58 protein-coding genes (2 of these 58 cut by a window edge) are annotated in these 57046 nt (G+C 45.9%); 31 read left to right on the top strand and 27 right to left on the bottom strand.

Annotated elements, in window-relative coordinates; genetic code table 11:
- The 7 genes from Q0882_RS01725 to ccoN all read right to left on the bottom strand — a co-directional run.
- A protein-coding gene (locus Q0882_RS01725) for a heavy metal translocating P-type ATPase (protein WP_299177144.1) crosses the window boundary here: on the bottom strand, positions 1-977 show its start. 1528 nt of this gene lie to the left of the window's left edge; only the first 977 of its 2505 coding nucleotides appear in the window; it begins with the start codon at positions 975-977; its stop codon lies beyond the left edge, outside the window.
- A gap of 3 nt (positions 978-980) precedes the next feature.
- Complete coding sequence (locus tag Q0882_RS01720) at positions 981-1499, bottom strand: FixH family protein (protein WP_299177141.1); 519 nt, start codon at positions 1497-1499, stop codon at positions 981-983.
- A 134-nt stretch (positions 1500-1633) separates the two neighbouring features.
- Complete coding sequence (gene ccoG / locus Q0882_RS01715; RefSeq protein WP_299177432.1) at positions 1634-3058, bottom strand: cytochrome c oxidase accessory protein CcoG; 1425 nt, start codon at positions 3056-3058, stop codon at positions 1634-1636.
- Between the two features lie 151 nt (positions 3059-3209).
- On the bottom strand, positions 3210-4103 hold the full coding sequence (gene ccoP, locus Q0882_RS01710) for a cytochrome-c oxidase, cbb3-type subunit III (RefSeq protein ID WP_299177140.1): 894 nt from the start codon (positions 4101-4103) through the stop codon (positions 3210-3212).
- Complete coding sequence (locus Q0882_RS01705) at positions 4100-4246, bottom strand: cbb3-type cytochrome c oxidase subunit 3 (RefSeq protein WP_299177430.1); 147 nt, start codon at positions 4244-4246, stop codon at positions 4100-4102. The genes ccoP and Q0882_RS01705 overlap by 4 nt, the downstream gene beginning before the upstream one ends.
- Positions 4247-4291: 45 nt before the next feature.
- Positions 4292-4909 (bottom strand): cytochrome-c oxidase, cbb3-type subunit II, encoded by a 618-nt coding sequence (ccoO, locus tag Q0882_RS01700; protein ID WP_299177429.1) that lies wholly within the window; start codon positions 4907-4909, stop codon positions 4292-4294.
- 23 nt (positions 4910-4932) lie between these two features.
- On the bottom strand, positions 4933-6363 hold the full coding sequence (ccoN, locus tag Q0882_RS01695) for a cytochrome-c oxidase, cbb3-type subunit I (protein WP_299177138.1): 1431 nt from the start codon (positions 6361-6363) through the stop codon (positions 4933-4935).
- Between the two features lie 342 nt (positions 6364-6705).
- On the opposite strand from ccoN, the gene Q0882_RS01690 reads away from it, so the two are divergent.
- Positions 6706-7338: an alpha/beta fold hydrolase gene (locus Q0882_RS01690; protein WP_299177137.1), complete on the top strand. Its 633-nt coding sequence runs from the start codon at positions 6706-6708 to the stop codon at positions 7336-7338.
- Positions 7335-8402, top strand: a complete 1068-nt coding sequence (gene rlmM / locus Q0882_RS01685) for a 23S rRNA (cytidine(2498)-2'-O)-methyltransferase RlmM (protein ID WP_299177134.1) — start codon at positions 7335-7337, stop codon at positions 8400-8402. The genes Q0882_RS01690 and rlmM overlap by 4 nt, the downstream gene beginning before the upstream one ends.
- A gap of 21 nt (positions 8403-8423) precedes the next feature.
- Here the strand turns inward: rlmM and Q0882_RS01680 are convergent, their stop codons facing one another.
- Positions 8424-8705 carry an antibiotic biosynthesis monooxygenase gene (locus Q0882_RS01680; protein ID WP_299177132.1) on the bottom strand — a complete coding sequence of 94 codons (282 nt, stop codon included), beginning with the start codon at positions 8703-8705 and terminating at the stop codon, positions 8424-8426.
- Between the two features lie 150 nt (positions 8706-8855).
- Here Q0882_RS01680 and tusA point away from each other — a divergent pair, with 150 nt between their 5' ends.
- Both tusA and Q0882_RS01670 read left to right on the top strand, forming a co-directional pair.
- Complete coding sequence (tusA, locus tag Q0882_RS01675) at positions 8856-9095, top strand: sulfurtransferase TusA (protein WP_299177130.1); 240 nt, start codon at positions 8856-8858, stop codon at positions 9093-9095.
- 69 nt (positions 9096-9164) lie between these two features.
- Positions 9165-9647, top strand: coding sequence for a ProQ/FINO family protein (locus Q0882_RS01670; protein ID WP_299177128.1), 483 nt, complete (start codon positions 9165-9167; stop codon positions 9645-9647).
- A 54-nt stretch (positions 9648-9701) separates the two neighbouring features.
- Here the strand turns inward: Q0882_RS01670 and Q0882_RS01665 are convergent, their stop codons facing one another.
- Genes Q0882_RS01665 through Q0882_RS01650 form a run of 4 tightly spaced genes read right to left on the bottom strand, consistent with a single transcriptional unit; the run spans position 9702 to position 14846 of the window.
- Positions 9702-11651, bottom strand: a complete 1950-nt coding sequence (locus Q0882_RS01665) for an EAL domain-containing protein (RefSeq protein WP_299177127.1) — start codon at positions 11649-11651, stop codon at positions 9702-9704.
- Between the two features lie 24 nt (positions 11652-11675).
- Positions 11676-12377 (bottom strand): transglutaminase-like cysteine peptidase, encoded by a 702-nt coding sequence (locus Q0882_RS01660; protein ID WP_299177123.1) that lies wholly within the window; start codon positions 12375-12377, stop codon positions 11676-11678.
- 21 nt (positions 12378-12398) lie between these two features.
- Positions 12399-13493, bottom strand: coding sequence for a DUF3080 family protein (locus Q0882_RS01655; RefSeq protein ID WP_299177121.1), 1095 nt, complete (start codon positions 13491-13493; stop codon positions 12399-12401).
- Between the two features lie 9 nt (positions 13494-13502).
- Positions 13503-14846 (bottom strand): MATE family efflux transporter, encoded by a 1344-nt coding sequence (locus Q0882_RS01650; RefSeq protein ID WP_299177119.1) that lies wholly within the window; start codon positions 14844-14846, stop codon positions 13503-13505.
- A gap of 398 nt (positions 14847-15244) precedes the next feature.
- Here Q0882_RS01650 and Q0882_RS01645 point away from each other — a divergent pair, with 398 nt between their 5' ends.
- Complete coding sequence (locus tag Q0882_RS01645; protein ID WP_299177116.1) at positions 15245-15448, top strand: cold-shock protein; 204 nt, start codon at positions 15245-15247, stop codon at positions 15446-15448.
- 395 nt (positions 15449-15843) lie between these two features.
- On the opposite strand, the gene mqo is transcribed toward Q0882_RS01645, so the two are convergent.
- A complete protein-coding gene (mqo, locus tag Q0882_RS01635) occupies positions 15844-17394 on the bottom strand; it encodes a malate dehydrogenase (quinone) (RefSeq protein WP_299177113.1) in 1551 nt (516 codons plus the stop codon).
- Between the two features lie 444 nt (positions 17395-17838).
- Between mqo and Q0882_RS01630 the strand changes: the two genes are divergently transcribed.
- Together Q0882_RS01630 and Q0882_RS01625 are read left to right on the top strand one after the other, a co-directional pair.
- Positions 17839-18240, top strand: a complete 402-nt coding sequence (locus tag Q0882_RS01630) for an SMI1/KNR4 family protein (RefSeq protein ID WP_299177111.1) — start codon at positions 17839-17841, stop codon at positions 18238-18240.
- A 3-nt stretch (positions 18241-18243) separates the two neighbouring features.
- Positions 18244-18666: a tetratricopeptide repeat protein gene (locus Q0882_RS01625; RefSeq protein WP_299177108.1), complete on the top strand. Its 423-nt coding sequence runs from the start codon at positions 18244-18246 to the stop codon at positions 18664-18666.
- A 42-nt stretch (positions 18667-18708) separates the two neighbouring features.
- Here the strand turns inward: Q0882_RS01625 and phaC are convergent, their stop codons facing one another.
- Entirely contained in the window at positions 18709-20466 is a 1758-nt protein-coding gene (gene phaC, locus Q0882_RS01620) for a class I poly(R)-hydroxyalkanoic acid synthase (protein WP_299177105.1), read from the bottom strand.
- A 627-nt stretch (positions 20467-21093) separates the two neighbouring features.
- Between phaC and Q0882_RS01615 the strand changes: the two genes are divergently transcribed.
- Positions 21094-21348 (top strand): glutaredoxin family protein, encoded by a 255-nt coding sequence (locus tag Q0882_RS01615; RefSeq protein WP_299177102.1) that lies wholly within the window; start codon positions 21094-21096, stop codon positions 21346-21348.
- On the opposite strand, the gene Q0882_RS01610 is transcribed toward Q0882_RS01615, so the two are convergent.
- Together Q0882_RS01610 and Q0882_RS01605 are read right to left on the bottom strand one after the other, a co-directional pair.
- Positions 21323-22132, bottom strand: a complete 810-nt coding sequence (locus tag Q0882_RS01610) for a TatD family hydrolase (RefSeq protein ID WP_299177100.1) — start codon at positions 22130-22132, stop codon at positions 21323-21325. The genes Q0882_RS01615 and Q0882_RS01610 overlap by 26 nt on opposite strands.
- A 28-nt stretch (positions 22133-22160) precedes the next feature.
- Positions 22161-24125 (bottom strand): transglycosylase SLT domain-containing protein, encoded by a 1965-nt coding sequence (locus Q0882_RS01605; protein WP_299177097.1) that lies wholly within the window; start codon positions 24123-24125, stop codon positions 22161-22163.
- A gap of 149 nt (positions 24126-24274) precedes the next feature.
- On the opposite strand from Q0882_RS01605, the gene Q0882_RS01600 reads away from it, so the two are divergent.
- Positions 24275-26176 (top strand): ATP-binding cassette domain-containing protein, encoded by a 1902-nt coding sequence (locus tag Q0882_RS01600; protein WP_299177094.1) that lies wholly within the window; start codon positions 24275-24277, stop codon positions 26174-26176.
- 17 nt (positions 26177-26193) lie between these two features.
- Here the strand turns inward: Q0882_RS01600 and Q0882_RS01595 are convergent, their stop codons facing one another.
- On the bottom strand, positions 26194-26634 hold the full coding sequence (locus Q0882_RS01595; RefSeq protein WP_299177091.1) for a universal stress protein: 441 nt from the start codon (positions 26632-26634) through the stop codon (positions 26194-26196).
- 124 nt (positions 26635-26758) lie between these two features.
- Between Q0882_RS01595 and Q0882_RS01590 the strand changes: the two genes are divergently transcribed.
- Positions 26759-27265 carry a hypothetical protein gene (locus Q0882_RS01590; RefSeq protein ID WP_299177088.1) on the top strand — a complete coding sequence of 169 codons (507 nt, stop codon included), beginning with the start codon at positions 26759-26761 and terminating at the stop codon, positions 27263-27265.
- Position 27266: 1 nt separating this feature from the next.
- On the top strand, positions 27267-27491 hold the full coding sequence (locus Q0882_RS01585) for a DUF1653 domain-containing protein (RefSeq protein ID WP_299177085.1): 225 nt from the start codon (positions 27267-27269) through the stop codon (positions 27489-27491).
- Here the strand turns inward: Q0882_RS01585 and Q0882_RS01580 are convergent, their stop codons facing one another.
- Positions 27492-28196, bottom strand: coding sequence for a DNA topoisomerase I (locus Q0882_RS01580; RefSeq protein ID WP_299177082.1), 705 nt, complete (start codon positions 28194-28196; stop codon positions 27492-27494). It abuts the gene before it with no gap.
- A 280-nt stretch (positions 28197-28476) separates the two neighbouring features.
- Between Q0882_RS01580 and topA the strand changes: the two genes are divergently transcribed.
- Genes topA through Q0882_RS01565 form a run of 3 tightly spaced genes read left to right on the top strand, consistent with a single transcriptional unit; the run spans position 28477 to position 31914 of the window.
- Entirely contained in the window at positions 28477-31113 is a 2637-nt protein-coding gene (topA, locus tag Q0882_RS01575; RefSeq protein ID WP_299177080.1) for a type I DNA topoisomerase, read from the top strand.
- An 11-nt stretch (positions 31114-31124) separates the two neighbouring features.
- Positions 31125-31649 carry a DUF6586 family protein gene (locus Q0882_RS01570; RefSeq protein ID WP_299177078.1) on the top strand — a complete coding sequence of 175 codons (525 nt, stop codon included), beginning with the start codon at positions 31125-31127 and terminating at the stop codon, positions 31647-31649.
- 4 nt (positions 31650-31653) lie between these two features.
- Entirely contained in the window at positions 31654-31914 is a 261-nt protein-coding gene (locus Q0882_RS01565; protein WP_299177076.1) for a hypothetical protein, read from the top strand.
- A gap of 33 nt (positions 31915-31947) precedes the next feature.
- Here Q0882_RS01565 and Q0882_RS01560 read toward each other — a convergent pair whose 3' ends face one another.
- The gene (locus Q0882_RS01560; protein ID WP_299177074.1) at positions 31948-32409 is read right to left on the bottom strand and encodes a SulA-like leucine-rich domain-containing protein; all 462 of its coding nucleotides are present in this window, start codon (positions 32407-32409) and stop codon (positions 31948-31950) included.
- Between the two features lie 2 nt (positions 32410-32411).
- Positions 32412-33017 (bottom strand): transcriptional repressor LexA, encoded by a 606-nt coding sequence (gene lexA / locus Q0882_RS01555; protein ID WP_299177424.1) that lies wholly within the window; start codon positions 33015-33017, stop codon positions 32412-32414.
- Positions 33018-33161: 144 nt separating this feature from the next.
- On the opposite strand from lexA, the gene dinG reads away from it, so the two are divergent.
- From dinG to sixA, 5 genes are read left to right on the top strand one after another with little or no spacing between them, the layout of a single operon-like run.
- Positions 33162-35285 carry an ATP-dependent DNA helicase DinG gene (gene dinG / locus Q0882_RS01550; RefSeq protein ID WP_299177072.1) on the top strand — a complete coding sequence of 708 codons (2124 nt, stop codon included), beginning with the start codon at positions 33162-33164 and terminating at the stop codon, positions 35283-35285.
- Between the two features lie 32 nt (positions 35286-35317).
- The gene (rhlB, locus tag Q0882_RS01545) at positions 35318-36763 is read left to right on the top strand and encodes an ATP-dependent RNA helicase RhlB (protein ID WP_299177421.1); all 1446 of its coding nucleotides are present in this window, start codon (positions 35318-35320) and stop codon (positions 36761-36763) included.
- Positions 36735-36959 carry a hypothetical protein gene (locus tag Q0882_RS01540; protein WP_299177069.1) on the top strand — a complete coding sequence of 75 codons (225 nt, stop codon included), beginning with the start codon at positions 36735-36737 and terminating at the stop codon, positions 36957-36959. The genes rhlB and Q0882_RS01540 overlap by 29 nt, the downstream gene beginning before the upstream one ends.
- 25 nt (positions 36960-36984) lie before the next feature.
- Positions 36985-38016 (top strand): NAD(P)H-dependent glycerol-3-phosphate dehydrogenase, encoded by a 1032-nt coding sequence (locus Q0882_RS01535; protein ID WP_299177067.1) that lies wholly within the window; start codon positions 36985-36987, stop codon positions 38014-38016.
- Positions 38013-38465: a phosphohistidine phosphatase SixA gene (gene sixA, locus Q0882_RS01530; RefSeq protein ID WP_299177064.1), complete on the top strand. Its 453-nt coding sequence runs from the start codon at positions 38013-38015 to the stop codon at positions 38463-38465. Before Q0882_RS01535 ends, sixA begins: the two co-directional genes overlap by 4 nt.
- Here the strand turns inward: sixA and Q0882_RS01525 are convergent.
- Positions 38389-40230 carry a PglL family O-oligosaccharyltransferase gene (locus Q0882_RS01525; protein ID WP_299177062.1) on the bottom strand — a complete coding sequence of 614 codons (1842 nt, stop codon included), beginning with the start codon at positions 40228-40230 and terminating at the stop codon, positions 38389-38391. The two genes, sixA and Q0882_RS01525, sit on opposite strands and share 77 nt — an antisense overlap.
- 102 nt (positions 40231-40332) lie before the next feature.
- On the opposite strand from Q0882_RS01525, the gene Q0882_RS01520 reads away from it, so the two are divergent.
- From Q0882_RS01520 to Q0882_RS01510, 3 genes are read left to right on the top strand one after another with little or no spacing between them, the layout of a single operon-like run.
- Positions 40333-41178, top strand: a complete 846-nt coding sequence (locus tag Q0882_RS01520) for an alpha/beta fold hydrolase (RefSeq protein ID WP_299177060.1) — start codon at positions 40333-40335, stop codon at positions 41176-41178.
- A gap of 24 nt (positions 41179-41202) precedes the next feature.
- Positions 41203-42027, top strand: coding sequence for a DUF4892 domain-containing protein (locus tag Q0882_RS01515; protein ID WP_299177057.1), 825 nt, complete (start codon positions 41203-41205; stop codon positions 42025-42027).
- 18 nt (positions 42028-42045) lie between these two features.
- Positions 42046-42936: a patatin-like phospholipase family protein gene (locus Q0882_RS01510; RefSeq protein WP_299177054.1), complete on the top strand. Its 891-nt coding sequence runs from the start codon at positions 42046-42048 to the stop codon at positions 42934-42936.
- A gap of 12 nt (positions 42937-42948) precedes the next feature.
- Here Q0882_RS01510 and Q0882_RS01505 read toward each other — a convergent pair whose 3' ends face one another.
- Positions 42949-43503, bottom strand: a complete 555-nt coding sequence (locus tag Q0882_RS01505; RefSeq protein WP_299177052.1) for a Smr/MutS family protein — start codon at positions 43501-43503, stop codon at positions 42949-42951.
- Positions 43504-43568: 65 nt separating this feature from the next.
- Here Q0882_RS01505 and prmB point away from each other — a divergent pair, with 65 nt between their 5' ends.
- The 4 genes from prmB to Q0882_RS01485 all read left to right on the top strand — a co-directional run bounded on the left by prmB (position 43569) and on the right by Q0882_RS01485 (position 47754).
- Positions 43569-44498 carry a 50S ribosomal protein L3 N(5)-glutamine methyltransferase gene (gene prmB, locus Q0882_RS01500; RefSeq protein ID WP_299177049.1) on the top strand — a complete coding sequence of 310 codons (930 nt, stop codon included), beginning with the start codon at positions 43569-43571 and terminating at the stop codon, positions 44496-44498.
- A gap of 43 nt (positions 44499-44541) precedes the next feature.
- Complete coding sequence (aroC, locus tag Q0882_RS01495; protein ID WP_299177046.1) at positions 44542-45633, top strand: chorismate synthase; 1092 nt, start codon at positions 44542-44544, stop codon at positions 45631-45633.
- Positions 45634-45721: 88 nt separating this feature from the next.
- A complete protein-coding gene (locus Q0882_RS01490; RefSeq protein ID WP_299177043.1) occupies positions 45722-46981 on the top strand; it encodes a threonine/serine exporter family protein in 1260 nt (419 codons plus the stop codon).
- Between the two features lie 56 nt (positions 46982-47037).
- Positions 47038-47754: a lytic transglycosylase domain-containing protein gene (locus Q0882_RS01485; protein WP_299177040.1), complete on the top strand. Its 717-nt coding sequence runs from the start codon at positions 47038-47040 to the stop codon at positions 47752-47754.
- On the opposite strand, the gene Q0882_RS01480 is transcribed toward Q0882_RS01485, so the two are convergent.
- Positions 47726-48598, bottom strand: a complete 873-nt coding sequence (locus tag Q0882_RS01480; RefSeq protein ID WP_299177037.1) for a LysR substrate-binding domain-containing protein — start codon at positions 48596-48598, stop codon at positions 47726-47728. The two genes, Q0882_RS01485 and Q0882_RS01480, sit on opposite strands and share 29 nt — an antisense overlap.
- A 78-nt stretch (positions 48599-48676) precedes the next feature.
- On the opposite strand from Q0882_RS01480, the gene Q0882_RS01475 reads away from it, so the two are divergent.
- The gene (locus Q0882_RS01475) at positions 48677-49360 is read left to right on the top strand and encodes a glutathione S-transferase family protein (RefSeq protein WP_299177034.1); all 684 of its coding nucleotides are present in this window, start codon (positions 48677-48679) and stop codon (positions 49358-49360) included.
- Between the two features lie 71 nt (positions 49361-49431).
- On the opposite strand, the gene Q0882_RS01470 is transcribed toward Q0882_RS01475, so the two are convergent.
- From Q0882_RS01470 to Q0882_RS01455, 4 genes are all read right to left on the bottom strand, one after another.
- A complete protein-coding gene (locus tag Q0882_RS01470; protein ID WP_299177032.1) occupies positions 49432-50202 on the bottom strand; it encodes an amino acid ABC transporter ATP-binding protein in 771 nt (256 codons plus the stop codon).
- Positions 50203-50214: 12 nt separating this feature from the next.
- Positions 50215-51315, bottom strand: coding sequence for an amino acid ABC transporter permease (locus tag Q0882_RS01465; protein WP_299177029.1), 1101 nt, complete (start codon positions 51313-51315; stop codon positions 50215-50217).
- Between the two features lie 15 nt (positions 51316-51330).
- Positions 51331-52512: an amino acid ABC transporter permease gene (locus Q0882_RS01460; protein ID WP_299177026.1), complete on the bottom strand. Its 1182-nt coding sequence runs from the start codon at positions 52510-52512 to the stop codon at positions 51331-51333.
- A 74-nt stretch (positions 52513-52586) separates the two neighbouring features.
- Positions 52587-53600 (bottom strand): amino acid ABC transporter substrate-binding protein, encoded by a 1014-nt coding sequence (locus Q0882_RS01455; protein WP_299177023.1) that lies wholly within the window; start codon positions 53598-53600, stop codon positions 52587-52589.
- Between the two features lie 480 nt (positions 53601-54080).
- Here Q0882_RS01455 and speE point away from each other — a divergent pair, with 480 nt between their 5' ends.
- From speE to phaR, 4 genes are all read left to right on the top strand, one after another.
- Positions 54081-54935, top strand: a complete 855-nt coding sequence (gene speE / locus Q0882_RS01450) for a polyamine aminopropyltransferase (protein WP_299177020.1) — start codon at positions 54081-54083, stop codon at positions 54933-54935.
- Between the two features lie 91 nt (positions 54936-55026).
- Positions 55027-56199, top strand: coding sequence for an MFS transporter (locus Q0882_RS01445; protein ID WP_299177017.1), 1173 nt, complete (start codon positions 55027-55029; stop codon positions 56197-56199).
- Between the two features lie 73 nt (positions 56200-56272).
- Positions 56273-56530 (top strand): DUF6489 family protein, encoded by a 258-nt coding sequence (locus tag Q0882_RS01440; protein WP_299177014.1) that lies wholly within the window; start codon positions 56273-56275, stop codon positions 56528-56530.
- 53 nt (positions 56531-56583) lie between these two features.
- On the top strand, positions 56584-57046 hold the 5' portion of the coding sequence (gene phaR / locus Q0882_RS01435) for a polyhydroxyalkanoate synthesis repressor PhaR (protein WP_299177011.1). 8 nt of this gene lie beyond the right edge of the window; 463 of the gene's 471 nt are visible here — the first part of the coding sequence; the start codon lies at positions 56584-56586; its stop codon lies beyond the right edge, outside the window.

The following is a 57046-nucleotide window of genomic DNA, read 5'->3' as shown; positions in this document are numbered from 1 at the left end:
GCGCTTGCCGGGAGTAAATTCAAAAGTGAGTTGCCCGCGCGGCCACTACGATGTCGGGCCTTCATCTCCAAAAAACGGCCGATGAGGAGGAAGAATGTAAACATCGTTACAGAATCGAAATAGACCTCCCCAGTGTCTGTAACCGTTGCCCAAACGCTGGCCAAATAGGCTCCACCGATAGCTAATGAGACAGGTACATCCATCGTGAGGTGTCGTGTTTTCAGATCTCTAAGGGCTGCAATAAAAAATGGACGGGCAGCATAAATAACAACGGGTGATGCGATAACAAGACTGGCCCAGCGGATGAACGTTACGTATTTATTATCTATACCCTGAAGAGCACCGCCATAGAGTGCGACAGCCATCATCATTGTTTGCATCATGCCTATGCCGGCAATGCCCAGCCTGCGTGTAGCCCGTTTTTGCTCTAACTCAAGAAGTTGTTCTTCTTTATCAGGATGGTAGGGGTGGGCTTGATAGCCTATACGGTATATTTCAGATAGTAAGACACTCAATTGTGTGTCGGAACGTAGCCAGGTTATTTTCGCTCTGTGATTTGTCAGATTTACGCTGGCTTTTTCTACCCCTGGGATCGCTCTGATATGATTTTCTAATAACCAGACACAGGCGGCGCATGTAATCCCTTCAATGACGAGAGTAGCTTCTGCATATTCGTCACATTGGGTTACAAAACTGGCCTGAACACTCTCTTCATCATAAAGAGCGAGCTCTTGTAGGAGCTGATCAGGCAGCTCTTGTGAGCGTATTTCTGGAGAGTCAGCGGTTTCGGTACGATGTTTGTAGTAGGTATCTAGACCACTGCCAACAATCGTATTTGCCACAGCAAGGCAGCCAGGGCAGCACATGTCACGTGTTTCACCATCAATAATAGTCGTGTAACTACTCTGTGGTGGAACGGGCAGCCCGCAATGAAAGCAATCGGGCTGCTGAGGCGATGTTGGTGTATGGTCCGTCATAGATCAATTAGCAGGAAGCAACTCAACATCATTCTGATCATAGGGAGGAAGAATCTCAGCACGAAGTCTCCATGCCTTAGTGTCATCTTCAAGAATAAGGTAGCGCTTACCTTTCAATGATGTTTGTAGACTGCCAAGGTATGCGTTACTGCCAGGAACCTGCTTAAGCGTGATGTTCTGGTCATACTGTTGATGAGTTGGATGGATAATACTGAGGTTTAGAAACTCAGGACGCTCACTCTGACCAGAGATGAAATTGAGAGAAAGATCCCCTGTAAGATTATCTAGTCTCAATTGGCCAGTTATCCCAAGCTCTCGTGCAGCTTCTGCCCGACTGGTATCTACGAAATGCCCGCGAGCAACTTTATACATATCATCTTTAACAATGCCATCATGAGTCACAATGGAAAGATAAAGAAAGAATGTGCCGTAGATAACAACTGCAATCAGTGGCGCCAGAATGAACCAGAGCCAGGGCTGTTTATACCATGGACCCGGTGGTGTTTTATTACTTGTATTCATGTGAAATCGATACCCAAAAAAAAGCTGCCATACCTGAAGTCGTTTCAATACACCTCAGGTGGGCAGCTATTCTAACCTATTTGTTATTAAGGTGGAGCATTAATGCACCGCCTTAATTGATATTCATCAGCGCTCTAGCGTTTTGGTGCTGGGCCGATAAAGCGATTTTCTTCCTCAATCAAAATGCTTGGGTTATCAACAGCCTGAACCCTGAACAATATTGTGTTGTTGGCTTTATCAATATACCTGGCAGGAACATTAATACGGATGGGGAGGTCCAGTAACTCACCAGACTTAATCGTGATGATCTCCTCACCAAGATACTCTAATCCCTCAACGCCACTGACAGAGATGCGGTATTGGTGATCGACCTGTTCTTTGTTTGCTAGTTTAAGCGTATAAACGTTTTCGATCTGACCGTTAGACAGCTCAGAATAGAGTTGACCACGATCACGTAATATATCGACCTCTAAAGGAATTCGGCTGTATATGGTATAGCTGAAGGCAATAAACATTGCACACAGTACCGCGAAGTAACCGATAAGGCGAGGTCTAAGAATATGTGTTTTATTACCAGCCAGTTGGTGCTCAGTGGTATAGCGGACCAGGCCTTTTTCATAGCCAACGCGCTCCATCATATCGTCACAGGCATCGACACAGGCACCACAGGCGACACACTCATACTGTAAGCCGTCACGAATATCGATCCCTACTGGGCATACATGAACGCAGGCATTACAATCGATGCAATCCCCAAGGCCTGCTGCTTTGTAATCACTTCCTTTTTTGCGTTTGCCACGACTCTCTCCGCGTTTTTCATCATACGAGATGATGAGAGTGTCTTGGTCGAACATCACCGACTGGAAGCGGGCATAAGGGCACATGTAGATACAAACTTGCTCCCGTAACCAGCCTGCATTTCCGTAGGTTGCAACAGTGAGGAAGCCTAGCCACCAGGTTTCCCAGGGACCTAATTCAAAAGAGGCGATGCTGCCTAAAAGTTCACGTATGGGTGTGAAATAGCCGACGAATGCGATCGCGGATGCTACGGAAAACAAAATCCAAAGAATGTGCTTAGTGCCTTTGCGGATTGCCTTCTCCTGGCTCCATCCTTTAGTTTTGTCCATCTTCATTCGTTTGTTGCGATCACCTTCGGTGAAGTTCTCGATCCAGATATAGATCCATGTCCAAACGAATTGGGGGCAGGCGTAGCCGCACCAGAGCCGCCCAGCGAATACGGTGAAGAAGAATAGGGCGAAGGCAAGTATGATCAGCAGCCAGGAGAGCAGCATGAAATCTTGAGGCCAGAATGTCATACCAAAGACATGGAACTGTCGGTTTGGTAGGTCAAACAGAACCGCTTGGCGGCCATCCCATGTAACCCATGAGAAGCCAAAAAACATCAATAGCATAATAAAGCTTGATGCTTGGCGGAATTTTTTAAAGAAGCCAGTGTAGTTTTTTACGTAGATATGCTCGCGTTTGGCATACAGGTCGAAATTTTCCTCAGAAGTGTTCTTTTTCTTTGGAGTGACATCTTGAACCGGAATCTGATTCATATTGTTGCTCACATACTCACCAGTGATAATTGATAATCAGCTTTGCTAAGACGTTTTAGTGTATTAGCAAAGATGAATATTATAATAGATCTGCACAAAAAAAGGCGACATGATCTGCATCATATCGCCTTTTATTTCTTATGGCTGCTTATTACTTGTTAGACAAGCTATAAACGTAGGCCGCAATCAAGTGGATCTTCTCATCGCTTAGAAGGTCTTTGTGAGCCGGCATTACACCGTTTCGACCGTTGCGAATTGAGTGAGCTACTTTTTCGAAAGAGCCACCATACAACCAAACATCATCTGTCAGGTTTGGCGCTCCCAGCACAGCCATGCCTTTAGCATCTGCGCCGTGACAAGCAGTACACAGGGCCTGGAACTGGCCTTTGCCGCGTTCTGATGCTTCAGCGTCAGCTTCTGCACCACTTAGAGAAAGTACGTAGTTAGTTACATCACGTACCCCTTCTTCTCCTAGTACAGCGCCCCAAGGAGGCATGCCGCCGTTACGACCATTTGTGATAGAAGCCTTGATAGTTGCCAGATCACCGCCGTATAACCAGTCTTTATCTGCTAGGTTAGGGAAGCCGTGTGCACCCGTTGCTGCAGTACCATGACAAAGAGAGCAGTTGTTAGCGTACATACGCTGACCCATTTTTAGGCCGCCTTCATTTTCAGGCTTAATTAGCTCTTCAGCAGGTAGGGCTGCATATTTAGCGAATACAGGCTTGTAAACCTCATCAGCATGACGGATCTCTTCTTCCCACTGGTTAGTAGATGTCCAGCCCAGAAGGCCTTTAAAACTACCCAGCCCAGGGTAAAGAACAAGATAAACCAGACCGAAGATGACAGTTGCCAGGAACATCTGGAACCACCATTTTGGAAGTGGGTTGTCATACTCTTCGATGCCATCAAATTCATGGCCTAGTGTTTCTTCAGTCGTATCCTGGTGCGGCTGGCTCTTGCGAGTCGCAAGAAGAAGCCAAGTACAACCAAGAATTACTGCCAGGGTAATTACCGTTACCCACGCGCTCCAGAAAGCACTCATTTTTGTTTTCTCCCGTTATTGGACTCATCATCCTGGATTGGCTCATCAGGCTCCTGAAGAGGCATATTTGCCGCATCATCGTATTTGGCTTTGTTCTTGGGGTTTAGCACCCACGCAAACAGGGCCAAAAACGTGATTAGCATTATTACCGGAATATATGGTCCATAAACTTCGTAATTCACGCGTTATTACCGCTTGTTGTTGTATACAGAATGCATTTTGCCAAGTGCCTGTAGGTAAGCAACCAGAGCGTCAATTTCGTACTTGCCCTGAACTGCATCCTGAGCACCAGCAATCTGCTCGTCCGTAAACGGAACGCCCAGGCTACGCTGTACTTCAAGCTTAGTAGCGGTATCTTTGCCAGTTAGCTTGGTTTCGAATAACCAAGGGTAAGATGGCATTTTCGACTCAGGAACAACGTCACGAGGGTTATACAAGTGAGCGCGGTGCCAATCGTCGGAGTAACGGCCACCTACGCGAGCCAGGTCAGGACCTGTACGTTTGGATCCCCATAGGAATGGGTGTTCCCAAACATGCTCGTTTGCAGTGGAGAAGTGTCCATAACGCTCAGTTTCTGCGCGGAATGGGCGAATCATCTGGCTGTGACATACGTTACAACCTTCACGGATGTAGATATCGCGGCCTTCAAATTCCAGCGCAGAGTATGTACGCATGCCTTCAATTGGTTTAGTCGTAGAAGACTGGAAGAACAGAGGTACAATCTCTGCAAGGCCACCGCCACTGATCACAATGATGATCAGCAGGATCATGATGCCAATGTTCTTTTCAATCGTTTCGTGTTTGATCATTTCTATCTGCTCCTTTGACCTTAGGCTGCCTGTGCAGAAGCTTCAGCTTCTGGTGCAGTGCTGCCTTTACGAACGGTCTGCCATACGTTGTAGGCCATCAGGACCATACCCAGTAGGAAGAACATACCGCCCAACCAGCGAACGAAGTAGCCTGGGTGAGATGCTTCCAGGGCTTCTACGAAGCTGTAAGTCAGAGTGCCGTCTTCGTTAACTGCACGCCACATCAGGCCCTGCAGAATACCGTTAACCCACATCGCGCAGATGTAGAGAACTGTACCAACAGTTGCCAGCCAGAAGTGAGTGTTGATCAGGCCAACGCTATACATCTGAGCCTTACCGAATAGGCGAGGGATCATGTGGTATACAGCACCGATAGAGATCATAGCTACCCAACCTAAAGCACCTGCGTGTACGTGACCAACAGTCCAGTCAGTGTAGTGAGACAGAGCGTTTACAGTTTTGATAGACATCATCGGGCCTTCAAAGGTAGACATACCGTAGAAGGACAGAGAAACAACCAGGAAGCGAAGAACTGGATCGGTACGCAGTTTGTGCCACGCGCCAGACAGAGTCATCATACCGTTGATCATACCACCCCAAGATGGAGCCAGAAGGATCAAAGACATAACCATCGCTACAGACTGTGTCCAGTCAGGTAGGGCTGTGTAATGCAGGTGGTGACCACCAGCCCACATGTATGTAGCAATCAGTGCCCAGAAGTGAACGATAGACAAGCGGTAAGAGTAGATTGGACGCTCAGCCTGCTTCGGTACGAAGTAGTACATCATGCCCAGGAAGCCAGCTGTCAGGAAGAAACCTACTGCGTTATGTCCGTACCACCACTGTACCATGGCATCAACTGTACCAGGGTATACAGAGTAAGATTTCCACATAGAAACAGGGATGGCCATGCTGTTTACGATATGCAGAACTGCAACCGTAATGATGAAGGCCATGTAGAACCAGTTACCGACATAGATGTGAGATGTTTTACGCATCTTCACAGTGCCTAGGAAGACAACCGCATAAGCGACCCAAACAACAGTGATCAAAAGATCAATCGGCCATTCTAGCTCTGCATACTCTTTAGAAGAGGTCAGGCCTAGTGGCAGAGTAATTGCTGCTGCAAGGATAACAGCCTGCCAGCCCCAGAAGGTGAACGCTGCTAGACCATCAGAGATCAGGCGGCGTTGGCTGGTACGCTGTACAACGTAGTACGAAGTTGCAAACAGGGCGCAACCGCCGAATGCAAAGATAACTGCGTTGGTATGCAGCGGACGTAGACGACCATAGGTCAGCCACGCGGTATCAAAGTTTAGTGCAGGCCAAACCAACTGAGCAGCGATTAGGACACCGACGGTCATACCGACGATACCCCAGATCACTGTCATGATGGCGAACTGGCGCACCACTTTATAATTGTAGGTGGGGTGTTCAGTTGCTGTGCTCATGTCAGGCTCTCATCAACAAGCTATTTATGGAAATTTTGAGTTTCGCAGGCAATTATCTGGGAATAGCGCTGTATTTTCAATGTGTTTAGCGCAATGAATGAGGCATTTTGTCGCAGGCGCGTAATATCGACCTAGGTCTAATTTTCATGCTTCTAATGGGGGTGCTAGCTTGGTAACATGTTGATTTATAATAACAAAATACATATTGCGTTTTATTGTTTGTATATAAGAGTTTGGAATATGGTTTTTTTTCTTTGACTTGTGTCTAGGTTTTGTGGCGTGCTCGCTTATGCTTTTCTCCTCTTTATTTGATTCAAATCAAGTTTGATCGGTGGATAATATATGTCTTTACAGCTTGCATCCGCTAAGTCTGTGTTAATTAATGGAAAACCTAATTTTGGTAGGGTTATTTTTGCCCATGGTGCTGGTGTCGCTATGGATAGCGATTTTATGCAGAATATTGCCAAGGAGCTTGCTAATCTCGGTTTAGAGGTTATCCGCTTTAACTTTCCCTATATGCAAAAAAAACAGGTTGATGGCAGGCGGCGACCGCCTGATAGAATACCTGCGCTGGTTGATCACTTTGCAGAACTCGTTGCTAAATATCAAAAGGAAGATGTTCCCCTTTTTGTCGCGGGTAAATCGATGGGGGGGCGTGTGGCTACAATGCTTCCGGATTATTCAGGTATTAGTGGTTGTTTTGTTTTTGGTTATCCATTCCATCCTAAAGGGAAGCCCGATAAACTGCGTACAGAACATCTTTCCTCTTTGCCGGTACCGCTGCATGTTTTTCAGGGGACCAGAGATGCTTTAGGTTCTCTTGAGGAGGTTGAGGGGTATAATCTTAACAAGAGAGTCATTATGCACTGGTTTGAGGATGGTGATCATGATCTTAAACCGCGCAAATCTTCAGGGCACACACATTCGGCCCACCTTAAAAATGCAATTGCCATAATCAGGAATATCATTCAGTGAGCTATTTTAATCGCCTTCTGCTGCAGTGTCGGTCTGGATTTGAAAAGGAAGCTGCGGCTGAGATCACAGATCAATGTGCGTCTATAGGTATCTATGGTTACTGTACGCTGGATCAGGGGGGGGGCTTTGTCAGCTTTCATATTCAGCAGGAGGGGGAAGCGGAGCGTGCCATTCGCGATCTTGATTTTAACCAACTGATATTCATTCGACAGTGGATGGTCTGCGGAGAGTGTTTGTCACTGGATAGAGAGGATCGGGTCTCACAAATTGAAGCGATCATAGAGGATTTTCCCGTCTGTTCAGATGTCTGGGCGGAATACCCTGATACAACCGAAGGCCGAGAGTTAGCGACTTTTGCTCGTAAATTTAGCTCTGCACTGGCTCAAAAACTCAGAAAATCCGATAGATTGAATAAAGCATCATCTCTTAGGGGGGATCGCTTAACTCTGTTTGTTTTATCAGGGTGTGATATTTATGTTGGCTTTTGTCCAAAAGCAAACTCTGCTCCCTGGCCGTTAGGTGTGCCTCGTCTTAAGTTTCCTAAATCAGCCCCCAGTCGTTCAACGCTTAAGTTGGAAGAGGCATGGCATTGGTTTATTCCAAAAGATCAGTGGGATCAACGACTGGCTCATGGCGCTACTGCTGTTGATCTGGGGGCCGCACCAGGAGGGTGGACCTGGCAGTTAGTGCAGCGCAGTATGTTTGTTACAGCTGTGGATAACGGGCCGATGAATGAGGATCTAATGGAGTCAGGTCAGGTTAGGCACGCTACAGAAGATGCCTACAAGTTTGTTCCAGCTGAGCCGGTTTATTTGATGGTGTGTGATGTTGTGGATAAGCCGGTTAAAACGGCTAAAATGGCATCAGAATGGATAATTAATGGTTGGTGCACGGAAGCGATATTTAATCTCAAGCTGCCTATGAAACAACGCTATCAGGAAGTGGTTACATGTTTAAATTTGATAGCTGAACAGTTCATGCAACATGGATTGGCTTACGAGCTGTCGGCTAAACAGCTATATCATGACCGTGAAGAGATCACCTGCCACCTTCGGGCGTTATAAGCGCAAAGGTGGTCTCTGTATTCAGTGCTCAAAGATTGTAACTTTCTCTTCTGCTTCTAACATGGGGTTGATGGCATCCATCATCTCCTGTCTTTCTGAAGACCCGGACCAGCGTTGCCAGTCTTGCAGCGTACGATATGTGGCAATTACTAAACGATGATTCGGGTCATATGCATTCCTTAAAGCCTCGCCAGATATAAATCCATGTGCCTGCATTGCGAGTTGAAGGGTTTCACGAGCGGCCTTGTCATAGTGGGTGGACAGCTCATCAGCCACATGGCGTTCGATCATCACACGAATCATGATGCTTTCTCCTCTGAAAACAGTTTTCCATGAATATAGGATGGATTATTAATTGGTTAAAAGCGACTTTAGTTGATGTTTTGTGGTGAAATTGCTTTTTCTGCCATAGGTAATTTGAGACAATACGCAACTTTCTGCAAGAGACAAAGAATGATCGACATCAAAGCTGACCACACTCTGGATGCTCAGGGGCTTTACTGCCCGGAGCCGGTTATGATGCTCCATAATTATGTGCGGGATATGCAGGTTGGTGAAGTGCTTCATATATTAGCAACGGATCCATCTACGCAGCGTGATATCCCAAAGTTTTGTGCTTTTTTGGGGCATGACCTAATCGACCAGTATGTGGAAGATGAGCTCTATGGATATTTTATCCGTAAGGGATCATAGGGTTACTAGGTGGTTGATGTTGAATTTCTTTGTTCTACAACTAGGCAATTATTTGATCAACTGGATTCGATGCTAACCAGGTTAGAGCAACAACGAGCTCAGGCCGAAAATGTATCCCAGTCAGAGGTTATTAAGGTGAATGACGTAGTAAATAAAGCGCCAAAGGCGAAATCCAAAAACCGTGCTGCAAATATGGCTGCCCTGCAGCAGTTGATGGAAGCTTATCCTAAAACCTTTGATCGCAAAAATGTTAGACCTCTGAAGATCGGGATTCAGGAAGATCTGGTTGCAGATGAAAAAGTAGCTAAGAATAAGATCAAGCGTGCACTTGCGAGCTACGTACGTTCTCTTAATTACTATCGCTCTCTTCGAGAGGGAGTTGAGCGTATCGATATCAATGGTGAGCCTGCGGGTTTGGTGACAAAGGAAGAATCCGATCACGCTAAGGATAAATTAAAAGAGATTAATAAAGCGCGTCAGGAAAAGCGTAAAGAGCAGGAACGCGAAGAGCGTTTGAGTCAAAAACTCGAGATGCTTGTTTCACGTAAGTAGTTTTTAGGATTGGGAAAAAACGGCGGTTTAACCGCCGTTTTTAGTGCCTGCTGATCAGTTAAGGGTCGTAGGAGTGCCGTGCAGGTAACCCTGTGTCCCGTCCACCTCGAGGTTGGTTAAGAGTTCAAGCTGAACCTCTCTTTCTACATGTTCTGCATAGGCTTTTATACCCAGGCTATGTGCAACGCTAATGAGGCTACTGACAAAGAATCTGTCCTCTGCATTTGTGTCCAGGTTACGTATAAGTGAGCCATCAATTTTGATGTAATCCGGTTGTACCGAGTACAGATACGCAAATCCGCTGGGATGAATGCCAAAGTGATCGACACCGAAACCGATCCCTTTTTCTTTGAGCACATTACGGAATTCCGTAATCCGAGACATATTATTTAGAACACTGGTTTCATCAAGCTCAAACATGAGTCGTTCAGGGTGTGAAATGCTCTCCAGAGTCGAGGTCAGCCATTTTGAGAAACTGTCGTTGGTCAATGCTTCGTGGCTCAGGTTAAACGTGAGTGGAAGCATCGTTTTCTGAGTTTCTTGTAAAGATAGCTCAATGACAGCACGGTCCAGCTCAATAGCAAGTCCAAGTTCTTTGACCACACTAATAAATTCACCGGCAGCTGCAGGTTGATAATCACGATCCAGAATACGAGCAAAGACCTCATTCTGTATAGTCGGCTGGTTGTCACTGCTTCCAATAATGCTCTGGGTCTGCAAAATTATACTGCGTCTATTTATCGCATTGGCAACATGTTGTTTCCAGTCATCCTGATCAGGTAGTTGTGAAGATTGACCTGCACTGGCGAATTGCTTCCAGATTACGTTGCTGTCTAAAGCCTCATCGGTAGCTACCCGGGCTTCTGAAATTAACTGACTGCTGTTCCTGTCTTCAAAGCACTCGCTGCTACCTACGCTGATACATAATAAGCTGCTGTGCTGTTCCATTAACTGCGCCAGCTGCTTAGTGCATTCACCATTGATTGTTTCGATCTGGATTTTCAATTTATCGATATCAGTCTGATCGGTCAGTAGTATGAAATCTGACCCTGAAATACGTCCGAGGATGCTCTGGTCGGCACGCCTCGACATCTCCTCGAGCAGACTTGCTAGGTGTTTCAGAAGCTTATTTGTTTTATCTACCCCGATTGTCTGGTTGATAGATTGTAGCTCTTTTAAACGGATGTTCAGCAGGTGGCCACGTCCGAAATCTTTCCTGTAGTCGAGTCTTTCGGCAAGTTGAGATTCAGTGGCTCGCTGATTGTTGAGTCCGGTCAGACTGTCTTGATATGCACTTCTCCTAAGTTCTTCAATGTTCCGTGACTGCTCTTCAAACATACTCTTAACCTGACGCACCATGCGATTCATCGCTTCAACAACGCGTTTAAGCTCTCGTGTGCCAGGCAGTTTTTCCTGCTCAATGTAACGCTTTTCAGACAACGCTATTGCCTGGTTTTCAACTTTGTAAAGAGGCTTCAGTAAATAGCGGATCAATGAACTGATCACTAATACGCAGAGAAGGGAGAGGCAGACAAACAAGATCAGGCTATCCTGTGCTCCTTTCCACAGTTTTTCGTAGGCATACCCGGCGCGGCTTTGTACATAGATCTTACCTACCTGACGCCATTCGTAAGTAATCTCCCTGAACATGGAGGGAGGGGTGATCTTTATCGCATTCTGGAACCACAGAGGAACATCACTATGGACCTGAGGCGGTGTCTGTTTTTCAAAGAGGATCGCTTCATCAGCATTCGTGACAATGATGCGTTGATAAAAGCCACTATCAAAGATCGCGTTGACAGCAGTTTCAACCGTAGCGCTGTCATTATCGGCCATATAGGGGGCCAGATAGAGTCCCAGGTGGGTAGCAGAATCCTGAGCATGTGATTCAAGCTGATCCTGAAGGATAGAGCGAGAACTTTCTGACATGATGTACAACGTGCCGGACACAAGTCCGATCAGAACTGCAAAAATTGCAGCGATCAGTTGATTAACCAATGACATAATTCTTACTCCTCAGCATTAAACCTATTTTAGGTTAATGTCCTTATTTTCGATTCTTGATTGTAGTTTTACCCAGGGTTTCAGTCGGTCTGATGTTCCTACCAGGGTGGTCCTTCTTCCCATTTTGGATAACCAGAGCTTATCACCATTGAAACTATATACATGGAGCAGGTCTGGTCGCTTGGATGCGGGGAGTATCTCCCCGTTTATATTATCCAGAACTAACGGAGTTGAACGTGGGTTAGGGTAGTAGGTCAGTACCATGTGTGCCTGGTTATAATCCAGCGCTTTTACATAAGCCAGATTCATCTTTTCTACGGCCACACCCAGCTCCTTTAAGGTGTAGTACTTGGCGATACTAAAGTCTTCACAATCGCCGCCATTGGTGATCAGAAACTCAACGGGCGTGGCCCAATAATCTTTCTTTTTCCAATGTCGTATATCATCTATAAATCTAACCTGATTAAAGAAGTTGTTGATCTCTTTAAGTTTGGTTGTCTCATCCTGATCAGCCAGCGATGTTAAGAGGTTTTGCCAGCTTTGGATTCTGAGTTTAGCTCTTTCGCCGTACTTTTTTCCTAACTTTTCTATGTCAGCTTTGCTAAGCCTGATGCTCTCTGCATCGACATGGATTAAAAGAAAGCTGGAAAAGACAAAAAGGCATGTGAGCAGGATGAGTGAACATCTGCTCGCAGTCTTTTTTTCGGGATGTCTGTGTGCCAGCATCAGGCTTGATTCCATGTCATACTATTGACGATTGTTCTGTGATGGCATCATACCGCATTGTTTTAAAATTTGTTGCCAGCTGCGGGTGTGATTGTCTCTGGCCTGGATGTAATTCTTCCATAAACTGTCTTCAGCTGTTGTTGATAATACGGCTGCAGCATAGTTTGAAACAGACTCAGGGATTGGGTGGCCAAGTTTTCTGAAACTATCTAATAGCTTGTTGTTCTCATGCAACCAAGGTTCTCCAATATGATGCACTTGTGCCAGATAGGGTTGAACCTCGCCAATATAAAATTTTAAAAATACGTTGTATAGAATCTCAGCTTTCTCTGTTTTCACCCCATCGGGGCACAGTGGCCTTTGATTAAGTCTCTGGTTAAGCATTTTTGAAGCCTGAATCAGATACTCTGTCATGAGTTGTACTGAAGTAAATACTTGGGAGCCTGTTTCATTTTTAAAGAGGATCTCATAATGAGACTCCAGCTGGCTGAGCCGCCTACCACTGGGAAGAGGTTGGTTATCAGAAATTTCTGAAATCAAGTTGCTGAGAGTGAGTAGGGCTGTTAACGAGAGCGAGTGGCTGCCGTTGCTTTCTAATGGCAAAGGGGTTTGCTTACGACTGAAGTTGGCTTCAATTGCGGGGGATGTGTATATCCCGTTCCAAAGTTCTGCTGCGAGGTTTGCTCTTTTGATCGTTCTTACTTGCTGCAGTAGCTGCATCAGTTCAGTGTCGGTGGATTCTGCCTGATTAAAATTTTCCAAACAGTGTTCGATTCCGGACAGAAATTTAAGCTCATATTGCATTTTCAAAGAGGGTTGCAGTACTTTTCCTAATGAGCTGTTTCTCTCTGCTATCAGTGGTAGTAGCCCACATTTTCTGAGTTTGAGCGTGTCCAATAAGCCTTCCCTTATCTCTTGTGTCTGGGCCGATCTTTTTCTTCTTAATGGGAATAGGGGGCGGATTTCGATCGGTAGAGTGGAGGGCTTTTCGACATCGAGGACATTACTGAGTCGATAAAGGTAATTGTCCAGAATTTTATCTGGAGTATCACGACTACATGCTGAAACAAGGACCATACAGACTGATAAAACAGTGAAGGTTATAACCTTGGTCATGTGGTGATCTCAGAGTGAAGATGGTGTTGATTGCCTACTTTTCCATTGGAAGCGACTAAATAGCAGTATAGCGCCTATTGTGAGGCCGATTAATAAACCCACCCAGAACCCTGTAGCACCCATCTTGGGTACCAGGAGATCTGTTTTTCCCAATAAATAGCCGGAGGGAAGGCCTATAACCCAATAGGAGATAAATACAAGGAAAAGGGGGGTGGCTGTATCTTTGTACCCTCTCAGGATGCCTGAGCAGGTAATCTGTATCGCATCGGAGAACTGAAAAATGGCTGCGATAGTGATTAATGTCGTAGCAATTTGGATGATGGATAACTCAGCGGTATACAGTTTGGCGATATCCGTAGCAAAGATCGCCATGATACTTGAGCTGAAAGTAGCGACGCAGAGCGTTATCATAAACCCTGTTATAGCACTGTATCGGGCCTGATCAAACTGATTAGCGCCCAGCTGTTGTCCCACCCGGATGGTCAATGCCATCGATATACTCAGAGGTAGCATGAAAATCAATCCGGTGAAGCTGATCGTGATCTGATGTGAGGCAATAATAACTTCGCCCAGATCAGCAAGCAGCAGTGCAATAATTGAGAACATGCTGACCTCAATCAGAAGTGCTATTCCGATCGGAATCCCCAATAGGAGAAATCGTTTAAAGGGTTCCTGCTTCGGGAGCTTCCAGTCTGTAAAAGGGGAAACGCTTTTAAAACTGCTTGATCTGGAAAGATAGAGAAGGGTTGAGATGCACATGATCCACATGACGGCAGCTGTTGCCCATCCACAACCAACCCCGCCGAGTTCTGGAAAGCCAAACTTGCCGTAGATGAGGGCGTAGTTGAGTGGAATATTACAGAGCAGGCCCAGTATAGATATCATCATGGCTGGGCGGGTCTTGCCAAACCCTTCAATGTAGCTGCGTATCAATTGATAGAACAGTAGGGCGGGAAATCCCCAAGAGATCGCTTGCAGATACTGGTTTGTAGTCATCGCAAGTGTGGGGTTGACATCCATCGCTCTTAAAAGCGGCATGCAGTTATGCAGGGTTAAGATGGCAAGCAGGCTTAAAACTACAACGACAATCAGGCCCTGGTGAAGAGTTTGTCGGGTAGCGCTAATGCGGTTAGCACCCACCAGGTGGGCTACCATAGGTGTTGTGGCCATAAGTAATCCCTGACTGGCCAAAAATATTGGGAGCCAGACACTCGAGCCAAGTGCTACCGCTGCAAGGTCACTCGAACCGTATCTTCCCGCCATCACTGTATCGACAAACCCCATCGAGGTTTGAGCAATTTGTGCAATGGCAATAGGGAGGCCTAATGAAAGTATTAGTTTCAGTTCTTGCAAGCGTTTCAGAGGGGGGCTCCAAAAATAGAGGTCGGACAGAAAAGTAACATATTAAGATATAAGCATTTTTCAGCATTTTTTAGTGGACATCAAGCAATTATCAAAGAATGTTTGCAGCTATGATTTTATGTAGGAAAGTGTTGGGTTAAGACTATGGTTGAATGAAAAATGATCAAAATATGAAGAAAAACAGTGTTTTGGTCATTGAATTCACATTCAACAGAGCTATTATCGAGATGCTAGAAAAAGAATACGGCTTGCATTTGTAGCGGTGGAGCCTCCTTTTGGCGCCTCCTATTTCGCATGAGTAATTCCAATTTTCTCAGCTCCTACGGTCAAGAACAGGGATTGTCCCGTGGTTCTGACAGATTACTAGTGTTCAAAATAGGATAAGAAAGATGGCAACAACTGGTACAGTCAAATGGTTTAACGACGAGAAGGGTTTTGGTTTTATCGAGCAGGAAAATGGTCCAGACGTTTTTGCTCACTTTAGTGCGATTCAAGGCGATGGCTTTAAAAGCCTAGCTGAGGGGCAGAGAGTTGAGTTTACAATTACACAGGGGCAGAAAGGCCCTCAGGCTGAGAATATTGTAAAGCTCTAAGCATCACCGATTAATCCGATCTAAAAAAGCAAACTGAAGGTTTGCTTTTTTTGTGCCTTTATCAAAGATTAGCGGGTAACACTTTCTAATTGAGTCAAAATTTGTAGAGCTTCAGAGCGGTTGTTTCCACAGAAATCGCTTTCCGGTTGGAAGCTTAAGCAGGCTGCGGGCCTTTCCGGCTGGTTAAAAATATCGCATTTCATATCAGGAGTGAGGTGAACACAGGCGATGCCAGAGGACTTATTTAAACTGGAGATGCTGGGGGCGATGCAGCAGGCGCCGCAGTTGTCTCTACATTGCATCATCAGTTCTCAGTTGAATGCCTTTTAAAAGGTGTCGAGTCTTACCTTACCTGAAAAAAGGCCGATCAAATGATCGGCCCTGTATGTATATCTTTAAGCGGCGGTTTCAGCCGTTTTTTCCTGCAGACTGTCGGTATCAGTCTGCAGTTGCTGCTTTTTTGATGGATCAAGTCCTAGCGTGGTTAGGGTCTGCTGACGAATTGTTCTCAACAGATTCGCATCTTCTGTCAGGTTATGACCGTAAGATGGAATCATTGTTGAAATTTTCTGTTTCCATTCTGCCGAATTTAGCTCTTCCGGGAAGCAGCGTTCGACGATGCTTAGCATCGCACTTACCGCTGTAGATGCTCCTGGTGAAGCCCCAAGTAGCGCTGCCAGACTTCCATCAGAGGAGGTAATGACCTCGGTGCCAAACTCGAGCTTTCCTTTACCGTTTTCATCTTTCTTGATGATCTGCACACGCTGCCCTGCATGAGAGATCTCCCAATCTTCCTCTCGTGCATCAGGGTAGAAGTTGCTCAGTGACATTACACGAGAGCCGTGTGTTTGCATCACTTCACTGATCAGATAGCGTGTAAGGTCCATACTGGTTGCACCCACTTGAAGCATTGGCTTCAGGTTGGTGGCTGTCAGTGAGCCAAACATATCCATGACAGAGCCGTTTTTCAGGAACTTGGTTGTAAAACCAGCAAACGGACCGAACAGTAATGCTTTTTTGCCATCAATAACGCGCGTATCCAGATGTGGGACTGACATTGGGGGCGCGCCAATGGGGGCAGCGCCGTAAACCTTTGAGGCGTGCTCTTCAACGATTTTCTGGTTTTTACAGATAAGCCATTGACCGCTCACGGGGAATCCGCCATAGCCGTTACCTTCGGGTATGCCGGTTTTCTGAAGGAGTGGTAGTGCTCCGCCGCCTGCACCAAGGAATACGAAGCGGCTGTCAATAACCTGAGTTTCCTTGCTTTCAGTATTCTTAACCGTAACGGACCAGGACTTATCTTTGTTCTGATAAAAGTCCTTAACTTCGTTATTGAGTAGAAGCTCGAAGTCCGGTTGTGCTTCCAGGAACTTAACCATATTCCTGGCGAGTGAGCCGAAGTTGACATCAGAGCCATAGCGGACACGCGTTGCTGCGATTTTCTCTTTGCCTTTACGCCCCTTCATAATCAGCGGCATCCACTCTTTGATGGTTTCTGGATCTTCGGAGTACTCCATAACCTCAAACTGGTGGTGCTGACTCAGTGCTTCATAGCGTTTACGCAGGAATTCAACGTTTTTATCGCCCCAGACAAAGCTTTGGTGCGGTACTGGGTTAATAAATTGTGATGGCTCAGGTAATGCTCCGGTCTGTACTAAATAGGACCAGAACTGAAGACTGGTTTCGAAAGCAGCATTGATGGCATAAGCCTTATCACAATTGATACTGCCGTCAGCCGCTTGAGGCGTGTAGTTCAGTTCACAATACGCTGCATGACCGGTACCTGCATTGTTAAGTGCATCGGTACTTTCATACGCGACATGATCCAGGCGCTCGATCATGCTGATTTTCAGGGATGGATCCAGCTGCTTGAGCATAACACCTAAGGTTGTACTCATAGCTCCCGCGCCGACTAGCAATACGTCTACTGATTTTGTGGTCATAGGAACTTCGCCATTTTAATAATAATAATGGTTTGTGAAGTAACACTGGCGATGGGGCTTGTGGCCGCAACGGAAGTGAATCCTAACCAGGTAGATTCTGGACCGTTATCACCAGAGACTTCTTCGTCCTGCAACGGTATGAGCATAAAATAATGACAGTCTCATTATGTTGCAGTGCAGTTGGCGCGAATTATACGGATTCTGTCTGTAATGTCTTGGGAAATCAGGCTAAAGACGTTAGCAATTTGGCTTATATTAGTTCTAAAGTATTAATCCTTTTCACTTGAAGCTGTCGATTTCCTTGGTTCTCTTAAAGAATAGGTTATTGGTTTATAGCTTGGAGTTATTGTCTGTAAATGTTTCAGAGGCTAACAGATTGAGCTGTTTACATATCGGTTTCTCTGCACTAGTCTCCGCGCTCACTATTCCCAGATGGAGCACACGATGGAAGATATCATTGAATTATTACAGGAGCGTCATAATGAAGTTCCTGTCCCTCTGGAGCTGCCCGATGAAGATGATTTGGTTGAGATCGAGGAGCAGATCCTGATCTCTCTACCTGATGAGTACAAGCAGTTCCTTCTTGAGGTCAGTGATATTATTTGTGGTTCTATTGAGCCTGCAACAGTTGCTGATCCACAGTCTCACACTTATCTTCCTGAAATGGCTGCTACGGCCTGGGATGTAGGTCTGCCGCGAGAGTATATTCCGATTTGTGAGCACTCTGGGGGGTATTACTGTATCTCACAGCAAGCTCAGATACTCTTGTGGTTGTATGATGGATCGATTGATGATGAGTGGTCGTCAATATGGACCTGGGCCAAAGAGATCTGGTTGGAGAGTTAAGCGATGAATACAAGAATATTCAAACAGGTTGAAGAGCTGGCTTTGGGGCTGGTCGCCGCAGCAGAGAAAGATGATGACGTGCTTTTTAAGGGGTTATATGGGCAGCTTGATCAGCTCTGTAATCACTTAGAAGGTAGCAAGAATGATCATCCGGTCTTATGGGAAACACTGGCTGACTTCACTGAAGAAAACCCACAGGCTTTAGTGCTTTATCGTAAGGCTTATCTTCTAGCGGACAGTCTGAAGGATAATGAGTATAAGGCTTCGATTCAGTTTTCTCTGGGGCAGAGACTGTCTGAAGATGGTGCTCATCAGGAGGCCCTTGAGGAATTGAGTCTCTCTGAAAAATTTGCAGCTTTTACTGAAGATGATGTGCTTAAGCAGGATATCCAAGAGTTAATTGCCGAGTTAAAAACAGAGATATAAAAAAACGGAGCCTGTCGGCTCCGTTTTCTGTATCAGGCAGTATCAATCAATACGTGCTGCTACATAGCGGCCTGGTGCAGGTTCAATGATGGTGTGAGTATCATTACCCTGAGTTTCAGGTGCAGCTACTTTCTTACCTGCACGACGTTTCAGCCATTCAGCCCAGTGAGGCCACCATGAACCTTCCTGGCGTTCTGCAGTTTCAAGCCAGTGATCAGCGCCCTGGTTCTGTTCACCGTTCACCCAGTAGTTACGACGGTTTTTAGAGGCAGGGTTGATTACGCCAGCAACGTGACCACTCGCACCCAGGACAAATTCATTCTTACCTTTTAGCAGCTCTGTGCCGGAGAATGTACCTTTCCATGGGGCGATATGATCTTCAATCGTAGACAGGAAGTAACAAGGAATTTTGATTTTGCCCAGATCGATTTTCTCACCACAAATAGTCAGTTCATCTTTCTTGGTTAGGCCGTTATCCATGTACATGTTGTTGATGTAGTAGGTGTACATGGTAGCCGGCAGGTTCGTCGAGTCACTGTTCCAGTAAAGGATATCAAATGGAGGAGGTGTCTGACCCTTAAGATAGTTGTTCACCACATAGGACCAGATCAGGTCATTTGAGCGCAACATGTTGAATGATGTGGCAAGTTCGCGACCGCTGAGGTAACCCTGGTTGGTCACCTTGTTTTCTAAGCGTTTAACCTGCTGCTCATCGATGAATACACACAGATCGCCTGGATCAGTGAAATCCAGTAGCGTTGTGAAGAAGGTAGCTGAAGCGATGGAGGTATCTTTACGTGCAGCCATGACTGCCAGGGCTGTGCCGAGCAGGGTGCCACCAACACACCAGGCAACGGCATTGATCTTATCGCTGTTAGTGATCTCCTGAATAACCTGAGTGGCTTTCAGAATACCTTTCTCAACGTAATCATCCCAACTGATATGGCCCTGTTCAGTCGTAGGGTTCAACCAGGAGATCATGAATGTAGTCTGGCCCTGATCAACGCAGTATTTAACGTATGAGTTACTTTCCTGCAGATCCAAAATGTAGAATTTATTGATGCAGGGAGGCACGATCATCGTCGGGCGTGAAAAGGTTTCTTCAGTCGTTGGAGAGTATTGTACCAACTGGAACATATCGTTTTCATAAACGACAGAACCTTTCGTTGTTGCGATATTTTCGCCCAGTACGAAAGCTGACTCGTCGGTCATGGAGATGCGGCCTTTATCGACATCACCCAGAAGGTTTTTAAGACCGTCAACCAGACTCTGCCCCTTTGTTTCCAAAGCCTGCTGAAGTACTTCAGGGTTTGTCAGCGCAAAATTGGTTGGGGACATCGCATCGATATACTGCTGCGTATAGAACTCAAGTTTTTTCTGCTCCTGATCAGAAAGATTGGCGTTCGCTGCCATCTCCTGAAGAAGTTTTGAGCTCAATAGGTAAGACTGCTTGATGTAGTCAAAAACGGGGTTTTGTGACCACTCTTCAGCCTGGAAACGGCGGTCACCCCGAGCAGGTTCGGCTACGGAGCTGCCGGTTTTTCCTGTCAATAAATTTGTCCACAGATTCATCTGACTCTGTTGGTAATCTGTGATTGCGCGAATCCAGACTGTTGGATCTTCCCAAGAGCGATTAGCCAGTTCGGTCCATGATTGTGCAAACTGGGTAAAAACGTCATCGCCACCCGAGGTTGTAAATAGCTCAAGAACTTTTTGTGTTTCAGTGTTCAGGTAGTCGATAAACTCCTGAGGATTGGAGAGCAGGTTGTTGTTGTCCATAGATTCGCCTTTCTTTGTCATATCCTTCCATCCGTCTCGCGTGCGTCTCATTCAGGGTCCGATTAAGGAGGTATGGATTTGCACAGATTACTAGGGATTTTTCAGCTTATTCTTGCCTAAAAGTAATTGCAAGGTTATCAATGCTGCCTACCAGCATATTCTTGTGCGATGCAATGTATCAAGGTATTCCTTGGTCGATCACACTAAGGTGTTAGGGAATATGCTTAATTTGTTATAGACATCTGTGTAGACCTATAAAAAGAGGTAGGTTGTATTCACTGAATTCCTGACCCCTCTAGTTTAGGGGGAGAGCGTCTATTCTAATCTTGAAAATGTTGCAGTTTGTTTAAACCAACGCTACGTTTTACTGCCTCTTATCTTAAAAGATCTTAATGGAATTATTCTGAATACCGTTTGTTGCTAAGCAGCATGATAGCTGTATCTGCATTCTGAATAGTGGGAAGGTTAGGCTGTAAAAATGAGATGTGGTTCCATAGGTTCATTGTCTTTCTTCATCTTCTGAGGCTCCAGATTCATGTATCTGGATAGGGCCTTTTGGGGTTTTTATGTCTTGGTCAGTAAGCTGTCGAAGCGCTACAGCTTAAGCTCTATAATGGCTTTTTAGTTACTAATCCGATGGGAGTGTTAATGCGGGAACTTGAATTAATGGGGACAGTTGGCTGCCACCTATGTGACGAGGCGGAAAGCATTATTGTTAAGAGTGTCGATATGTCCAAAGTTGCTATCTATCAGGTGGATATTGCTGACGACGACCGCTTAATGGAAAAGTACGCTGTCCGTATTCCTGTTCTGGTCGATCTGGCTAGTCAACGGGAGCTTGAGTGGCCTTTTGATCACAAGGAGCTGGAACAGTTTTTTAGCTCATTAGTGGCGGAAGTTTAAACAGAGTTTGAGCATTGAGAGTTGTTTGATTCTTTAATACTTCTATATCTATCTGACAGAGTTGGGCGACTCTGTGGGCAATATGGGGCAGATAGATAGGCAAGTTGCGTCGGCTTTTGGGCTTTGGGCGCATGTCTCTGGGGATCAGGTAAGGGGCATCCGTTTCAAGAAGCAGACGGTCAGAAGGTATCTCTTTGACTAGTTTTTGGAGCTCTTCTCCACGGCGTTCATCACAGATCCAGCCAGTCACTCCAATGTAGAGATCCAGATCAAGATAATTAAAAAGCTCCTCTCTGCTCCCGGTGAAGCAATGTGCTACAGCATTGGGAAAGTCATCGCGGTAGTAAGATAATAGTTCCAGCTGTCGCTTATGAGCCTCCCGTTCGTGAAGGAAGAGGGGGAGTGAAGTTTCTGTGGCGAGTTCAAGTTGATATTCAAATGCTTGCAACTGTTTTTCAGGCGTAGAAAAGTTTCGATTAAAATCTAATCCTGTTTCGCCAATTGCGACCACACAGGGTTCATTACTCAGCGCTTTAAGCTCTGAAAGTTGATCTGTAGAGTGGTCTTTTGCGTAGTGAGGATGGACCCCCACGGTACAATATAGATTAGCCGGGTTGTGCTGACAGAGTTCTACAGCCAGAAGACTCTCTTCAAGGGATGTACCGGTAACGATCAACTGCTGTACATCTGCTTCAAGGGCGTTTCTGAAAACTTCATCCCGATCTTTATCAAAGCTGCTGTCAGTTAAGTTAACACCAATATCTATCCAGTGACTATCTGACATGCTGACTTTTATCTCTCAACTCGGTTAGTTAAAGTGCAGTTTTGCTACTCTGGTTTAAGGCCAGTAATTGTACCTGTTTTTCCGTGAGGAGGCTTGCTTGCCTCCCCTCTAAACGATCGTAGATGACACGAAAAGCCAGAACATTCTGGACATACCTACGTGTTTCTTTGAATGGAATTGTTTCAATCCAGATGTCTAGAGGCAATTCACCCCGCTGTTTTAGCCATTTTGACACTCTGTGAGGTCCCGCGTTGTAGGCTGCTGCTGCGTAGGCGGGATTGTTATCAAACTTTTTCAGCATATCAGCGATGTATGCAGACCCAAGTTTGATGTTAGTGCCAGGATTGAAAAGCTGAGCGGTACGTGTATATGGAATCTTATGTTTCCGTGCGGTTTGCTTGGCGGTTTTAGGCATTAATTGCATCAGTCCACGTGCCCCTACACGAGACTGAGCATTGAAGAGGAATGCGCTCTCTTGCCGTGCAATCGCTACGGGGAAACTCAGATCCAGGCCATGATGAATGGCCTGTTTCTTAAATAGGTTTGCGTGAGGGTGAGGGAAGCGAAGATCAACGTGATCCCAACGTTCAGTTTTAGCTGCGTTAATGATAGCTTGGAGGTGCCAGCCCCAGCTTTTGGCGACATACCCTGCCACTCGTTTCTCTTGGTCATCCATTGTTGAGAGTGCAAGGTTCCACTCTCTGTTTGCTTCGATCAGTCTGCCTAGCCGAAACAGTTCTCCTGCGCGAGCGACCGCGGGGCGTTTAGAAAGCTTAGCGATCTGGCTCTGGTGGTGATCACCACTCACAGCGTTGAGTTTGAATGGGGTTGAATTGAGTTCAGCAGCAAGAAATCCATAATAACTTCTATCCTGAGCTAAACGGTTGAGGCGCTCTTCCTGGTCAATTTTCGGGGTAAGGTGGCGGTCAGCAATGATGGACCAGTATATCCATTTATCCTCACTCTGCTTAGGTTCCGGCAGATGTTGAATTCCTAGCTTCACTGCGCTCCAATTTTGTTGTGCCAGTGCATTTCGAACTCTGACCTCTGTTAATTCAGTCAATTTAAAATCAGGATCTAATTTATGACTGAGACTGATCGCATCTGTGTGGTAACTGCCATTGAGGCGAACGCCTATATATTGAGTGACATCATCTCTGGGTATTTCAGGCATCACTCGCTTTCTATGCTTAATCCAGGCGTTGGTTGCGGTTATCGGGTGTTGACGGAACCAGCGCTTAAAAGCGATTTTAGCTGTAATGACTTGATGCTTTTTAGGGAGTAGCTGCAAAGAGTTCGTGACTACTAATTTGGGGGCGTTGTATATCTTCCAGAATATTTCTGCGTCCTGTTTGTGCTTTGTCGATTGAAGCTTTTTGGTTAGATAACGGGCAAGTTTGATATTGCCTTCACCCAGGCTGAGCCAGAATCGGCTATAAGCTTCCCCCGAAGTTGGGCGTCCGGTATCCATCCAGGCTTTAAAGAGTGGGTCGCAAACTTTTGGTTGAGAATGGGGGACGAGCCACAGCGTTTTGGCATGATAAAGAGCGGCCTTTTTCTGCTTAGGTGTTCCTTTTAGAAGGGCACTTTGTTGCTGACACTCATAGTGGACATGATGGACAGGATGCAGATCAAAATGTTCACGGTACTCTTGCCAGCGCTTTTTCTTTGCCAGGTAGTTCAGCCAGCTACGATTAAGTCGATTGGCAATTGGGAGATCTGGATACTGAGAAATAAAGCCAGAGATGGCGGAGGAGTCAATTTGACTGAACTCTTGGCTTAGTTGTTCGTGATCGAGGTAGGGTGCTAAAGGGTAGTCTTTCAGTTGAGCACGTAGCTTATTATAAGCCGTGCTTTTCCCTTGCTTAAGAAGCTCTTCCGCTTTTAGAAACTGTGTGCGGGAATCGTGATAGTCATCGGATGTAGAAGCGTTGCTATATCCGTTTGCGAGCAGGAAAAAAATACATATTAGAGTGCGCACTGAACGTTGCATCACCAGGTCCCTTAATTATTCTTATACAGGTTTATACGGCAGTTTGAGCAGATAATTAAACATTAATTTTGCTGAATGCAGCATTTTCATGCATATCTATAAAAAAACAGTAGAATAGCGACCTTCTAAGAATACAAAGCTGAACAACCATGCCCCTGATTAGACTTGATAAAATTTCAATCTCCTTTGGCGCTAAGCCTCTCCTTGATAATGTAGATTTTCAGATCGAGCCGGGTGAGCGTGTCGCACTGGTCGGTCTCAACGGCGCGGGTAAATCTACACTGCTGAAGTTGGTAGCTGGGCATCATAAAGCTGACGGTGGTGAATTTTGGGTGTCCCCCACCTGTAGGATTGCTGAGTTGCCACAGGCAATGCCTGCTGCAGATGAGCGTAAAGTCCGTGATGTCGTCACTGAGGGACTAAAAGATATCCTCTCACTGAGGCAAGCGTATGATGAATTAGCTTCATCTGATAAAACGGATATGAAGGCACTCGATAACCTCCAGCATAAAATAGAGGCTGTTGATGGCTGGCATCTTGAGCAGCGTGTTCAGCGTGTCATTGAGCAGCTGGAACTTCCAGCAGATAAGTTGATGTCTGAATTGTCGGGTGGTTGGCGGAGACGTGCAGCGCTCGGGGCTGCATTGGTCCAAAATCCTGATCTGTTATTGCTGGATGAGCCAACCAACCACCTGGATATTGAAACCATTGAGTGGCTAGAACAGCAGTTACTTGAGTTCAAAGGTGGTTTGTTAATCATCTCCCATGACCGGGCATTGGTTGATCGTCTGTCAACCCGGATTATTGAGTTGGATAGAGGTGTTTTGACCTCATTCCCAGGTAGTTATTCTGCGTATGTTGAATTAAAGCAGAAACTTCTTGAGGAGGAGGAGAAGCACAATTCGGAATTTGATAAAAAGCTAGCACAGGAAGAGCGCTGGATTCGTCAGGGAATCAAAGCTCGTCGTACCCGTAATGAGGGACGCGTGAGAGCATTGAAGAAGATGCGGATGGAGCGCTCCGACCGCCGGGAACGCTCAGGAAAGGCAAATTTCGCACTGGAGTCAGGTGCACGCAGCGGTAAGGTTGTCGCTGAGTTAATCGATGTGTCGTTGGGATATGGTGGGGATAACCTATTTGAACATTTTGATTTTACCCTGCAGCGTGGCGATCGTATCGGCTTAATCGGGCCAAACGGTGTTGGTAAAAGTAGCCTTTTAAGCGTGCTGTTAGGCAGATCAGAGCCGGATAGCGGAAAGGTTAAGCTGGGAACCAATTTACAAATAGCCTATTTCGATCAACTACGTGCTCAGGTTGACCCTGAAAAATCAGTGATGGATAACATTGCTGAGGGGCGTGAGAGCATTACGATTAATGGGCGACAGCGCCACCTTATCAGTTACCTGAATGACTTTATGTTTGCGCCTGAAAGGGCAAGAACTCCTGTTAAAGCGCTTTCAGGTGGAGAGACAAACCGAGTACTTTTGGCCAAGTTATTTAGCCAGCCAGCCAATCTGTTGGTATTGGATGAGCCCACCAATGATCTCGATATCGAAACTCTGGAGTTATTAGAAGAGATCATCCTCGATTTTGAGGGTACGATTCTGCTTGTCAGCCATGATCGGTCATTCCTTGATAACGTGGTAACAAGTACATTGGTCTTTGAAGGTGATGGTCAACTGAATGAGTATGTTGGTGGCTATCAGGACTGGCTGCGTCAGAGGCCTGGAGTGATAAAACCATCACCTAAAGCCGAAAATCAGGGTGCGGCTAAGGTCGAGTCAAAAGCGAATAGTGCGCCTTCGAATCCGGGTAAAAAGAAAAAGTTGAGCTATAAGCTTCAGCGAGAGCTTGATGAACTACCTGCCCAGTTAGAAGCGGCTGAAGCCTGTTTGGAAAAATTGCAGGAAGAGACAGGTGCCCCAGATTTCTATCAGCAGGCGCATGATGTTGTGAATGCAAAATTGGCTGAATTGCATGAACAGGAGAGTGAGGTTGAAGTGTTGATGGAGCGATGGGTTGAATTAGAAAGTATGCAGGAAGGGGGATAACCCCTCCCTATTGGTTGTCACTCTTCGGTGTGAACGCGAACCGCTAATACATCACAGTTCGCACCGTGAAGAACGCCGTTAGCGGTTGAGCCGAGTAAGAGGGCAAGTCCGTGACGACCGTGGCTGCCGACAATAATCAGGTCTGCTTCTATCTCATCAGCTACCCGATGGATCTCGGTCTCGGTATGCCCGGTAACGACTAGCTGTGATTCTATAGGGTAATCAACCGAATCACAGTACGCTTTGAGACGTTGTTTTGCATGCTGATCCAGCTGTTCCTGAATAGAGGTCAGGTCCATCGGAACGTCACCACCGTAGGCAAAGCTTAATGGCTCAATTACATGCATGACGCTTAGAGAAGCGCCGCTACTCTTGGCTACCTGGTATGCTTTTGCTTTGAGTTGGTCTGACTCCTCTGAGAGATCCAGTGCAAGAAGAATCTTTTTGTAAGTGCTCATAGATACACCCTCGATATCGGTTATTCTCAACTCTGTTATGAGATTAGCATAGAGCGTGCTTTAGAGTACTCTGTTAAAATTTATAAAACTGATTTTTATCAATATATTAGCTCGGAGAGCACTTATGAAATGGATGATTATCATCCTGATAATGATGTCATTGATTGGATCAATGATGTGGGTGATGCCAACGCAGCGTCAGAAGTATCAGGCCGCTTTGCGAATGAAAGCCAAATCTATTGGGTTTCAGATCCAGCTTGAGAAGGTGATCCCCCCCAGAGCTAAAGGAGAGATGGAACCGGATTCAAGGGATATGACGGCCTATCGCGTGTTACGTCATGACCTTAGCCGTGAAGAAAAGAATAATTTTAACGCATGGCAGATATATCGTGTTGAGTCAGTTGCAAATATTGGTCTTCCTGATGGATGGAGCTGGGCGCACGGCGAACGAACACTTTCGGATACTCAACTACAGAAACTTTCCGATTTGATTTTGGCGTTACCTTCCGGTGTGTTTTCATTGGAATCGAGTCCTGTGTTGGTTGGAGTTCATTGGGATGAAGAGGGCGGGGATGCCGTGATGGAACAGCTGTATGGTTTGCTGGACGCGTTTAGCAAAGAGGGGTTCTAGAATGACACCTACTGATGAAGTACGTCCAGGGCTATACCGTCATTACAAGGGGGCTGAATATGAAGTGCTCTATGTGGCGCGACACTCTGAAACAGAGGAGTGGCTGGTGGTCTACAAACAGTGTTATGGCGATGAAAGTATGTGGGTCAGACCGTTGGATATGTTTACGGAATCTGTTGAAACGCAGGATGGCTCCTTAGTCAAACGTTTCGCATTTGTCGGCTAGTTATAAGAAACGGTCCATTGAGTCGGATAGCGTACCCGTTGAACGCGTACGTTTCGGCTGTATCTGATTAATCATCTCGTCAACGCTGTCTAATCTGGGGCGCTTAATATTATGCGGGATGTTTGCACGTACGAGCAGCGCTTTAGCATGCCGGTAGTGAGAGAGCGCGGTCATCATATCTTCAGTACTTTTGAATTTATCCCCTTGGCTGATGTGGGCATCTACTACCACTGTAATTCTTAGCCAATACAGCTCTTGTTGGTAGCTGCGTGCGAGAGTCAGGGTTATTTTCCCCCCTTTGGCCAGCTGTATAACCAGCTTTTCAGCGAAATTAATATAGATCTGGGCACGCTTTAATGATTTGTCACTGGCAAACGCTTCCGGGGATGCATACGCTTTATCAGAAGCATCTTTTTGCTGTGACAGGGAATTGAACAGTTCGGAATCTGGAGCAAGCATGGAGACTTCTTCAAGCAGGGAGGTCGCATGCTCATTAATTTTCTGGACTATTTCCGGTTTGCAATTGGCTTCACGCAACACAGCAATAGCGTGCAGAATATGTTCGGCTTGGCCTTTTAGCCAAGTGAGACGTTTATCTTTGGCGTCTTCTTGTTGCTCACGAGTCGTGATAACGTAATTGACCGTTAATGCAACAAGGGCCACCACTGCGATCAATATTATGTAAATAAGATTATCGTTGAGCATCAGAAAAAACTTGGCAATTAACTGGTTGTTAAATATGGTGAATATTGTGGCCCGTAAGATCAGTTTGGTAAAGACATAGTTGATCCATTGGTCTACTTTAATCTGAATTGCTGCTTGACCATAGCAACGTCAACACTTATATATGCACCCAAATTATCAAATCTTAACAGAATGCTGAGTAAGCAGCGGTGGAACTTCTACCTTTAATAAGGTTCGCCGTGATGACCACAGAAGGCATAGCCCTACAGCAGATGTATGGCCGGAGATGAAGAAGGACCCAATGGGAAAATCCTTAGTAATAGTAGAGTCACCAGCAAAAGCAAAGACGATTAACAAGTATTTGGGTAATCAATACGTTGTTAAGTCCAGTGTTGGTCATATTCGGGATCTGCCTACAAGTGGTAGTACCAAAAAATCAGATCCTAAAGAGCGTGCAAAGCAGGCTGCATTGACGCGCAAAATGTCTCCTGAGCAAAAAGCTGTTCACAAGAAGAAAAAGGCGCGTGAACAACTGATTGGACGTATGGGCATTGACCCGGACAAAGGATGGGATCCTCACTATGAGATTCTACCTGGCAAAGAAAAAGTTGTTGATGAGCTTAAACGATTAGCAAAGTCAGCTGATGAAATCTATCTCGCAACCGATTTGGACCGAGAGGGAGAGGCGATTGCATGGCATCTGCGTGAAGCTATTGGCGGAGATGAGGGGCGATACCGCCGTGTTGTTTTCAACGAGATTACTAAAAAAGCGATCTCTGAAGCGTTTGAAGAGCCTTCTGCACTAGATATAGACCGCGTTAATGCCCAGCAGACACGCCGGTTTTTAGACCGAGTTGTGGGGTATATGATCTCTCCTCTTCTTTGGGAGAAGGTGGCGAGGGGCCTTTCAGCAGGGCGTGTACAATCTGTTGCAGTGAAATTGGTAGTAGAGCGTGAAAAGGAGATCCGTGCGTTCATACCTGAAGAGTTTTGGGAGGTGCAGGCAGATGCACTGACCACTGGGAAAGAAGCATTAAAGCTTCAGGTGCACCGCGTTAACGGGGAATCATTCCGACCAAGTTCTGAAAATGAAACGCGTGCACACCTGGAAAAACTTCAAGCGGCGAGTTATGAAGTTATCAGTCGTAAAGACCGTCCAACGACAAGTAAGCCTTCCGCCCCATTTATTACCTCGACATTACAGCAGGCTGCCAGTACTCGACTGGGGTTTGGTGTAAAGAAAACTATGATGATGGCTCAGCGACTCTACGAAGCGGGTTACATCACATATATGCGAACAGACTCGACTAACTTGAGCGCGGAAGCGGTAGAGAGTTGCCGAGAGTATATAGGGGATCACTTTGGTAGTGACTACCTCCCGGAAGCGGCCAATAGATACAGCAGTAAAGATGGTGCACAGGAAGCCCATGAGGCGATTCGCCCATCTGATGTCAATGTGGAAGCAACTGCACTGAAGGGAATGGATCGAGATGCTGAGCGACTCTACGAATTGATACGACGTCAATTCCTGGCATGTCAGATGACCCCTGCAAAATTTTTGAGCACACGTGTCACAGTTAAAGCCGGAGAGTTTGAGCTGGTTACTAAGGGCAGAATCCTGAAGTTTGATGGTTATACGCGTGTGATGCCGGCTAAAGGTAAAGGGGAAGAGGATATTATTCTGCCTGACGTCAAAGCGGGTGAGCTGTTATCTCTTGTTGAACTTCTTCCGAAGCAGCACTTCACTAAGCCAGCGCCACGGTATACGGAAGCAAGCTTGGTAAAAGAGTTGGAAAAACGAGGTATCGGTCGGCCTTCAACTTATGCTGCGATCATCTCAACCATTCAGGATCGGGGTTATGTTGAGGTTCAGAATCGTAGATTTTATGCCCAAAAAATGGGTGATATTGTCACTGAGCGTCTTTCGGAGAGTTTCTCCGATCTGATGGACTACAGCTTTACAGCTCGGATGGAAGAAAGCCTGGATGATATTGCTCAAGGTTCAGCAGATTGGAAGGAGTTGCTGGATCAATTCTATTCTGACTTTTCAGGCAAGCTCGAAGAGGCTCAGGGAGAGGAGGGCGGAATGCGACCGAACTCTCCTACAGAAACAGATATCAACTGTCCTGACTGTGGTCGCCCGATGATGATTCGAACCGCAAGTACGGGGGTTTTCTTAGGGTGTTCAGGATATAGTTTGCCACCTAAAGAGCGTTGCAAATGCACTATCAATCTTGTCTCTGGAGATGAGGTAGTTAGTGCTGATGGTGATGAAGAGGAAGAATCCAGAATTCTACGTAAAAAACACCGATGTCATATTTGTGACTCCGCTATGGATTCATACCTTATTGATGAGAAGCGCAAGCTTCATGTGTGTGGTAATAACCCAGACTGCTCTGGATTTGAAGTTGAGAAAGGCGAGTACCGAATCAAAGGATATGATGGTCCAACGCTGGAATGCGATAAATGTTCTGCAGAGATGCAGCTGAAAACTGGACGATTTGGTAAGTACTTTGGTTGTACCGAGTGTAAGAATACCCGCAAACTTTTGAGAAATGGCGAGCCAGCACCACCAAAAATGGATCCGGTTCCTATGCCTGAGCTGCAGTGTGAAAAGGTGGAGGATACTTATATTCTTCGAGATGGTGCTTCAGGGCTGTTTTTGGCCGCGAGTCAGTTCCCAAGAAACAGGGAGACGCGAGCTCCAAAAATAGTGGAATTGTTGCCGCATAAGACTGAAATTGATCCTAAATATGAGTTCCTATTTAGTGCGCCCAGCAGGGATTCTGAAGGTAATCTGAGTGTTGTTCGCTATAGCCGTAAAACAAAGGAACAGTACGTTATGACCGAGGTCAATGGTAAAGCGACGGGCTGGCGTGCATTCTATCGAGATGGGAAGTGGGTTGAAGAAGAGACCCGTAAGAAAGCTAAGAAATAATTGGGGATAGCATGAGCGGCATTTACTTGGCACGGACTAACCAAAAGTTAAGCTTTACACGCATACATCTTGATCAATTGAAACAGGCGCAGAGTGATACCAGTTGGAATAAGCATGCGCTGATTGAATCTTATAATGAGTCAGTACTTTTTCACCTGAACTCTGCATATGACGCTTTTCTCCGCGAGGTTGCGGAACTCTATAAGGTTGATACTGAATCATTGGATGGTTATCGCTCTCTGGCGGCTGAACTTGATCGGACCGGGGTGGAAAGTCCAGAGCTTAAGCAGTTGAGTGTGCTTGAGTCAGATGATTCTGGTTGGCTGCATAAGATGATGGCTGCGTATGAAGCCTGCTGGCATGGTTCGGATAAAAAAGAAGCGATAACTCAAACCTCAAGTGTCTCAGAGATTCATGTATTACAGGTGAATCCTGATCATGCAGAAGATGAGCAGATTATCAAAGAGTATGAAGCCTGGTTTGAATCCCTTTCAGAGCTGATCAATCGCCTTCGTGAAGGTATGCAGGAGTGGTAATTAAGTGTCAGATCTAAACCCGGAGATGGTACTCGAAATCATTGAGTTGGATGATGGTGAATTAGCTATTCGTCATGCCGATAGTGATGGGGAACCTATGCTCAGAGTAAATTTTTCAGATGAGCTCAGGGCCAAACTTAGTGATCAATGCCTAGATGTTGCACGAGTGATGTTGACAGCTGGAATTCAGATGGTAGCTGAGTCGGGACTGGATCTCACTGGAGATGAGAAAGAGGAAGCTGAGCTACCACCAACAATCCATTGATCTCCCCCTTCTCTGTTTCTACTCATCAGGCGCTTAGCTGTCTCCACGGCGCCTGATGATGATTCCATGACTTTGTCCCGTTTTAGCAGCGCATTCTAGATCATTATATTCAGAATCAGATAGATATCCTGGCCATGACACAACAGCATGGCTTGTTCCTGTGCTTAATGCTTGTTGGGCAAGTTGGAATGTACTGTGTTTGCTGTTGGGGTTCAGTAGAATTACTTTGCTTAGGTCGATCCCAGCTTCAAGAAGAAGTTGCTTAGGTAGCAGAACAGGTGGGGCAATCCAAACAAACCATCGATCATCTTTGCTGAGTTGAGCTAGCAGGGGCATCAGCATCGGAATGTTTGAGAAATTTTCATCCTGTACAACAATTTCCGTCAGTGAGCCCGAAAGTGATGTTTCAGATGGCTTTGCTTTGATTTTAAATATAGATTCATCAGTTGAATATTGAACAGCGTTCGATGAATGTGTTTCCTGCAATGCCAGCATAACTAGTTACCTCTGCGAATAACTCCGACGCCTAATCCTTCAATCGCTATATCTTGCTCGTTAAGGTCCACTATTATGGGATCAAAATCTTCATTTTCTGCGATTAGGTAGACAATGTTTCCATCTTGTTTAAAGCGCTTGACTGTTACCTCATCGTCAAGGCGCGCTACGACTATTTGCCCGTCCTTTGCAGTTTGGCATTGATGAACTGCCAGTAGGTCACCGTCCATGATGCCTACGTCTTTCATGCTGAGTCCTTTAACTCGTAATAGATAGTCCGCTTTAGGGTGAAAAAAATCTGAAGAAATGGTGCAGTGATCTTCAACATGCTCCTGAGCCAGTATTGGCGAACCAGCTGCTACCTGGCCAACAACAGGGAGACCTTGCTCCTCTTCCATTTCAGGGATTCTTATCCCTCTTGAGGTTCCGGGGATAATCTCTATTGCCCCTTTCTTAGCCAGGGCTTTAAGGTGCTCTTCAGCAGCATTTGCTGATTTGAAACCAAGATCTTTTGCTATATCAGCGCGTGTGGGTGGATACCCAGTATCACCAATATGACGCTTGATGCAGTCTAGGACTTCCGTCTGTCGTTTTGTCAGTTTCATGATGTTGTCTGGTTGTTTATACAGTACTTGTATTTTTATACAGTGGTTGTGATTTGTAAAGTGGCTTCTGTTTTTTTATACAGTGTTTTTGTCTTTGCCTTCTATTAACTGATAGAATCGCCAGCTAATCTAAGGTGGATTGCAATTTTGATTGATCAACAACTCCGGAAAATTATCCAAGAAGCGTATTCAGCGTTTTTAAATAATCGTGGTCTTAAAGCCAGGTATGGGCAAAAGATGATGATTGCTGAAGTGGCGCGCACTTTGGGGGCGATCAAAAATATTGATCTCCAGTCTGGAGAAGAGCGTAGTGGTCATATCTGTGTTACGGAAGCGGGCACAGGTACAGGAAAAACCATGGCGTACCTGCTGGCATCAGTGCCTGTTGCGCAACAGCAGAAAAAGAAGGTGATCGTTTCTACAGCGACGGTTGCACTTCAGGAGCAGTTAATTCTAAAAGATCTTCCCCAATTAGTGACTGATGCAGGTATCAATCTCACTTACGGTCTTGCAAAGGGGCGTGGCCGTTATTTTTGTGTTTCGCGCGCGGAAAAGACGCTTGAGTCGCAAAATGAACTTGGTCAGATTGCACTGTACGAAGATGAGGTTGCGGCTAAAGTTGATCAAGAAGTACTTGCAGAAGTAAAAGCGCTGTTAAGTCACTATGCTTCGGGGGATTGGGACGGAGACCGAGATGATCTTAAACACACAGTTAATGATCAGGTTTGGCGTTTATCTACCAGTGATCACATGCAGTGTACTAATCGCCGCTGTAGTAATTTTTCAATCTGTCCATTTTATAAAGCCAGGCAGGAACTCGATAAATGGGATCTGATCGTAGCAAATCATGATTTGGTACTGGCAGATCTTTCTTTGGGTGGCGGGACGATTCTATCGGCCCCGGAAGATACTATTTATATATTTGATGAAGGGCATCATCTGGGGACAAAAACCACAGGGCACTTTTCTTACAGTTTACGGCTCAAATCCAGTCTTCGATGGCTAAGTCGGGCAGGGCGTAACCTGAATAAGTTATTGAATGATTCCTCTGAACATATAGTGCTCGGTGATTACATCAATAAATTATCCAACCCACTTGCAGATATGGAACGCAATCTACAGGATTGGCAGACTCTGCTACAAGGGCTACTCGCGGATAAACTCTCTGGTGCTCAAGATCGTTATCGTTTTGCCCATGGGGTGATTCCTGAAGAGCTCCAGCTTGTTAGTCATAATTTCGCACATGCTGCGGAGCGTGTGGTCCTTAAGTTTGAGCAGATTGTCGATCTTCTGAAAGAGGGGATGGATGGAGAGTTGGCTGATATACCCAAAGAGATTGGGGAGAGATGGTATCCTCAAATGGGCGTGATGTTATCACGACTCCAGATGATGTACGGGTTAGCCAAAAGCTACTCTATACCAGATCATTCCGGGCGATCACCCACAGCGCGCTGGGTGAGTCGAGTTGACGGTAGTGACGGTATGGATATCGAGTGCCACAGCAGTCCTGTTTCAGCGGCTGATACTTTGAAAGAAAATCTTTGGAAGCAATGTTTCGGCGCAGTGATTACATCTGCAACTTTAACTGCCCTGGGTCGGTTTGACAGGATCTATGCTGATCTCGGGTTACCTCCAGACAGCCCTTGCTCCATTCATATAAGCCCTTTTGATTTCCAACATGTTGCCGAGCTTTGTGTGCCTGCGATGAGAGAAGATCCGGGAAAACCAGATCTTCATAGCGCAGAGTTAGCTGAATACTTGCAGGCCCTCCTGCCTCAGGAAAAGTCCGCTTTAGTGTTATTTAGCTCCTGGCGCCAGATGCGGTATGTTATTGAGCGTTTGCCTGATAATATTATGGGTAATACTCTGGCTCAGGGTGATCTGGCAAAACATGAAATTTTGCGGTTACATCGTGAGCGGATAGACAATGATGAGCAGAGCGTAATCTTTGGTTTGGCCTCTTTCTCTGAGGGTGTTGACCTTCCTGGTAAGTATTTAACCCATGTGATTATTACTAAATTGCCATTTGGGGTGCCTGATGATCCTGTCGATGCCACGTATTCTGAATGGCTTGAATCTCAAGGTCGAAACTCCTTTGAGGAGTGGGTAGTTCCCATGGCCTCTATGCGATTGACTCAGGCTACAGGGCGTTTACTGAGAACGGAGTCAGATAAGGGTAAAATTACCTTATTAGATCGCAGATTCGTTACCAAACGCTACGGCAAGCAGCTGCTAGCTGCTTTACCGCCATATCGGCGAAATTTTTCTTAGGAATAGATCAATTGAGTACAGAAAATAAAGTGATGAAAGAAGCAAGTGTGCCGGATAGCTCAAAGTCTGGTTCTTCAAAACAAACTCATCGCCGGCGATCGCGTAGTAGCGGTAAAAGTAAAGCATGGAATCCTGATGAGTTTATCGTTCCTGTTAAGGAGGGAAAAGCTAGATTTCATGATTTTAATCTCCCTGATCAGGTGCTAAGAGCTGTCTCTGATCTGGATTTTCAATACTGTACTGGCATTCAGGCAGAAACTATTCCTGCGGCACTCCAAGGCAAAGATATCATTGGTAAAGCTCAGACGGGTACAGGGAAAACTGCGGCATTTTTGTTAGGTATTATTACGGACCTCATCGATTTTCCCCTGGATGAAAAGTTGAGACTGGGTGAACCCAGGGCTTTGATTGTTGCACCTACTCGTGAACTGGCATTACAGATCAGCGAAGATGCTAAATTACTAGCCAAATACACCGACCTTCACATCGTAAGTCTCGTCGGTGGAATGGATTACGATAAGCAGCGGCAGAAACTTAAGAAAAAGCCTGTAGATATTTTGGTCGCTACTCCAGGACGTCTTATCGACTTTGTGAATCGTAAAGATGTAGATCTGTGGAATGTTGAAGTGTTGGTGCTGGATGAAGCCGACCGGATGCTCAGCATGGGTTTCATCCCGGATGTCAGAACAATTGTACGCAGTACGCCTCGAAAAGGGGCGGATCGTCAGACATTGTTGTATAGCGCGACATTTACTGATGACATCCTTAATCTTGCGGAGCAGTGGACCTTAGATGCGGTCAAAATCGAAATAGCTCCTGAGATTAAAACTACAGATAACGTAACCCAAACAGTTTATCTGGTTTCCGGGGATGAAAAGTATCGTTTGCTCCGGAATTATATGGATAAGGATCATGCAGAAAAGGTCATTGTATTCTGTAACCGACGTGATGAAACCCGAAAGCTAGCTGACCAGTTGAGCAAAGATGGTATCAAAGCCGCACTGATGTCGGGCGAAATCCCTCAGCAGAAACGTGTTCGGACACTCGAGGATTTCCGTAGTGGGAAAATCCAGGTACTGGTAGCGACTGACGTTGCTGGCCGTGGTATCCACATTGATGGTGTGACGCATGTATTTAACTATCAGTTACCTGAAGACCCTGATGATTATGTTCATCGTATCGGGCGAACAGGCAGGGCTGGTGCGTCTGGGGCATCAATCTGTTTTGCTTGTGAAGATGATTCGTTTCTTATCCCTGAGATCGAAGCAGAAACAGGGGTTAAATTAGAGTGCGTCCACCCAGAGTCTGAACTACTTCAGGAACCACAACCACATAGAGATAGTGCACCTGAAACTACAGAACTAAATAACGGCGAGACTGTTGTGAAATCGGTAGCCGTTGAAAATGAAAGTCAACAAAGCGAACAAGTAACACCACAACGGGAACAGGATGATTCAGCAGGACAGACACAAAACTAAACGGCTGGCCACAATTGTTGCTATTGTCTTTAGTGCAGTAATTGCTGCACTGGGGGTGGCAGGTTATCAGCGTACTGATGATCCTTTACAGCTTGTGCTTTTTCTCGGGCTGGCAATTTTAGGTTATCTAATCGTCATACTGCTGTTCAAGGGGATTAATAAGCTTCTTGATAGCTTGGATGATTCAGCTAATTAGTTTAATGCGGAAGTAAAAAGGCAATATGAACGCAAAACGAAAAGTCGCAGTACTGGGCGGCGGTAGTTTTGGGACGGTAGTCGCTAATATCGTTGCTGAAAATGGTCATGAAGTTAGTTTGTGGCTTCGTGATCAGCAGCGTTGCGATCTGATAAATCAAGCGCATGAAAACTCAAAGTACCTGCCAGGTTATCAGCTATCTGAAAACTTAACTGCCTACAGTTCACTGAAGGAGGCGCTTGAAGGAGTTGAGATGGTGTTCGTCTCAATACCAAGTCAATCTTTCCGCAATGTGATACAGATGGCAAAACCCTTTCTGAGTACAGATCAAATGATTATTAGTACGACGAAAGGAATTGAAGCTCATACCTTTAGTTTGATGAGTGAAATTATTCATGAGGAGTTGCCTGACGCTCGCGTAGGTGTGCTTAGCGGCCCTAATCTTGCGAAAGAGGTAGCAGCAAGGCAATTGACAGCAACCGTCATCGCGAGTGATTGTCAGTCGTTACGAGATTCGGTTCAATCTATTCTGCACTCAGCTTATTTCAGGGTATATGCCAGTTCAGACACATATGGAGTCGAGTTGGGGGGGACGCTGAAGAATATCTACGCGATCGCTGCAGGTCTGAGTGCAGCATTGGGGATGGGTGAAAACACTAAAAGCATGTTGATGACACGTAGTCTTGCCGAGATGAGTCGTTTTGCGGTCTGCATGGGCGCAAACCCGATGACATTTATTGGCCTGGCAGGCGTTGGAGACCTGATTGTGACCTGTATGTCCCCTTTGAGCCGGAATTATCGGGTTGGTTATGCTTTGGGTGAAGGAAAAAGCCTGGAAGAGGCTGTAGAGGCTCTAGGGCAGGTTGCAGAGGGGGTGAACACGATAAAGCATGTAAAGGAAAAGGCTGCTGAAATGGAAGTGTATATGCCGCTGGTATCAGGCTTATATGAGGTGGTTTTTAATCATGCCCCAGTCGCGGATGTAGTCAAAATGCTCATGATGAATGAACAGAGTACTGATGTAGAGTTCGTACTTCCGAGAAAAGAGGGTGTATGAAATTTTTTCTGATGCGTCATGGTGAGGCTGAACTTTTTGCTGATTCAGATAAACAGCGTCAATTAACAGTCAGAGGCCGGGCCGCATTAGATATTAAGATAAATCAGATAGCGAAGCAGCTTTCTGAGGTAGATATAATATTACACAGCCCATATGTGAGGGCGAAAGAGACGGCATCCATTGTTGGACGGCTGATTGAATGTCATCAATTTGTTGAGTTGGATGAATGGATTCCTGAAGGTAAGCCGGAGTCTGCTCTGGCATCATTAGAAAACTTTACCGAACAGACTCCACTGGTAGTGACTCATATGCCACTTATCTCTTATGTAGAAGCCCTCTGTTGCCATGGAGTGGTTGATTACCCCGCATCCTTCAGTTGCGGGGAGATTGTTGAGATTCAGGCAGACTGGCCGGTGTCTGGGCTTGGGATTGCTGTTTCTCGCTATTGATTGAGGGTGTTGTGTTGTTTGATTGCCCATCTTTTGTTTCAAAGTGCTTTTTCAATTTGATAATCATGGGATGATTTAAGTAAATACTTTCCCCTATGCGTATCTCTTTATCTCGGGATTCCTTTTCTTGAAGGAAATCAAATGCAATCGCCCTGTCAGCATATAGGTTAAGCTGCGGACTGATTTTTAACATATATTCAGACCAGGCTAAAAACTCAAGCGCATTTTGTGAATCTCCCTTTCTGATACCCACCATCATATTGCGCTTCAGGCGAAGATAGGTTGCCTGATCGTAAAAATAGATGGAATTAAGACCTGTAGTAAGGTGCTGTGGAGCAGATTGTCGAGATTTGTAATAATTTACAATTCCAGCATATGCGGTGTGATCCCTTACGAGAAGAAAGGTCGTGAAGATCAGCGTAATTGCTATAGAAATCGGTAGTGTTTTCTGAGCGCTTTCAGAGATTGAGTTGGTAGAATACTTAAGCTTTCCGGCTTGGTTCACGATAAATAGAAGGAACAGAAGTAGGAGCCAATGGAAGTTGGAGATATAAAAAGGAAGCTCTACTTGGGAATGGAGTGCGATTGGCAGGAGTAATGAGGCGTAGCCTGCACCTCTTTGCCACCCATCTTTAGATAGTTGTATAAAAGTGATGATGATCGCTGCTATTACCCCTATTACAGACAGTAGTCCGCCTTCAACTAACCAGTGTATGAATTCATTATGTGGATGGCTGAATCTTGGGGCATTACCCAAACTTAATTCATTATTGACCTGCTTTTCTGCACGCTTATCTTGAAATACTTTCTGGAAACTACCTAATCCATGCCCGATAAGCGGTTTTTCAGTAAAAAGTTCCCAGGATATCGAATAAACCTTCCAACGAATATCAGCTTCCACCCCACCTATTGCGCGATCAAATTTGGCGCTAGTTTTAGCTAATCCCGAGCTTCCCAATAAGCCGCCAGCGATTGTTGCGATAATGACGAGTATCAGTAATTTCTTTGCATGTTGGAAGAGTTTCCAGCGACCTAAAAACAAGATGAACAGCCCTAAACTGGCACCTAAAAGCCCGACTCTAGAACCAGAAATAGCAATCATATAGCTTGCAACTGTCGCAGCAATCAACAGTGTTAATTGCACTATCCAGCCCATAGATCTGACAGTCGGGCGACTTACGAGGTAGTAAACCAGTACCAACAGAGTCGCCATAGCTGAGGCTTGGAGGTTAATTTGTTGGAAGATCCCTACTGGGATATGGTTCGGGCTGATAGGAACAAATCCAATATTTTGTCCGCCAATAACAATCTGTATGCAACCATAGGTGGCTAAAATAATACCTGAGGCCAGTATTATGTAGAGTGACCGCTCAACATGCCGTGATGTGAGCCGGAATTGAAATAGAGCGATAAAAAACAGATAGCCGCCAATAATAACGGACAACCTAACTAACCACTCAATTGGATTGTTGTTTTCAGCAATGAGTCCCGTAATTACTGCCCCGATGGGCAGTAGCGCTAATCCAAACCAATATCTGGGAAGAATAATCTCCTCTGTTCGGTAAACCAGAAAGCTAGCCGCTGCGATAATCCAGCTGGCAACGATCCAGAGAGAAGTGTTGTGAGGTATATACAACCCCTCACCACCAAGGTTGGGTTGGTAATAGAAGGGAGCCAGTAGAAAAAGTATGCCGAACAGAACAAAAAAAAGCTTCTGAGGTTTTTGTAGCGAAGAGTCCTTTTCTAGTTTCAGTTGTAATGTCATGGCATATCTATTCCGTAGGCTTTGCTTGTCAAAACAAGATCTTAACCGAATTTCTGGTTATAGTACCTAGTGAATTCAAGTGAACGGGAATAATTGTTAGAGATGTCTTCTAATCATGAGATCGTAATCAGCGCCTCTGGCTATCAGGTTGTTGCTGTGGAATATGGTGATCCGCGCGGTAAGCCTGTTCTTGCTTTACATGGATGGCTGGATAATGCTGCTAGTTTCTTTGTTATGGCTAAGCACTTGCAGGGTGTCCGTTTAATTGCTCTCGACCTCATAGGTCATGGTCGTTCTGACCATCGTCCTCAACTGATGCCCTACCATATTTGGGATAACGTTGCTGATTTGCATAGCGTGATGCAGGCACTTAATCTTGAGAAAGTTGATCTGGTCGGGCATTCGATGGGAGCGAGCATAGCGATGCTCTTTGCTGCTACTTTTCCTGAAAAAGTAGGGCGAATGATGTTGATTGATGGGCTCGGTCCGTTGGCTTATGAGACTGAAGAACTGCCAGGTCTGCTTGCTGAAGCTATAGTCAGAAGGGATCGAATGGCAGCTAAGGCTCTCAAACCTTACCCTTCATTTGAATCGGCCGTTACGGCGCGTATGAATAGCCGATGGCCTGTACCCCGTGAAGCGGCAGAGGCGCTTCTTGAGCGTGGCTTAACTAAGACAGAAAAAGGGTATATCTGGAGTAATGATCCAAAACTATTACTGCCTTCGTTGGTACGTTTTAGTCCAGATCAGATCAGTTCATTTCTTAGATCTGTGAGATCAGAAGCTATAGTTATAAAAGCGTCTGATGGAGCCGCAGATACAGTTATTGATCGTTGGTTAGATGATCTGGATTGGGTTGATCTCGTAGAAATTGAAGGTAGCCACCATTTGCACATGTTTGAACCCATTGCGGCGCTACTGGCTCAAAAATTAAATGACTGGGTTTAAAATAGGTTTTAGAGGGGATCATATATGAGAGCATTATGGATCGTGATGATTGTCTTAGTTGCAATCCGTGTTCATGCTGCATCCGATATCTCAGGCGCGAAAGACTTTCCGAACCTGAAACGCTTTCCTGGCTCATATATCGTCCAGTTTAAACAAGAAAAAGGAAGTGACTACAGGCTTATTCTGGGTGGCTTGCAGAAAATTGATGGTCAACTCAGGCCTGAGAAAGAGCAGCGGTTAGATGGAACGTTGACTCGTATGACATATCGTATTCCTGAAAACCACAGTGCAAAGGAATCTTTCCGTTATCTGGTTGAGCAACTCGAAACTCAAGGCGCAGATATCTTGTTTGAGTGCTTTGGACGGGATTGCGGTAGTAGTAACCAGTGGGCCAATAATATCTTTAAATACTCCAGACTCTATGGTGTAGATAGTACGCAGAGCTATGCGGTTTATAAATTAGGTAACCAAAACATAATTATTTACGCTGTGCGAAGAGGGAATAAGCGGGTATATCTACGGCTAGAAGTACTGGAGGTTGAGCAAATAGATCTTCCAACAGCCTTGGGGCAAGGAATTGCAGCTGAATTTAAGGGGCAGGCAGAGGACTTTGATCAGTTAGTCAGTTTTCTTGCAAAGAATCCTGACAAAGTTATCTGGATCGTGCCTCAAAATGGTGAACCAGGAACAAGAGAGGAGCAGTTAAAACGCTCTGCTGAACAGGGACGGTTGATCAAGCAGCGCCTTATCGAAATAGGAGTTACGCCAGAATTAATCAGAGTCTACCCCTTGGGAGGCTTTGTGATGAACCCACAGCAGGCTGAATCTGTTTTCATATATAGTGATTAGCTAAGGGCAGGAGGCGTTATGGCAACAGTATCACTGGTGTTGGGAAGTGGTGGGGCCAGAGGATATGCTCATATAGGTGCTATTGAGGAGATAAAGCGCCGAGGCTATGAGATTATCGCTGTTTCAGGTAGCTCTATGGGAGCCTTAATTGGGGGCATGTACGCGGCGGGTAAGTTAGCTGATTACCGTGACTGGGTACTGACACTGAACTGGATGAAAGTGGTCCGGTTGCTTGATTTTACATTATCCCGAGGGGCGATCCGCGGTGATAAAATTTTCATTAAACTCTCTGAAATATTAGGTGAGATCAATATCGAGGAGCTGGCGGTCGACTTTACGGCAGTATCTGCTGATATCGCACACCAAAAAGAGGTTTGGTTCCAGAAAGGATCTCTGATAGATGCTATTCGTGCATCTGTGTCGGTACCCGGGTTATTTACTCCTGTCATTAAAGAGGGGCGGGTTCTGGTCGATGGAGGTGTCCTGAATCCATTACCTATTATTCCCGCTGTGGCAGCTCAGGCTGACTTGATTATCGCCGTCGATCTGAATACTGGGGATTCCAGTCACAGCCACCTGACCTTACCAAGTAATAAATACCTCAAGCGCAGCGGCATGAGTGATGAGTGGCACATGCCGGAGACAGGTCATAATCAAGAAGAAGTGGCTGTCACAAAATCAAGTGAAATTGGTGGCCGTATGGATATTCTCTTGAACTCTGTTGAGGTGATGCAGGCCAGCCTGGCCGAATATAAGATTGCTGGATACCCGCCCGATCTGGTTATACGTATCCCTAAAGATCTGTGTAGCTTTTATGATTTCCATCGTGCTGAAGAAACGATTGAGTATGGACGGTTAGCGGCACGAGAAAAACTGGAAGCGCTCGAAAAAGGCGATCCTATTAATTAAGATGATCTCCTGTTATTTCTCGCGCTTCAACAACACGTAAAGTGCTCCGGTGCCTCCATCTTTAGCCTGTGCCGAGCAGAAAGCTAAAACACCCCTCAGGCGCTTCAGCCACTCATTCACATATGATTTAATCAATGCTTGCTCGCTTCCGGATGAGTGAGCCTTACCATGAACAACAATAACGCAGCGAGCCTGGTTGCGGAGAGCATCGCTGATGAAGTGACTCAGTTGGTCCCTTGCCTGATCCACAGTGTATCCATGAAGATCGATCCCCTGTTCCCAGGGAATATGTCCCTGTTTTAACTTTTTCAGCACTCTCAGTTGTACTCCGGGGTTTGCAAAAATAAGTTCTTCGCCGGATTCAACCAGCTCTACCGCTTCATCAGAGAGCCCATCGATAACTTTCTCATCCTCTTTCATTGCTGCTTGGCGTCGATAGAAGATTGAGTGTGTGTTTTTTGCAGTCAGGGGTGCAACATCGGCTTTATCATGTCTATGGCGGGTTACACCCTCCATTGCATCTGAAAATGAGATGTCATCATTATCACCGTTGTATCGGTCTTTCATGGTGTTCCCGAGAGAGTTTTATTAAGATGGCGCCATAAATTTAGCAAATTATCGGCCCTTAATGTATGAGTGATCAAGCCCCGTCTCAAAATGTTATTGTGAATCAGCTACATACACTGCGAGATTACATTCGCTACGCGATGAGTCAGTTTGGAAAAAATCAGGTTTATTTTGGGCATGGTACTGATAACGCATGGGATGAAGCGACGCAACTTGTGTTGTCTGCTGTTCATCTTCCGTGGGATGTGAATCCCGCAGTGCTGGATGGACGACTGACTGATGATGAAAAGCATAGCGTGCTTTCCTTCATTGAACAAAGAGCTGTGCAGCGTAAACCGCTGCCATATATCACACATGAATCCTGGTTCTGTCAGTTGCCCTTTTATGTAGATGAGAGGGTCCTGGTTCCTCGCTCCCCTATCGCTGAGTTGATTGAAAACCAGTTTGTGCCCTGGTTGCGAGAAGGGGCGGTTGAGAACATCCTGGACCTATGTACGGGAAGCGGCTGCATCGGATTGGCATGTGCCTACGCATTTGAAGAAGCTGAGGTTGATCTGGCTGATATCTCTCAGGATGCGATCGATGTGGCTGAGATAAATATCCACAAACATGAGATGGCGGATCGTGTTGTCGCCGTCAAAAGTGATCTGTTTACTAATCTATCCGGTAGAAAATACGACCTTATCGTTAGTAACCCTCCCTATGTTGATGCGTCTGATCTGGCATCAATGCCTCAGGAATATGATCACGAACCTGAATTGGCACTGGGATCTGGTGCGGATGGGCTTGATATTACGCGGAGAATCTTACTCGAAGCCAATAATCATCTAAATGAAGATGGCTTATTGGTGGTAGAAGTGGGTAACAGTGAGGTGCATATGATGGAGCAATATCCAGAGCTTCCTCTGGTATGGCTCGAATTTGAACGTGGGGGCAATGGCGTCTTTGCGATTACTGCGAAGGAACTGCTCCAACATCGGGATTGTTTGCTATAATTCCGCCCCTGAATTCTTAGATAGTTTTGGATGGATCACTGCGATGTCAGGAAATAGTTACGGTAAGCTGTTCACGGTAACCACGTTTGGTGAGAGCCATGGTAAAGCGTTGGGTTGTATTGTCGATGGTTGTCCTCCCGGCATCGAGTTAACGGAAGCCGATCTGCAAATAGATCTGGATCGCCGGAAGCCGGGTACATCACGCCATACGACTCAACGACGCGAAGCGGATGAGGTTGAAATTTTATCCGGCGTATTTGAGGGTAAAACCACAGGAACACCGATCGGCTTACTGATCAAGAATACCGATCAGCGCTCAAAAGATTACTCAAATATTGAAGAGACCTTCAGGCCTGCACACGCGGACTATGTTTATACCCATAAGTACGGTTTCCGAGATTATCGCGGAGGCGGGCGCTCCTCTGCACGTGAAACCGCAATGCGGGTGGCGGCGGGTGCTATTGCTAAGAAGTTCCTGGCGTCAAAGGGGATTGAAGTTAAAGGTTATCTCTCTCAGCTCGGCCCTGTGGCGATTAATCTGGAAAACTTTGACTGGAATGAAGTTCACAACAACCCATTTTTCTCTCCGGATGCGGCCTCAGTTCCAGAGATGGAAAACTATATGGATGCGCTGAGAAAAGAGGGTAACTCGGTTGGCGCTAAGATCAGCGTCGTAGCAACGGGTACTCCTGTAGGATTGGGTGAGCCAATTTTTGACAGACTGGATGCGGATCTTGCGCATGCCCTGATGAGTATCAACGCGGTAAAAGGGGTTGAGATCGGTGACGGTTTTGACTGTGTTGCGCAGAAAGGGACAGAACATCGTGACGAGATGACGCCGGATGGATTCCTGTCAAATCACGCAGGGGGAATCCTTGGAGGGATATCAACAGGGCAGGATATTGTTGCACATATTGCGCTGAAACCGACCTCCAGCCTTCGCTTACCGGGTCGTAGTATTAATTCTCGGGGGGAGGAGATTGAGGTTGTCACTAAAGGACGCCATGACCCCTGTGTTGGTATCCGTGCTACGCCTATAGCAGAGGCGATGATGGCGATTGTGCTGATGGATCACCTGTTAAGAGATCGGGCACAAAATGCTGATGTGACCTGCGATGTCCCGATTATTACCTGATACTGATTATCGCCGAACGACCTTGAAAGGATAAATTAGCGATAATTTATCCTTTTTTTATAGCTGTTATTTCATCAGGTGCATAGCCATGTCATTTGATCTTCTTGATCATTATTCGTTGGATAAACAACCCAATTTCCCACCCAGAACCCTGCCGGTAGGGTTCATGTTGCGGCTTGCCAAGGCACTACACACCTATGGTATGACAGCATATGAACTGGAAAGCACGATGAAGCGTGTAGGTCAGACGCTCGGCTTTGGTGTTCAGTGCCTGGCACAACCCACCAACCTGATTATGAGCTTTTCTCACCCTGATGAGCCCGAACCTAAAACCTATGTTTTCCGGGTTGAACAGGGGGAGGTCAATCTTGAACGTCAGATTCAGGTGAATACCGTTGTACAAGATGTGATGTCTGGAGGTCTGAGTGTCTCTGAAGGAGCAAAACAACTGAAAGATATCTCTAATTCACCGGTTCGCTTTGGACTCAAAGGGCAGATGGCAGGGTTTGGTCTGCTGTCTGCCGGAATAGCCCATCTTCTGGGGGGGGCTGTCCCTGAGATTCTTGTTGCGTTGTTAATTGGCGTGCTTACTGGGCTGATCGCGGTTAAGTTTCTGAAAACCGATTCCCTTAAATTTCTGTTTCCGACCTTATCAGCCATTATTTCTGCATTGTTGGCGAATTTTGTGGCAAGCCTGGGCTGGCTGGATTCTCCCTACATTGCGACAGTCTCAGGAGTCATCGTATTAGTTCCAGGATTACCCCTAACGACAGCTGTAGCTGAACTGGCACGACAAAATATGGTTTCGGGGACAGCGCGGTTGGTCTATTCCGGCACTATCTTTTTACAGATCGGCTTTGGGGTTGCGATCGGTAATGCGTTGGGGATGACATTGTTCCCGGCAGAGAGTATCTCTCTTCAATGGTATCTGCCTGATTGGGCGTTATGGCCGGCTATTATTCTTGCGGGTGTTGGGCTCTGTTTTCTTTTTCAGAGTCGTCCCAAGGACCTTCCATGGGTCATCCTTGGTGGTTTGGTGGCTTTTGCGACAACCTGGTATGGGGCGCAGTTTTTTGGGCAGGTGATGGGCGCTTTTATCGGGGCGTTTGTAACAGGTGTAGTGGCCAATATTTTTGAACGCTTGTCGGGCGTCACCCGAAGTGTGATGCTTTTGCCGGGCATTATTCTTTTGGTGCCGGGTAGTGTTGGATTTCAGAGTCTCTCTTTGCTGGTGGAAAAAAATGTGCTTGAGGGCGTTGATACGGCTTTCAGTATGAGTTTTGTTGCGATCGCTTTGGTTACTGGTTTGCTATTTTCATCTCTGGTTTTACCTCCAAAAGAGGCGTGAACCTGTACTCGAATTGCTGCTAAACTTCGCTATATGCTGAGTGGTCAGGAGAAGTTATGGGGTATGGAATAAAGCTGCTGGCGGTTATCACTGTCGTAATGGCGCTGCCAATTCAACAGTCAGAAGCGGGTGAGATTCGCAGAATTGTGCATCCTGATGGCAGGGTTGAATTTACCAATTTGTCGGACAAGCAGCGAAAAATACACTATACCAACCAAAAAATGATCTCGACAAGAAAGGTCTTCAAATATCGCAATGATGATGGGGTTTTGACCTTCTCAGACCAGCGTCCTATTGATGTCGATTTTTCAGTACTACGGTTTGATTGTTTCGCATGTAGCCTTACATCCCAAGTGAATTGGTACAAAACTCCTCTGAATACCAAAGCGTATAAGACACAAGTACGCATTATGGCGGATAAATACGGGGTAGATGAGGCCTTAGTCAGGGCGGTTATTCACGCTGAATCCGCGTTTAAAGCGGATGCAGTATCAAGAGCAGGGGCTCAGGGATTGATGCAGTTGATGCCCGCTACGGCAAAGGATATGGGGGTCATCGATAGTCTTAATGTTGATCAGAATATCGAAGGTGGGACAAAGTACCTGGCAAAACTGCTTGGGCACTATGCAGGAGATATTACGCTGGCAACGGCAGCGTATAATGCCGGTCCTGGGGCTGTAAATCGATATAACGGCATTCCGCCCTACGAAGAAACACAAGCTTACGTAAAGCGAGTTGCCATTCTTAAGGATCGTTACGCAAAGCAGCTTTAGCGTTCTGTTCGAAAAACGTACCGCTCAATTGTGCTGCGACAGATATACCAAACAGTGGATGGGAGATCGGGGCAATAGCAAGTACTATGTCGACTGCCGGAAGGGCTGGCAGCTGACTGTTCTTGATGATCTCCAGATCAGCGTTAACGCTAGATGTTGCCATAGCGGTGATTCCTAGTCCCTGGCGGATGAGGTGCTTAATTGCGGTTGCACTGGAGCTGCTGGCAACAATCCGATAGGGGATCCCCTTTTTTTCTAAACCATCGATTGCGGTGCTATGAAATTTACAGTCTGGCTCATAAAGAATCAGAGGAAGGGGCTCGGGGTTAAATATTGTCGCGCCACTCAGAGAAACCCATACACCTTTATCATGTTTAAGTATGTAGCCTTCATCAGCATCTGGCATGCGGGTCAGAATGGCTGCATCAATTTCACCTGCATCTAGCATTAAGCGCAATTGACGACTACTGTCACAATGAATTTGGTAAGTCAGATCAGGGAGTTGTTCACTGACGAGTTGAATGAAGTCCGCTAGTATCGATTCAGCATAATCATCAGGACAGCCGATTCTGAGGGGGGAATGTTGTTTGTTTCGAGCGTAATGACTGAGCGCTTCATCATGAAGGTGAATAATTCTTCTGGCATAACTGACCAACTCCCTGCCAGAGTCTGTCAACGTTAAATTTCGGCCCTCTTTTTTAAAGAGTTCCTGCCCGGTTTCCTCTTCCAGCTTTTTCATCTGCATACTGATCGCACTCTGCGTGCGGTATGTTTGGCGTGCAGCCCGCGTGAAGCTCCCTGTATCAACAAAAGCTATAAAACTCCGTAAGGCATCTATGTCCATGATCTCATTCACCTATTAGCGATGTTGATAGCATCTATCAAAACTATTCGTTAGTCCTGTTTATTGCAAGAGGCCACAATGATACGAAGTGAAATAGGAGGTTGTTCGATGCAATTATTGATAGGCAATAAAAATTACTCATCGTGGTCACTCAGAGGATGGTTGATGCTGAAAGCATTTGGCCTTGAATTTAAGGAGATCAAACTGAGCCTGTTTACTGACCCGTTCTATCAGAAGATTTCAGAACTCAGCCCAGCAGCGAAGGTTCCTGTGCTGGTTGATGGTGAGATCAGAGTATGGGATTCACTGGCGATCTGTGAATATATCAATGAAACCTATCTGAAAGGAGAAGGGTGGCCATCTGCTGCAGCTGACAGAGCTTTGGCTCGTGCAGTTGTGTGTGAAATGCATTCAGGATACACCGCTTTAAGAAACGAGATGCCTATGAACTGCAGGGCACTGCGTTTGATTGAGCTCAGTGATGAAGCTAAACAGGATGTTTTTAAGATTGATGAGCTATGGCAACAACTCATACTTCAATATCAGCAGGATGGGGATTGGCTTTTCGGTCGTTTTACGATTGCTGATGTTTATTTTGCACCCGTGGTGCTGAGATTCGTGACATATGGAGTAGAGTTATCCGAGCCTTCACAGCAGTACATGAAAAAGATGCGATCCTTACCCGCGCTTCAGGAGTGGATTGATGATGCTCTGCAGGAGACTGAAATCGTACCGGAGGATGAGGCAGGTGTAGCGCGATAATTGACAGATAAAAAAAGACGCTACCATTCTCAGTGGCAGCGTCTTTTGGTCGCTGGAAATCGTTAGCTGGCTCAGTGATCCAGAATCTGGCTGAGGAAGAGTTGTAACCGATCCGTTTGTGGGTTGTTAAAGATCTCTTCAGGTGTGTTCTGTTCAACAATTTCTCCGGCATCCATGAAGATCACCCTGTCGGCAACCTTTTTTGCAAACCCCATCTCGTGTGTGACACAGAGCATGGTCATCCCCTCTTCAGCCAGTTCAATCATCACATCCAGCACCTCTTTGATCATTTCTGGATCGAGTGCAGAGGTGGGCTCGTCAAACAGCATGATTTCAGGGTTCATGCACAGGGAGCGGGCGATGGCTACACGTTGTTGCTGACCACCGGAGAGTTGTCCAGGGAATTTACTAGCCTGATCTGGAATTTTGACGCGTTCCAGATATTTCATAGCGATCTCTTCAGCTTCTCGTTTGGGTTTTTTCTGTACCCAAATCGGGCCAAGGGTCAGATTTTCCAGAATAGTCAGATGAGGGAACAGGTTAAAGTGCTGGAATACCATTCCGACTTCACGCCGTATAGCCTCAATATTTTTAACATCCTCAATCATCTCAACACCGTTAACGGTGAGAGAGCCTCGCTGGAACTCCTCAAGTCGGTTGATGCATCGTGTCATGGTTGACTTACCTGAGCCTGAAGGGCCACAGATAACAATCCGTTCGCCTTTCTTCACCCGGAGGTTGATATCTTTTAAAACATGGAACTCGCCATACCATTTATTGAGATCCTTGATGACGATGATGTCATCGTTGTTTTCAATGCGTTGTTCATGTTCGATACTCACAAGGAAACCCTCTTAATTCTTATGGCTTGTGTCGAGTTTACGTTCTATTGAGGAGCTGATCAGTGACATGCTGAAGCAGCAGATCCAGAATACAATGGCAACAAATAGATAGCCTTCTGTGGAATGACCTCCAAGCCAGTTGGAGTTGGTCAGTGCGGTCTGGGTTGTGCTAAGCATCTCAAAAATACCAATAATCAACAGGAATGTTGTGTTTTTAAACAGCATTACAAAAGTGGCTAATATATTTGGCATGGAAATTTTGATGACCTGGGGGAGAATAATCAGCAACGTTTTTTGCCAGAACCCCAAACCCAAAGAGTCTGCGGCTTCGTATTGTCCGTTCGGTACTGCCTGAAATCCGCCACGGAAGACCTCCGCCATATAGCCAGACATAAACAGTGTTAAAACGATCCAGACACGTAGTAGCTTGTCGACATTGGTACCTTCTGGGAAGAAAAGTGGCAACATGACTGAACCCATAAAAAACAGGGCGAGCACAGGAACACCACGGAAAAATTCGATCAGGATGATGCTGACGCTTTTAATGAAAGGCATATCTGAACGTCTACCCAGCGCCCAGAGAAAGCTAAGAGGAAAGGCAACAATAATGCTCGCAGCAGCCAAAAGAACGTTGAGTGAGAAACCGCCCCAATAATCTGTGGATACATACTCTAAGCCGATCCAGCTTCCGTCTAAAATCAGGATTGAGATAAATGGAAGCAGCAGAAATAGGGGGATGGCGACTTTGTTTCTAAGATCTTTATGCAGGCGATACGAAGCGATAATAATTGCAACCAGTGCGATTAAGCAGGCGTTGATGCGCCATAGCTCTTCCGCAGGATAGCTTCCATAGAAAAACTGTTTCGACCAGGCGATTACAAATACCCAACAGGCTCCCTCATTGGTACAAGCTGATTGGTTGGTGCCTGTCCAATTGGCTGAAAATATCAGCCAATCCAGTAATGGGGGGATAACCGTGCCCAGAAATGCGAGTATCAGTAAGGTAGCGAGGGTGTTCAGTGGACTTGAAAACAGGTTTTCCTTGATCCAATGAATGGGTCCAACGACATCGTTCGGTGCTGGCTGATCTGGTAATGGTTTAAATTCTTTCATATCAGTAACATCCGTTTATCGTTCAGCGAGTGAAACGCTTGCGTTGAACCGATTCATCACAAACGAAATAGACATGTTGATAACAAAATAGACTGCCATAGTCATAAAGACGATTTCGATTGCCTGACCTGTCTGGTTCAGAGTGGTGCCCACAAATACTGTAAACAGATCCGGGTAGCCGATCGCAGTCGCCAGGGTGGAGTTTTTAACCAGGCTCTGATACTCACTGTTTAGCAGGGGAACGATGACACGCATCGCCTGCGGAACAATGATTAGCTTCATGATCTTGCTCTCTTTCAAGCCAATACTCCGAGCCGCTTCCGTCTGACCATGAGGAACCGCCTGTACGCCGGCTCGGACCGCTTCCGCAATGAACGCCCCGGTATAGACTGTTAACGCCAGGGCTAACGCCATGAGTTCTGGGATGATGGTAATGCCACCTCGGAAATTAAAGCCTTTGAGTACTGGGAAGTCCCAAGTGAACGGGATACCCGCAACGAAGAGAGCGATCAGAGGTAAACCGATAAATATAGCAATACTGGTGCTGAATACCGGGAACTGTTGGCCGGTTTCATCTTGTCGTTTTTTCGCCCAGCGCCTTAGTAGGAAAATCGATATGATCGCAATGGCAAATGCTGCGTAGACTAATCCGGCACCGCTCTCTGCATTAAGGCCTGGGATGTAAAGTCCGCGCACGTTGAGAAAAACCGCTTCACCCAGACTCAAGCTCTGCCGCGCACTTGGTAATGCTGCCAAGACGGCAAAATACCAGAAGAAAATCTGCAGAAGCAGAGGGATATTTCTGAAGGTTTCAACATAACTTACGGCCAGTTTTCTGATCAGTAGATTATGGGAAAAGTGTGCCACCCCCATGATGAAACCGACCATGGTCGATAAAATGATACCGATGGTTGAAACTAGAATTGTATTCAGTAGCCCAACGATGAATGTTTTACCATAGGTGTGCGTAGCGTCATATGGAACCAGAGACATCAAGATATCGAAACCTGCGGTCGTAAACAGGAAGTCATAACCGCTTTGAATGCCTCGGGCTTCCAAATTCGCCAGGGTATTGCTGACGATGCTATAGAAAAAATACGTCAGGCCTATAAGGAGGAGAGCCTGATAGATAATTGACCTGTTGCGCGGGTTATTGAAGAACGATGGTGATGATTTCACCTGTGGCTGATCAGACATAATATCCACTTATCTTCAGAAGGTTATGTTTAAAAGTAGCAGAGGGACGATCATTGTCCCTCTGCTGTTCCTTCTTAACGTACCGGAGAAGAGTACATGATGCCGCCCTTGTTCCATTGGGCGTTCAGACCACGGGCTATTTTGAGAGGGGAATCCTGACCCACATTTCGCTCGAAGCTCTCACCATAATTACCCACTTGGGTAACGATGTTGTAAGCCCATTCAGTAGGAATACCCATTTTTTGCCCCGCATCACTGTCAACGCCCATCAGGCGTTTTTGCGCAGGTTTGCCTTCGGCTTTGGCCTTATCAGCGTTTTTACTATCGATGCCTAAGAATTCAGCTTCTACCATCGCCATCAGTGACCAGCGTACTACGTTAAACCAGGCATCATCACCCTGTCTGACCACAGGGCCCAAAGGCTCTTTTGAGATGACCTCTGGAAGTACCATCGCGGCAGAGGGGTTCTGTAAACCGATACGCAGAGCGTAAAGTTGAGATTGATCGGATGTGAGTACATCACAGCGTCCGCTCTCGAAACCTGCACGTGTCTGATCAGAGGTATCAAAGGTGATCGCGTTGTAGGTGATACCATTTGCTCGGAAGTAGTCCGCGAGGTTTAACTCCGTAGTGGTTCCTGCTTGAATACAGACCGCAGCACCGTCAAGTTCCAACGCGCTCTTAACGCCCAGATCTTTCGACACCATGAAGCCTTGACCATCGTAGTAGTTCACGCCGGCGAAGTTCAGGCCCAGTGAAGTATCACGAGTGTGAGTCCAGGTGGTGTTACGTGAGAGTATGTCGATCTCACCGGATTGTAACGCGGTAAAGCGCTCTTTTGCTGTGAGGGGCTTATACTGAACTTTGCTGGCATCACCCAATACGGCAGCGGCAACCGCACGGCACACATCAACGTCTAGGCCACTCCAGGTACCGTTCTCATCTTTCTGTGAGAAACCAGCTAAACCGGTACTGACACCGCAGGATACGTTCCCTCTTTTTTGCACATCGTCCAGGGTACCCGCTTGAGCTCCAAAAGAGAGCCCTAAGGCCAAGCTGGTAGCTATTACAGAAGTAAGTCGTTTCATTGCATTTCTCCGTTTTATAAAGGGGTGAAATCACCAAATTAATCTGTTGTTATTTTTGTTAATGATCATGAACAGAATTAATAAAACTTGCTTACATGAAAACCTAGCAGAATATATACCAACTGCCAGTTGAAATTAGACTTTAGTTTGAATGTGGCTGGGTTGCCCTTGTCATGGGCTTTGCGGGTTATATTTGATATGCCTAATATTTATATGGTGTGTACGAATATAGTGCTCTTTGCACCGTGCTAGTGCTCTAACATCTTGAAATGAATAAATATGTCACAAAAAATGAGCGAAATTGTTAGTACTTCATAGGTGAGAAATAGGCAGTTACCCCTCTTTGTTTTTGGCCAAATAAGGAGTATAAAAACGCGCCAAGCAGAGCACTGTAATTTCGTGATTTTGTGCTTTTTAATTATTTATCATCAGGGTAAAGATATCGATGATTATCAGAACCCTGGAGCTCGCGGTGAGACGATGACAACCTCATACAAAGAAACATTACATAAGGGCTATGGTCAGGCATTTGATGTGGAAGAGGTGCTTTTTGAACAGCAAACTGACTCCTGGCATTTGATCATTTTCCGAAATTCGGTTTATGGAACCGTGATGGCACTTGATGGAATTATCCAAACAACAGAACGGGATGAGTTTGTTTACCATGAGATGCTAACTCATGTTCCACTGATCGCTCATGGCGAAGCGAAGCGAGTGTTGATTATTGGCGGCGGTGATGGCGGTATCCTGCGCGAAGTTTGTCGCCACAGCACAGTCGAACATGTGACACAGGTAGAGATCGATCAGGCAGTGATTGATATGTGTAAAACCTATCTGCCAAACCACTCCGAAGGCGCCTTTGATGATCCTAGAGCGAATATTGTGATTGCAGACGGTGTGGAGTATGTGAACTCTACTACGGACAAGTTCGATGTCATCATCTCGGATTGTACTGATCCTGTTGGGCCAGGCGAAGTGCTGTTCAGCAGCCGCTTCTATGAGGGATGTAAAAACCTTCTCAACGAAGGTGGTGTCTTCGTTGCACAAAACGGGGTGCCTTTCCTGCAGCAAGATGAGGTCATCACGACCCGAAGACGGCTAGGTCCCTATTTTGCGGATCAGAGTTTTTATATTGCGGCGGTTCCAACTTATATCGGTGGAGTGATGACCTTGGCTTGGGGCTCCGATAACACCGAGTTGAGAGGGCATGATCTTGAAACACTTAATCAGCGATTTAAGTCCAGTGGTATAAAAACTCGATACTACAACCCTCAGACCCATTTGGGCTGCTTCGGTTTGCCTCAGTATCTATTGGATGCATTGGAAGAGGCGTAGCGCAAGAAGGTATAGTGAAAGCCGGTTCCCCTGATAGGTGAACCGGCTTTTTTGTTTCTGTTTTGTGATTTTAAGAAGGCGATCTGAAGGTATGCCCAACCTCGATAATTATATTCGTTTGTCAGGGTTTTATTTTTTTTACTTCGCTCTTCTGGGGGCGTTGGTACCCTATTGGAGCCTCTATCTAAAATCATTTCAGTTTGATGCTCAGACCATCGGTTCGTTGATGGCTTTACTTCAATTGTCGCGCATTGTGGCTCCCAATCTTTGGGGGTGGTTAGCTGATCGCACAGGTCGACGGGTAGAGATTGTTCGCTTCGGTGCGCTTATGACCTGTGTGATGTTTCTGGGAATTTTTTGGCAGGAAACAGCATTGGGTATCGGTTTGGTCATGCTGGGCTTTAGCTTCTTTTGGAATGCCGTATTGCCTCAATTTGAGGTGATTACTCTCAATCAATTGGGGGAGGATAAAGCCCGTTACAGTAGAATCCGCCTCTGGGGTTCGATCGGTTTTATCGTAACCGTTGTAGGGATCGGTGCAATTCTGGATATGATCAGCATCCGATGGCTTCCCTGGTTATTATTGTTGCTGATGCTGCTCATCTGGTTGAATACGTTGTTGATCCCTGGAGGCAGATTATCAGGATCAACCATGGTCAGCAGCGCTGGTTCAAAAAGCTTCATGCAGCTGTTGTGTCGCCCCCAGGTGATCGCATTTTTTGTGATCTGCTTTCTTGTACAGTTCGGGCATGGGGCTTACTACACCTTCTACAGTGTATTGATGGTGGATGTTGGTTTCAGTCGAGCTGAAGTGGGTATGCTTTGGGCGATAGGCGTCATCGCAGAGGTCGTTGTTTTCATCTATATGCACCTGATGTTGCAACATTGGGGTATCAGGAAAATTATTCTGGCTAGCCTTCTTCTTTGTATTGTCCGATGGATTCTGATCGGGGTTATTCCGGATAATCTGGGGGCTATGTTGTTTGCACAACTGCTTCATGCTGCAACCTTCGGTTCTCTTCATGCGGTTGGAATCTCTCTGGTGCATCACTATTTTTCCGAGCGTACTCATGGGCAGGCGCAGGCTCTGTATTCAAGCGTTGGCTTTGGTTTGGGGGGAGCGTTGGGTGCGTTTATCAGCGGTCTCGTTTGGGATAAATATGGCTCACTTATCACGTTTTCTTTTTCCGCTTTTGCAAGCTTTGTCGCGATTGTGCTGGCTCTGATATGGATCTATCCGGAAAAAGTGCAGCAAAACAATTGATTTGGGTATTTTGCACTGCCGTAGTTTTGCTATAGGATTAGGGTATTGTACTGCCCGATAAAGGAGTCAGGCTATGAAGTTCAAGATTGATATTGATATGTCCCCTGAGGAGTTGCGCAAAGTCCTGGGGTTACCAGATGTGCAGAAATTTCAGCAGGATATGATGGATAAGATCACTGAACAGATGGAAGCCGGTGCCGAAGGCTATGATCCATTAACACTATTTAAACCCTATTTGACCAGTGGGCTGGGATCTATGGAAGCACTGCAAAAATTAATGATGGGTATGATGACTTCTGGTTACGGTAGTTCTGATAATAAAAATGACTGATCAGATCACATGATCAGCTTAAACCAAGGGATTGTTACGAGAGAGATAGTGAATTGCGTATTCTAAGAAAATATACAAACCGCCGTTTGTACGATACTTCTCGTAGTTGTTACGTCACTTTAGATGATGTTAAGCAACTGGTGTTGAGTGGTGAAGTTTTTAAAGTAGAGGACTCAAAAACAGGTAATGATCTGACGCGTAATATCTTGCTGCAGATCATCAGTGAGCAGGAAGCGCAAGGACATGGGACTTTATTGACAAATCAGGTACTGCAGCAGTTGATCCGTTTTTACGGGGATAGTATGCAGGGGATGATGAGCCAATACCTGGAGCAGAGTATTGCTTCTTTTCTGGAGCATCAGGATCGAATCCGTGACCAGATGCAGACAATGATGGGGGCAGCTAACCCATTAACGATGATGAATCGAATTGCTGATCGAAATATGCAGATGTGGGGTATGTTTCAGCCAGGAGAAGATTCAGATCCGATGGCAGAGCAACCGCCGGAAGATAAAA

The organism is uncultured Neptuniibacter sp., from assembly GCF_947498015.1.
In the GTDB taxonomy this organism is placed as follows: domain Bacteria; phylum Pseudomonadota; class Gammaproteobacteria; order Pseudomonadales; family Balneatricaceae; genus Neptuniibacter.
This window is presented reverse-complemented; position numbering and strand designations above follow the sequence as displayed.

Coding starts and splice junctions, on each gene's coding strand:
- Q0882_RS01720 (WP_299177141.1), bottom strand. CDS start 1,499: ATGAATACAAGTAATAAAACACCACCGGGTCCATGGTATAAACAGCCC.
- ccoG (WP_299177432.1), bottom strand. CDS start 3,058: ATGAATCAGATTCCGGTTCAAGATGTCACTCCAAAGAAAAAGAACACT.
- ccoP (WP_299177140.1), bottom strand. CDS start 4,103: ATGAGTGCTTTCTGGAGCGCGTGGGTAACGGTAATTACCCTGGCAGTA.
- Q0882_RS01705 (WP_299177430.1), bottom strand. CDS start 4,246: ATGCTAATCACGTTTTTGGCCCTGTTTGCGTGGGTGCTAAACCCCAAG.
- ccoN (WP_299177138.1), bottom strand. CDS start 6,363: ATGAGCACAGCAACTGAACACCCCACCTACAATTATAAAGTGGTGCGC.
- Q0882_RS01690 (WP_299177137.1), top strand. CDS start 6,706: ATGTCTTTACAGCTTGCATCCGCTAAGTCTGTGTTAATTAATGGAAAA.
- Q0882_RS01680 (WP_299177132.1), bottom strand. CDS start 8,705: ATGATTCGTGTGATGATCGAACGCCATGTGGCTGATGAGCTGTCCACC.
- tusA (WP_299177130.1), top strand. CDS start 8,856: ATGATCGACATCAAAGCTGACCACACTCTGGATGCTCAGGGGCTTTAC.
- Q0882_RS01670 (WP_299177128.1), top strand. CDS start 9,165: ATGCTAACCAGGTTAGAGCAACAACGAGCTCAGGCCGAAAATGTATCC.
- Q0882_RS01665 (WP_299177127.1), bottom strand. CDS start 11,651: ATGTCATTGGTTAATCAACTGATCGCTGCAATTTTTGCAGTTCTGATC.
- Q0882_RS01660 (WP_299177123.1), bottom strand. CDS start 12,377: ATGCTGGCACACAGACATCCCGAAAAAAAGACTGCGAGCAGATGTTCA.
- Q0882_RS01655 (WP_299177121.1), bottom strand. CDS start 13,493: ATGACCAAGGTTATAACCTTCACTGTTTTATCAGTCTGTATGGTCCTT.
- Q0882_RS01645 (WP_299177116.1), top strand. CDS start 15,245: ATGGCAACAACTGGTACAGTCAAATGGTTTAACGACGAGAAGGGTTTT.
- mqo (WP_299177113.1), bottom strand. CDS start 17,394: ATGACCACAAAATCAGTAGACGTATTGCTAGTCGGCGCGGGAGCTATG.
- Q0882_RS01630 (WP_299177111.1), top strand. CDS start 17,839: ATGGAAGATATCATTGAATTATTACAGGAGCGTCATAATGAAGTTCCT.
- Q0882_RS01625 (WP_299177108.1), top strand. CDS start 18,244: ATGAATACAAGAATATTCAAACAGGTTGAAGAGCTGGCTTTGGGGCTG.
- phaC (WP_299177105.1), bottom strand. CDS start 20,466: ATGACAAAGAAAGGCGAATCTATGGACAACAACAACCTGCTCTCCAAT.
- Q0882_RS01615 (WP_299177102.1), top strand. CDS start 21,094: ATGCGGGAACTTGAATTAATGGGGACAGTTGGCTGCCACCTATGTGAC.
- Q0882_RS01610 (WP_299177100.1), bottom strand. CDS start 22,132: ATGTCAGATAGTCACTGGATAGATATTGGTGTTAACTTAACTGACAGC.
- Q0882_RS01605 (WP_299177097.1), bottom strand. CDS start 24,125: ATGCAACGTTCAGTGCGCACTCTAATATGTATTTTTTTCCTGCTCGCA.
- Q0882_RS01600 (WP_299177094.1), top strand. CDS start 24,275: ATGCCCCTGATTAGACTTGATAAAATTTCAATCTCCTTTGGCGCTAAG.
- Q0882_RS01595 (WP_299177091.1), bottom strand. CDS start 26,634: ATGAGCACTTACAAAAAGATTCTTCTTGCACTGGATCTCTCAGAGGAG.
- Q0882_RS01590 (WP_299177088.1), top strand. CDS start 26,759: ATGAAATGGATGATTATCATCCTGATAATGATGTCATTGATTGGATCA.
- Q0882_RS01585 (WP_299177085.1), top strand. CDS start 27,267: ATGACACCTACTGATGAAGTACGTCCAGGGCTATACCGTCATTACAAG.
- Q0882_RS01580 (WP_299177082.1), bottom strand. CDS start 28,196: ATGCTCAACGATAATCTTATTTACATAATATTGATCGCAGTGGTGGCC.
- topA (WP_299177080.1), top strand. CDS start 28,477: ATGGGAAAATCCTTAGTAATAGTAGAGTCACCAGCAAAAGCAAAGACG.
- Q0882_RS01570 (WP_299177078.1), top strand. CDS start 31,125: ATGAGCGGCATTTACTTGGCACGGACTAACCAAAAGTTAAGCTTTACA.
- Q0882_RS01560 (WP_299177074.1), bottom strand. CDS start 32,409: ATGCTGGCATTGCAGGAAACACATTCATCGAACGCTGTTCAATATTCA.
- rhlB (WP_299177421.1), top strand. CDS start 35,318: ATGAAAGAAGCAAGTGTGCCGGATAGCTCAAAGTCTGGTTCTTCAAAA.
- Q0882_RS01540 (WP_299177069.1), top strand. CDS start 36,735: ATGATTCAGCAGGACAGACACAAAACTAAACGGCTGGCCACAATTGTT.
- Q0882_RS01535 (WP_299177067.1), top strand. CDS start 36,985: ATGAACGCAAAACGAAAAGTCGCAGTACTGGGCGGCGGTAGTTTTGGG.
- sixA (WP_299177064.1), top strand. CDS start 38,013: ATGAAATTTTTTCTGATGCGTCATGGTGAGGCTGAACTTTTTGCTGAT.
- Q0882_RS01525 (WP_299177062.1), bottom strand. CDS start 40,230: ATGACATTACAACTGAAACTAGAAAAGGACTCTTCGCTACAAAAACCT.
- Q0882_RS01520 (WP_299177060.1), top strand. CDS start 40,333: ATGTCTTCTAATCATGAGATCGTAATCAGCGCCTCTGGCTATCAGGTT.
- Q0882_RS01515 (WP_299177057.1), top strand. CDS start 41,203: ATGAGAGCATTATGGATCGTGATGATTGTCTTAGTTGCAATCCGTGTT.
- Q0882_RS01510 (WP_299177054.1), top strand. CDS start 42,046: ATGGCAACAGTATCACTGGTGTTGGGAAGTGGTGGGGCCAGAGGATAT.
- Q0882_RS01505 (WP_299177052.1), bottom strand. CDS start 43,503: ATGAAAGACCGATACAACGGTGATAATGATGACATCTCATTTTCAGAT.
- prmB (WP_299177049.1), top strand. CDS start 43,569: ATGAGTGATCAAGCCCCGTCTCAAAATGTTATTGTGAATCAGCTACAT.
- aroC (WP_299177046.1), top strand. CDS start 44,542: ATGTCAGGAAATAGTTACGGTAAGCTGTTCACGGTAACCACGTTTGGT.
- Q0882_RS01490 (WP_299177043.1), top strand. CDS start 45,722: ATGTCATTTGATCTTCTTGATCATTATTCGTTGGATAAACAACCCAAT.
- Q0882_RS01485 (WP_299177040.1), top strand. CDS start 47,038: ATGGGGTATGGAATAAAGCTGCTGGCGGTTATCACTGTCGTAATGGCG.
- Q0882_RS01480 (WP_299177037.1), bottom strand. CDS start 48,598: ATGGACATAGATGCCTTACGGAGTTTTATAGCTTTTGTTGATACAGGG.
- Q0882_RS01475 (WP_299177034.1), top strand. CDS start 48,677: ATGATACGAAGTGAAATAGGAGGTTGTTCGATGCAATTATTGATAGGC.
- Q0882_RS01465 (WP_299177029.1), bottom strand. CDS start 51,315: ATGAAAGAATTTAAACCATTACCAGATCAGCCAGCACCGAACGATGTC.
- Q0882_RS01460 (WP_299177026.1), bottom strand. CDS start 52,512: ATGTCTGATCAGCCACAGGTGAAATCATCACCATCGTTCTTCAATAAC.
- Q0882_RS01455 (WP_299177023.1), bottom strand. CDS start 53,600: ATGAAACGACTTACTTCTGTAATAGCTACCAGCTTGGCCTTAGGGCTC.
- speE (WP_299177020.1), top strand. CDS start 54,081: ATGACAACCTCATACAAAGAAACATTACATAAGGGCTATGGTCAGGCA.
- Q0882_RS01445 (WP_299177017.1), top strand. CDS start 55,027: ATGCCCAACCTCGATAATTATATTCGTTTGTCAGGGTTTTATTTTTTT.
- Q0882_RS01440 (WP_299177014.1), top strand. CDS start 56,273: ATGAAGTTCAAGATTGATATTGATATGTCCCCTGAGGAGTTGCGCAAA.